49 protein-coding genes (2 of these 49 running past the window's edge) are annotated in these 57671 nt (G+C 64.1%); 23 read left to right on the plus strand and 26 right to left on the minus strand.

The annotated features are described in order from the left end of the window. The 4 genes from IAE34_RS15535 to IAE34_RS15550 form a co-directional block, all read right to left on the minus strand. A protein-coding gene (locus tag IAE34_RS15535) for a hypothetical protein (protein WP_200139847.1) crosses the window boundary here: on the minus strand, positions 1 to 244 show its 5' portion. The gene continues 737 nt to the left of window position 1, outside the view; only the first 244 of its 981 coding nucleotides appear in the window; its start codon is at positions 242 to 244; its stop codon lies off the left edge, out of view. A gap of 138 nt (positions 245 to 382) precedes the next feature. After that, positions 383 to 2332, minus strand: a complete 1950-nt coding sequence (locus IAE34_RS15540) for a hypothetical protein (protein ID WP_200139848.1) — start codon at positions 2330 to 2332, stop codon at positions 383 to 385. 281 nt (positions 2333 to 2613) lie between these two features. Next, positions 2614 to 4539, minus strand: a complete 1926-nt coding sequence (locus tag IAE34_RS15545) for a hypothetical protein (protein WP_200139849.1) — start codon at positions 4537 to 4539, stop codon at positions 2614 to 2616. Between the two features lie 178 nt (positions 4540 to 4717). Then, positions 4718 to 6241: a fumarate hydratase gene (locus IAE34_RS15550; protein WP_200139850.1), complete on the minus strand. Its 1524-nt coding sequence runs from the start codon at positions 6239 to 6241 to the stop codon at positions 4718 to 4720. Between the two features lie 253 nt (positions 6242 to 6494). Here IAE34_RS15550 and IAE34_RS15555 point away from each other — a divergent pair, with 253 nt between their 5' ends. Then, the gene (locus tag IAE34_RS15555) at positions 6495 to 7415 is read left to right on the plus strand and encodes an iron-sulfur-binding ferredoxin reductase (protein WP_200139851.1); all 921 of its coding nucleotides are present in this window, start codon (positions 6495 to 6497) and stop codon (positions 7413 to 7415) included. Positions 7416 to 7529: 114 nt separating this feature from the next. Here the strand turns inward: IAE34_RS15555 and pyk are convergent, their stop codons facing one another. Next, complete coding sequence (pyk, locus tag IAE34_RS15560; RefSeq protein WP_200139852.1) at positions 7530 to 8984, minus strand: pyruvate kinase; 1455 nt, start codon at positions 8982 to 8984, stop codon at positions 7530 to 7532. A 223-nt stretch (positions 8985 to 9207) separates the two neighbouring features. Here pyk and IAE34_RS15565 point away from each other — a divergent pair, with 223 nt between their 5' ends. The 3 genes from IAE34_RS15565 (at position 9208) to sbcB (ending at position 11547) form a co-directional block, all read left to right on the plus strand. After that, entirely contained in the window at positions 9208 to 9591 is a 384-nt protein-coding gene (locus IAE34_RS15565; RefSeq protein ID WP_200139853.1) for a tetratricopeptide repeat protein, read from the plus strand. 110 nt (positions 9592 to 9701) lie between these two features. Then, positions 9702 to 10061, plus strand: coding sequence for a PilZ domain-containing protein (locus IAE34_RS15570; RefSeq protein ID WP_200139854.1), 360 nt, complete (start codon positions 9702 to 9704; stop codon positions 10059 to 10061). A gap of 49 nt (positions 10062 to 10110) precedes the next feature. Further along, the gene (sbcB, locus tag IAE34_RS15575; protein ID WP_200139855.1) at positions 10111 to 11547 is read left to right on the plus strand and encodes an exodeoxyribonuclease I; all 1437 of its coding nucleotides are present in this window, start codon (positions 10111 to 10113) and stop codon (positions 11545 to 11547) included. A gap of 59 nt (positions 11548 to 11606) precedes the next feature. On the opposite strand, the gene mvaT is transcribed toward sbcB, so the two are convergent. Continuing rightward, positions 11607 to 11984, minus strand: a complete 378-nt coding sequence (gene mvaT / locus IAE34_RS15580) for a histone-like nucleoid-structuring protein MvaT (RefSeq protein ID WP_200139856.1) — start codon at positions 11982 to 11984, stop codon at positions 11607 to 11609. 292 nt (positions 11985 to 12276) lie between these two features. Here mvaT and purU point away from each other — a divergent pair, with 292 nt between their 5' ends. Beyond that, positions 12277 to 13128 carry a formyltetrahydrofolate deformylase gene (gene purU / locus IAE34_RS15585; protein ID WP_200139857.1) on the plus strand — a complete coding sequence of 284 codons (852 nt, stop codon included), beginning with the start codon at positions 12277 to 12279 and terminating at the stop codon, positions 13126 to 13128. 151 nt (positions 13129 to 13279) lie between these two features. On the opposite strand, the gene IAE34_RS15590 is transcribed toward purU, so the two are convergent. From IAE34_RS15590 to IAE34_RS15605, 4 genes are all read right to left on the minus strand, one after another. Next, a complete protein-coding gene (locus IAE34_RS15590; protein WP_200139858.1) occupies positions 13280 to 14272 on the minus strand; it encodes a lysylphosphatidylglycerol synthase transmembrane domain-containing protein in 993 nt (330 codons plus the stop codon). After that, on the minus strand, positions 14269 to 15033 hold the full coding sequence (locus IAE34_RS15595; RefSeq protein ID WP_200139859.1) for a DUF2334 domain-containing protein: 765 nt from the start codon (positions 15031 to 15033) through the stop codon (positions 14269 to 14271). Before IAE34_RS15595 ends, IAE34_RS15590 begins: the two co-directional genes overlap by 4 nt. Next, complete coding sequence (locus IAE34_RS15600; protein ID WP_200139928.1) at positions 15026 to 16117, minus strand: glycosyltransferase family 4 protein; 1092 nt, start codon at positions 16115 to 16117, stop codon at positions 15026 to 15028. The genes IAE34_RS15595 and IAE34_RS15600 overlap by 8 nt, the downstream gene beginning before the upstream one ends. A gap of 190 nt (positions 16118 to 16307) precedes the next feature. Then, positions 16308 to 18182: a methyl-accepting chemotaxis protein gene (locus tag IAE34_RS15605; RefSeq protein ID WP_200139860.1), complete on the minus strand. Its 1875-nt coding sequence runs from the start codon at positions 18180 to 18182 to the stop codon at positions 16308 to 16310. Between the two features lie 166 nt (positions 18183 to 18348). On the opposite strand from IAE34_RS15605, the gene IAE34_RS15610 reads away from it, so the two are divergent. Beyond that, positions 18349 to 19824 (plus strand): helicase HerA-like domain-containing protein, encoded by a 1476-nt coding sequence (locus tag IAE34_RS15610; RefSeq protein ID WP_200139861.1) that lies wholly within the window; start codon positions 18349 to 18351, stop codon positions 19822 to 19824. Positions 19825 to 19899: 75 nt separating this feature from the next. Here IAE34_RS15610 and IAE34_RS15615 read toward each other — a convergent pair whose 3' ends face one another. Then, on the minus strand, positions 19900 to 21372 hold the full coding sequence (locus IAE34_RS15615; protein WP_200139862.1) for an inorganic phosphate transporter: 1473 nt from the start codon (positions 21370 to 21372) through the stop codon (positions 19900 to 19902). Between the two features lie 300 nt (positions 21373 to 21672). Continuing rightward, entirely contained in the window at positions 21673 to 21879 is a 207-nt protein-coding gene (locus IAE34_RS15620; RefSeq protein WP_200139863.1) for a hypothetical protein, read from the minus strand. A 421-nt stretch (positions 21880 to 22300) separates the two neighbouring features. Between IAE34_RS15620 and pcaR the strand changes: the two genes are divergently transcribed. The 9 genes from pcaR to pcaC all read left to right on the plus strand — a co-directional run bounded on the left by pcaR (position 22301) and on the right by pcaC (position 31842). After that, a complete protein-coding gene (gene pcaR, locus IAE34_RS15625; protein WP_200139864.1) occupies positions 22301 to 23170 on the plus strand; it encodes a pca regulon transcriptional regulator PcaR in 870 nt (289 codons plus the stop codon). A 273-nt stretch (positions 23171 to 23443) separates the two neighbouring features. Beyond that, positions 23444 to 24796, plus strand: a complete 1353-nt coding sequence (locus IAE34_RS15630) for an MFS transporter (protein ID WP_200139865.1) — start codon at positions 23444 to 23446, stop codon at positions 24794 to 24796. 205 nt (positions 24797 to 25001) lie between these two features. After that, the gene (locus IAE34_RS15635) at positions 25002 to 25850 is read left to right on the plus strand and encodes a CoA transferase subunit A (protein WP_200139866.1); all 849 of its coding nucleotides are present in this window, start codon (positions 25002 to 25004) and stop codon (positions 25848 to 25850) included. Further along, positions 25847 to 26626 (plus strand): CoA-transferase subunit beta, encoded by a 780-nt coding sequence (locus IAE34_RS15640; RefSeq protein ID WP_200139867.1) that lies wholly within the window; start codon positions 25847 to 25849, stop codon positions 26624 to 26626. The genes IAE34_RS15635 and IAE34_RS15640 overlap by 4 nt, the downstream gene beginning before the upstream one ends. Next, a complete protein-coding gene (gene pcaF, locus IAE34_RS15645) occupies positions 26623 to 27828 on the plus strand; it encodes a 3-oxoadipyl-CoA thiolase (RefSeq protein WP_200139929.1) in 1206 nt (401 codons plus the stop codon). Before IAE34_RS15640 ends, pcaF begins: the two co-directional genes overlap by 4 nt. 147 nt (positions 27829 to 27975) lie before the next feature. Next, positions 27976 to 29265 carry an MFS family transporter gene (locus tag IAE34_RS15650; RefSeq protein WP_200139868.1) on the plus strand — a complete coding sequence of 430 codons (1290 nt, stop codon included), beginning with the start codon at positions 27976 to 27978 and terminating at the stop codon, positions 29263 to 29265. Positions 29266 to 29274: 9 nt separating this feature from the next. Further along, the gene (locus tag IAE34_RS15655; RefSeq protein WP_200139869.1) at positions 29275 to 30636 is read left to right on the plus strand and encodes a 3-carboxy-cis,cis-muconate cycloisomerase; all 1362 of its coding nucleotides are present in this window, start codon (positions 29275 to 29277) and stop codon (positions 30634 to 30636) included. A gap of 11 nt (positions 30637 to 30647) precedes the next feature. Then, positions 30648 to 31439 (plus strand): 3-oxoadipate enol-lactonase, encoded by a 792-nt coding sequence (gene pcaD / locus IAE34_RS15660; RefSeq protein ID WP_200139870.1) that lies wholly within the window; start codon positions 30648 to 30650, stop codon positions 31437 to 31439. Between the two features lie 10 nt (positions 31440 to 31449). After that, positions 31450 to 31842, plus strand: a complete 393-nt coding sequence (pcaC, locus tag IAE34_RS15665) for a 4-carboxymuconolactone decarboxylase (RefSeq protein WP_200139871.1) — start codon at positions 31450 to 31452, stop codon at positions 31840 to 31842. A gap of 49 nt (positions 31843 to 31891) precedes the next feature. Here pcaC and IAE34_RS15670 read toward each other — a convergent pair whose 3' ends face one another. The 5 genes from IAE34_RS15670 to IAE34_RS15690 form a co-directional block, all read right to left on the minus strand. After that, on the minus strand, positions 31892 to 32416 hold the full coding sequence (locus tag IAE34_RS15670) for an Mpo1 family 2-hydroxy fatty acid dioxygenase (RefSeq protein WP_200139872.1): 525 nt from the start codon (positions 32414 to 32416) through the stop codon (positions 31892 to 31894). 158 nt (positions 32417 to 32574) lie between these two features. Then, positions 32575 to 33828, minus strand: a complete 1254-nt coding sequence (locus IAE34_RS15675; protein ID WP_200139873.1) for an OprD family porin — start codon at positions 33826 to 33828, stop codon at positions 32575 to 32577. A gap of 256 nt (positions 33829 to 34084) precedes the next feature. Further along, entirely contained in the window at positions 34085 to 35539 is a 1455-nt protein-coding gene (locus IAE34_RS15680; RefSeq protein ID WP_200139874.1) for an AdeC/AdeK/OprM family multidrug efflux complex outer membrane factor, read from the minus strand. Beyond that, positions 35536 to 38682, minus strand: a complete 3147-nt coding sequence (gene ttgB, locus IAE34_RS15685) for a multidrug efflux RND transporter permease subunit TtgB (protein ID WP_200139875.1) — start codon at positions 38680 to 38682, stop codon at positions 35536 to 35538. Before ttgB ends, IAE34_RS15680 begins: the two co-directional genes overlap by 4 nt. A gap of 3 nt (positions 38683 to 38685) precedes the next feature. Further along, positions 38686 to 39876 carry an efflux RND transporter periplasmic adaptor subunit gene (locus IAE34_RS15690; RefSeq protein WP_233631174.1) on the minus strand — a complete coding sequence of 397 codons (1191 nt, stop codon included), beginning with the start codon at positions 39874 to 39876 and terminating at the stop codon, positions 38686 to 38688. 251 nt (positions 39877 to 40127) lie between these two features. Between IAE34_RS15690 and IAE34_RS15695 the strand changes: the two genes are divergently transcribed. Further along, positions 40128 to 40760: a TetR family transcriptional regulator gene (locus IAE34_RS15695; RefSeq protein ID WP_200139876.1), complete on the plus strand. Its 633-nt coding sequence runs from the start codon at positions 40128 to 40130 to the stop codon at positions 40758 to 40760. A gap of 72 nt (positions 40761 to 40832) precedes the next feature. Here the strand turns inward: IAE34_RS15695 and IAE34_RS15700 are convergent, their stop codons facing one another. Beyond that, entirely contained in the window at positions 40833 to 42284 is a 1452-nt protein-coding gene (locus IAE34_RS15700; protein ID WP_200139877.1) for an MDR family MFS transporter, read from the minus strand. 383 nt (positions 42285 to 42667) lie between these two features. Here IAE34_RS15700 and IAE34_RS15705 point away from each other — a divergent pair, with 383 nt between their 5' ends. Then, positions 42668 to 43537 (plus strand): isocitrate lyase/PEP mutase family protein, encoded by an 870-nt coding sequence (locus IAE34_RS15705; RefSeq protein WP_200139878.1) that lies wholly within the window; start codon positions 42668 to 42670, stop codon positions 43535 to 43537. A gap of 15 nt (positions 43538 to 43552) precedes the next feature. Here IAE34_RS15705 and IAE34_RS15710 read toward each other — a convergent pair whose 3' ends face one another. Continuing rightward, positions 43553 to 43726 carry a hypothetical protein gene (locus IAE34_RS15710; protein ID WP_200139879.1) on the minus strand — a complete coding sequence of 58 codons (174 nt, stop codon included), beginning with the start codon at positions 43724 to 43726 and terminating at the stop codon, positions 43553 to 43555. Positions 43727 to 43811: 85 nt separating this feature from the next. Beyond that, positions 43812 to 44720: a LysR family transcriptional regulator gene (locus tag IAE34_RS15715; protein ID WP_200139880.1), complete on the minus strand. Its 909-nt coding sequence runs from the start codon at positions 44718 to 44720 to the stop codon at positions 43812 to 43814. A gap of 104 nt (positions 44721 to 44824) precedes the next feature. Here IAE34_RS15715 and IAE34_RS15720 point away from each other — a divergent pair, with 104 nt between their 5' ends. Then, entirely contained in the window at positions 44825 to 45700 is an 876-nt protein-coding gene (locus IAE34_RS15720; RefSeq protein ID WP_200139881.1) for an MBL fold metallo-hydrolase, read from the plus strand. A gap of 29 nt (positions 45701 to 45729) precedes the next feature. Beyond that, positions 45730 to 46344 (plus strand): NAD(P)-dependent oxidoreductase, encoded by a 615-nt coding sequence (locus IAE34_RS15725; protein ID WP_200139882.1) that lies wholly within the window; start codon positions 45730 to 45732, stop codon positions 46342 to 46344. Between the two features lie 7 nt (positions 46345 to 46351). Here IAE34_RS15725 and IAE34_RS15730 read toward each other — a convergent pair whose 3' ends face one another. Continuing rightward, entirely contained in the window at positions 46352 to 47275 is a 924-nt protein-coding gene (locus IAE34_RS15730) for an AraC family transcriptional regulator (protein ID WP_200139883.1), read from the minus strand. Between the two features lie 202 nt (positions 47276 to 47477). On the opposite strand from IAE34_RS15730, the gene IAE34_RS15735 reads away from it, so the two are divergent. Together IAE34_RS15735 and IAE34_RS15740 are read left to right on the plus strand one after the other, a co-directional pair. Continuing rightward, on the plus strand, positions 47478 to 47771 hold the full coding sequence (locus tag IAE34_RS15735; RefSeq protein WP_200139884.1) for a putative quinol monooxygenase: 294 nt from the start codon (positions 47478 to 47480) through the stop codon (positions 47769 to 47771). A 108-nt stretch (positions 47772 to 47879) separates the two neighbouring features. Next, positions 47880 to 48071, plus strand: coding sequence for a hypothetical protein (locus IAE34_RS15740; protein ID WP_233631186.1), 192 nt, complete (start codon positions 47880 to 47882; stop codon positions 48069 to 48071). On the opposite strand, the gene IAE34_RS15745 is transcribed toward IAE34_RS15740, so the two are convergent. The 5 genes from IAE34_RS15745 to bglX form a co-directional block, all read right to left on the minus strand. Further along, positions 48072 to 48677, minus strand: a complete 606-nt coding sequence (locus IAE34_RS15745) for a flavin reductase family protein (RefSeq protein WP_200139930.1) — start codon at positions 48675 to 48677, stop codon at positions 48072 to 48074. Positions 48678 to 48803: 126 nt separating this feature from the next. Then, positions 48804 to 50123, minus strand: coding sequence for an MFS transporter (locus IAE34_RS15750; RefSeq protein WP_200139886.1), 1320 nt, complete (start codon positions 50121 to 50123; stop codon positions 48804 to 48806). Between the two features lie 221 nt (positions 50124 to 50344). Further along, positions 50345 to 51679, minus strand: coding sequence for a sigma-54-dependent transcriptional regulator (locus tag IAE34_RS15755; RefSeq protein ID WP_200139887.1), 1335 nt, complete (start codon positions 51677 to 51679; stop codon positions 50345 to 50347). Continuing rightward, positions 51673 to 53430, minus strand: a complete 1758-nt coding sequence (locus IAE34_RS15760; RefSeq protein ID WP_200139888.1) for a sensor histidine kinase — start codon at positions 53428 to 53430, stop codon at positions 51673 to 51675. The genes IAE34_RS15755 and IAE34_RS15760 overlap by 7 nt, the downstream gene beginning before the upstream one ends. Positions 53431 to 53514: 84 nt before the next feature. Further along, complete coding sequence (bglX, locus tag IAE34_RS15765) at positions 53515 to 55803, minus strand: beta-glucosidase BglX (protein WP_200139931.1); 2289 nt, start codon at positions 55801 to 55803, stop codon at positions 53515 to 53517. A 183-nt stretch (positions 55804 to 55986) separates the two neighbouring features. On the opposite strand from bglX, the gene IAE34_RS15770 reads away from it, so the two are divergent. Further along, a complete protein-coding gene (locus IAE34_RS15770; protein WP_200139889.1) occupies positions 55987 to 56604 on the plus strand; it encodes a TPM domain-containing protein in 618 nt (205 codons plus the stop codon). 78 nt (positions 56605 to 56682) lie between these two features. After that, a protein-coding gene (locus IAE34_RS15775; RefSeq protein ID WP_200139890.1) for a class I SAM-dependent methyltransferase crosses the window boundary here: on the plus strand, positions 56683 to 57671 show its 5' portion. Its footprint extends 220 nt past the window's final position; the window shows 989 of its 1209 coding nt (coding positions 1–989); the start codon lies at positions 56683 to 56685; its stop codon lies beyond the right edge, outside the window.

The following is a 57671-nucleotide window of genomic DNA, read 5'->3' on the forward strand; positions in this document are numbered from 1 at the left end:
GGAGCCCGGGAGGTGGCAAAATTTCATAGCTGCCATCGAAATTCTCAAGTACCAACCGCATGCTGTCCTTCTGTTCCTGGGTCAGCGGAGGTTGCTTGGGTTGGATTTCTACTCTTACCCGGATTGCCGTTTGCTGGCGACCGTTGCCATAGAGTTTATTGCTGGCCGAGACCAATTCTATCACCCAATTTTTAAGCCATAAGCCGGGATCGGGATCATACGACGAGTTGCGTGAGTCGATCATGATGTGCTCCTTACTGACTCGGTGAAATTAAGTTGGTGGATGACGTCTAAACTGTTGACCTTGGCCTTGATCGCCAACTAGTCATCGTCAACCCTCCCGGCACAACTCGGTAGCTTGAGGGAAATGAGTAGTGGACGATTAGATTACTAGAATCTCCATTTCGTTCTGAGTTGAAACCCATACGGAATGTGTGTTTCCATAATCGTCCGCATAGTCATATCTTGCGGCGACATTTCGGTTAGTCTCGCCGGAGGTCCAGTTGCGTGCCACCTTTATGCGAGCTTGGCAGAGATGGCTGGCGGGAAGACTCATATGATATACAACACCATTCTGTTCGATCCGCTCATAGGTGCGACCATCCATCGCAAATGTGTAGAACCAGTTGCTTTTTTGTTTCCCAATATAATCCCAAGCCACCGTCCCCCCCCAGCTGTAGTAAGCTATTTTACGACCGAATTCAGCTTTTATCTGTAGGTCATATCGATCAACATCCAGGATGTAGGTACCGCCGCTGCCATCATCCACATCGTGCCTTGAGTAATCATAGGAAGTCTGGTTGCTATAGTCGTAGTCTTTTGAAACCGACTCGATGATGGCCGAGCAGTTAGATCTTCCCGATTGAGTCGTTCCTTCCCCAGCTTCCAGATTTCGATCATGGGTGTGATAGGTCTTACCGCCAATTTGCAGTTTTGCTGCGATTCTTAGATTGGCTGTGGTTTTAGCTTTTATATAAAAATCGATCGCTCGGCCTTGTTGCTTCTCATGAGCAGAATCGAGCGCAGAAGGTTGCTGTTGATGATAAATGAAGCGTTTATCGAATTCAGTTTGAACGAGGCTGACCGTGTAGTCGTCACTCAGAGATTCACCGGTATAGTAGTCGACTAGGCGAATAGACCATAGCCACCAATTTGAAATAGGTATAACCTCGCCTGCATCGTCTACCCCCTCGATCAGTACGCGGACATACGTTTGCTGGATTCCATTGTTGTAGAGCCGACATCTGGTTTCATCACGCGATAGACCCCGGCCGAGAACCTTGAAGTAGGTAATGTGGGCGGGCTTGAACTCGGGAAACTCGGGAAACACGGGAAACAAATCAGATGTCACGCTCACTTGCAAATCGGTACGATTTTTTTCCGAGGTGAAATCAACTTCCAAACGGTGCAATGCCCCATGCCGGTCATAGGCTTCGATCATCAGGGGTTGATGCGGCGCATTCGACTTCAGCCCACGCGACACCTCAGGATCACCTTGAGCGATTAGGACGATTTGCCCAGCCGTCGAACTCAGGGGGCGTGTCACCACTCGAGCGCTCAGTTCAGTATCGGCCTGGAGGTGAGCACTTTGGACCACCTCAGCCGAGTCGGGCAGGACCACGCTGGCGATGGTCGCATAGTCCACCGTGGAATCTTGCTCATCCCAACGCATCATCTGGGTGAGACCTGCGGAAGGCATGCTCGCCCAGGAAAACGCCGTGTGTTTGGGACGAAGCGAATACTCCACCAGAAACCGATCATTCTGGATCGGGCACGACTCGAATAAACGGTCCCCGCAGCGTACGCTGCGTTGCCAGCGATAGTCCTCGGGGAAACTATAGGTAGGCGACTGCTCTGTATAGAGCTTGGGGTACAAGGGTTGGTCACACCAGTGAGCCTGTCCTGGCGCCTGAGTGATGCTCGCGCGGACCTTGATCGACTCTCCAACCGCTGCGGTGCTGTGCACATACAACCGGATGAAGCGGCTATTATCGGACCTGAAGGTGGTGTACACGGGCACCGCCATGTCCAGGAGCGATGGGTAGTAGTCATAACGCTCGTCATGGGCAGCCTGGTAGAACCATGACTCACCGCCGTCACTTGCGCCGCGGGGGAGATCGACCCAGTCATCTTCCGCCGCTTCACAGGCCAGGCTGATAGAGTCGAACTGCTCGTCGCTGATGGTTTGTCCCTCGCTGGGGACCACCAGAACTGTGAGTTCGATCTGCTGGCGGCCGTTGTTGTACAGGCGGTCGCTGCGTGAGGTCAGGAAGATCTGGAAACTGCTGAGCCAGCGTGGCGACTCAGAGGTAGGCTTTGGCGTATTTGGCATGATCGCGACTCCACGATTGAGTTCACATTCACCTTAGGACGGTCTTCATAAGCTGGAAACTGGTAAAACTGTCAGGTGACCCGATTCACGTCAGGACCTAGATCGAGCATTTCATGGGTAGAAAAAGAACGCCCGGCGATGCCCGGGGCGGTTCAGGGCGTTGTCTGGGCTGCGAAGCAACAGACTGACTTCACTTCCGCCGCCAGAATTTTGGTAATCTTCCTGGACGTGTCTCAAACCTCGCAGACAATCATTGCACCCGGAATTAAATGGCGAGACTGTTATATTAGCAACTCCCAAAGATACCATGTGGACGCAATCCATATGCTGTGCTCATTACCATTTTCGTCTCTCGGAAATATTTTTACCGAAACGGGTTTTTCTTTGCTTCCTTCAGGCCAACGCCGGTCAATATACATTTGCGTTTGACAAGCCGCATCATTGGGTAGATTCACAAACTGAGAGACGCCATGGGTTTCTGCATTACGCGTTCTCCGTTCGTCCAGTCCAAAGAAATGTATCCAGATTGTATAATATACGGCATTACCATTGCTCCACCAAATGTAGGTCCAGTCAGGCGCGTAGACTAGTTGGTGATGAGTTTCGGATTTCAAGCGTAATTCGTAGCGGTAAGTTATATCTACGGGCCAACTGGACGAATGGTCTGCCTTGTCGTAAGTATAGTGATCGTTACTGTCGTACCAGTAATTTTGGACTTTAGGATCTATAGTGGCTGAGCAATTGGATCTTCCCGATTGAGTCGCACCTTCTCCAGCTTCCAGGTTTCGATCATAGGTATGGTATGTTTTTTCACCAATTGTCAGTTTGGCTGCAACCCGCACGTTTTTGGTGGTTTTGGCTTTTATATAAAAATCTATCGCCTGGCTTTGTTTTTTTTTGGAGGGAGGATCAAGCGCTGAAGGTTGATCTTGGTAGTAGATGAAACGCTTGTCGACTTCAGATTGTGTGAGGCTTATAGTGAAGTCACTGCCGATAGATTCGCCGGTGTAATATTCTACCAGTCGGATCGACTGCAGCACCTGAGGAGGTACAGGCACGACCTCGCCCAGGTTGTTAACACCCTCGATCAATACGCGTACATACGTTTGCTGCATCCCATTGCTATACAGGAGGCACCGGGTGTCATCACGCGATAGACCCCGGCCCAGGACCTTGAAGTAGGAGATGTTGGTGATCGTGTCGATAGGGTAAGACGCGGGTGCGACATTCACTTGCAGATCGGTACGATTCTTTTCCGATGCGAAATCAACTTCCAAACGGTGCAACGCCCCCTGCCGGTCATAGGCCTTGATCATCAATGGTTGATGCGGCGCATCCGACTTCAGCCCACGCGACACCTCTGGATCACCTTGAGCGATCAGGACGATTTGCCCAGCCGTCGAACTCAGAGGGCGCGTCACCATTCGAGCGGTCAGTTCAGTATCGGCCTGGAGGTGAGCACTTTGGACCACGTCAGCCGAGTCGGGCAGGACTGCGCTGACGATCGTCGCATGATCCACTGTCGGTTCCTGCTCATCCCAACGCATGATCTGGTTGAGGCCTGCAGAGGACATGCTCGCCCAGGAAAACGCCGTGTGTTTGGGCCGAAGCGAATATTCGACCAGGAATCGATCACTCTGGATCGGGCACGACTCGAACAGGCGGTCCTCGCAGCGTACTCTGCGCTGCCAGCGATAGTCTTCAGGGAAACTGTACAGGGGCGAGCGCTCTGTATAGAGCTTGGGGTGCAAGGGTTCGGCACACCAGTGCACTTGTCCTGGCGCCTGAGAGATGCTCGCGCGGACCTTGATCGACTCCCCAACCGCTGCGGTGCTGTGCACATACAACCGGATGAAGCGGCTGTCATCGGACCTGGAAGTGGTGTACACGGGCACCGCCATGTCCAGGAGCGATGGGTAGTAGTCATAACGCTCGTCATGGTCAGCCTGGTAGAACCATGATTCATCGCCGTCACCTGCGTCGCGGGGGAGATCGATCCAGTCACCTTCCGCCGCTTCATAGGCCAGGCTGATGGAGTCGAACTGCTCGTCGCTGATGGTTTGTCCCTCGCCGGGGACCACCAGAACCGTGAGCTCGATCTGCTGGCGGCCGTTGTTGTAGAGGCGGTCGCTGCGTGAGGTCAGGAAGATCTGAAAGCTGCTGAGCCAGCATGGCGACTCAGAGGTAGGCTCTGGCTTGTTGGACACGATCGTGACTCCAGGGTTGAGTTCACGTTCACGTTAGGAGGGCTGTTACGAGTTGGAAACTGGTAAAACTGTCAGGTGGACCGTTACAGGATGTGGCTCTGCGCTGAGCATTTCTGACAGGCAGAAAAAGTAACGCCCGGCGATGGCCGGGCGTTATCTTGGCATCCCAGCAGTGAACCTACTTCACTTCCACCGCCAGACTCTCAGCAATCTTCCCCTGCCACAACGCCGGCCCGGTGATGTGCACCGACTCGCCATTGCTGTCCACGGCCACGGTGACCGGCATGTCCTTGACCTCGAACTCGTAGATCGCTTCCATGCCCAGTTCGGCGAACGCCAATACCTGGGACTTGCGGATAGCCTGGGCGACCAGGTAGGCAGCCCCGCCGACGGCCATCAGGTACACGGCCTTGTTGTCCTTGATCGCCTCGATGGCGGTGGGGCCGCGCTCGGACTTGCCGATCATGCCCAGCAGGCCGGTCTGCTCGAGGATCTGCCGGGTGAACTTGTCCATGCGCGTGGCAGTGGTCGGGCCGGCGGGGCCCACCACTTCGTCGCCCACCGGGTCGACCGGACCGACGTAGTAGATGAAGCGGCCCTTGAGGTCCACCGGCAGTTGCTCGCCACGGTTGAGCATTTCCACCATGCGCTTGTGCGCGGCATCGCGGCCGGTGAGCATCTTGCCGTTGAGCAGGATGGTTTCGCCCGGCTTCCAGCTGGCGACTTCCTCGGGGGTGATGGTGTCGAGGTTGACGCGGCGCGCGCTCGGGCCGGCTTCCCAGACGATTTCCGGGTAGGCGTCCAGCGACGGCGCTTCGAGCTCGGCAGGGCCGGAGCCGTCGAGCACGAAGTGGGCGTGGCGGGTGGCGGCGCAGTTGGGGATCATGCACACCGGCAGGGAAGCGGCGTGGGTTGGGTAGTCCATGATCTTGACGTCGAGCACGGTGGTCAGGCCGCCCAGGCCCTGGGCGCCGATGCCCAGCTGGTTGACCTTCTCGAACAGCTCCAGGCGGATCTCTTCGATGCGGTTCTGCGGGCCACGGGCCTTGAGTTCATGGATGTCGATGGACTCCATCAGCACTTCCTTGGCCATGACCGCGGCCTTCTCGGCGGTGCCGCCGATGCCGATGCCCAGCATGCCTGGCGGACACCAGCCGGCGCCCATGGTCGGCACGGTCTTGAGCACCCAGTCGACGATGGAGTCGGACGGGTTGAGCATGGCCATCTTCGACTTGTTCTCCGAGCCGCCGCCCTTGGCCGCGACGTCCACTTCCACCTTGTCGCCGGGGACGATGGAGTAGTGGATCACCGCCGGAGTGTTGTCCTTGGTGTTCTTGCGGGCACCGGCCGGGTCGGCCAGGATCGAGGCGCGCAGGACGTTTTCCGGCAGGTTGTAGGCGCGGCGCACGCCCTCGTTGATCATGTCGTCCAGGCTCAGGGTGGCGCCGTCCCAGCGCACGTCCATGCCCACGCGCACGAATACGGTGACGATGCCGGTGTCCTGGCAGATCGGCCGGTGGCCGGTGGCGCACATGCGCGAGTTGATCAGGATCTGGGCGATGGAGTCGCGCGCGGCGGGGGACTCTTCGCGCAGATAGGCCTCGTGCATGGCCTGGATGAAATCGACGGGGTGGTAGTACGAAATGAATTGCAGGGCATCGGCGACGCTCTGGATCAGGTCGTCTTGCTTGATCACGGTCATGCAGCACGCTCCTCTTAAAGACGGGAACATTCGTAAGGGCGTTCCGACGGTGCCGACCAGCGTGCCGGAGCGCTTGTGCAAGGCGCGTCGGCAGGTCGGGCCGGCGCGAAAAAGGCGCGGCAGTATAGCGCGCATCCCGGCGCGGCACACCTGGGCACCGTGGGGACCAAGGTCGGTACCGGGGTGGCAATGTTTTTGCTGCGTTCACCCACTTGGCCTACAGTGCCCCGGTGATCGATGGAGAATCAATGACATGCCCGAACTCTGCGTGGGCACGCGACGCTGGGCAGTGCCGACCGGCAGCAACCTGCTCGATGCCTTGAACGAAGCCGGGTTCGGTGTGCCCTACAGCTGCCGCGCCGGCAGTTGTCATGCCTGTCTGGTGCAGTGTCTGGACGGGCAACCGGTGGACGCCCTGCCTGAAGCGTTGGCGCTGGACACGCATGCCCAGGGCTGGCGCCTGGCGTGCCAGTGCCGGGTGGTGGAGGATCTGAGCCTGACGGTGTTCGACCCGAAGCGCGACGGGGTGCCGGCGCAAGTGTGCGCGGTGGACTGGTTCGCCGACGTCTTGCGCTTGCGGGTCAAGCCCGACCGCGCTGTGCGCTACCAGGCGGGGCAGCACGTGGTGTTGTGGCTAGGGGGTGTCGCCCGGCCTTATTCCCTGGCCAGTCTGCCGGGCGAGGAGGCGTATCTCGAGTTCCACATCGACTGCCAGCGGCCTGGCGCCTTCTGCGATCTTGCGCGTGGCTTGCGGGTGGGAGAGAGCATGGGTCTGGGCGAGGTGCGCGGCGGGGCCTTGCACTACGATCCGGAGTGGCAGGACAGGCCGCTGTGGCTACTGGCAGCGGGCACCGGCCTGGCACCGTTGTGGGGCATCGTGCGCGAGGCACTGCTTCAGGGGCATCGAGGGGACATGAGGGTCCTGCATGTGGCGCACGAACCCGCCGGGCATTATCTGGCCGAGCCTTTGCGAGCATTGCCGGGCGTAACGGTCGAATTGGTGCTCACCGAGCAGTTGGATGAGGCACTGGCGGCGTTGCGGCCGTCGTCACGCCAGACGGTGGCGCTGCTGTGCGGGGGCGCGCGGAGCGTGGAGACATTCGCCCGCCGACTGTTCATCGTCGGGGTACCACGGGGGCAGGTGTTCGCGGACGTGTTCGTCGAGCATGTCTGAGGGGCTGCAGCGACCTCTTCAGGGTAGCAGCCCGCTCCTCCAGTTCATCGCAGACCTGCAAGCCTGCGTTGTCGTGCAAGAGCGGGCGCGCCCCGCGAAGGGGCTATCTGGCCATCAGCCGACCAGCGGATCACCCACGTGGAGGATCTTCATGCCGTTGGTGCCACCGATGGTGTGGTAGCTGTCACCCTTGGTCAGGATGACCCAGTCGCCCTGTTCCACCAGGCCGCGCTTGAGCAGCTCGTCGACGGCCGCCTGGCTGACCTTGTCGGCCGGCAGCGAGGCCGGGTCGAACGCGATCGGGTAGACGCCACGGAACATCGACACCCGTGCTTGAGTGTCGCGGTGCGGCGACATGGCGAACACCGGCACGTGCGAGCGCAGGCGCGACATGATCAGCGGGGTGTAGCCGCTCTCGGTCAGGGCGATGATGGCCTTGACGCCCGGGAAGTGGTTGGCGGTGTACATCGCCGCGAGCGCGATGCTCTCGTCGCAACGCTCGAAGGTGGTGTGCAGGCGGTGGCTGGAGCGCTGGTTGGTCGGGTGCTTCTCGGCGCCCAGGCAGATACGCGCCATGGCCTGTACCGCTTCGATCGGGTAGGCCCCGGCGGCGCTCTCGGCCGACAGCATCACCGCATCGGTGTTGTCCAGCACGGCGTTGGCCACGTCGGACACTTCGGCGCGGGTCGGCATCGGGTTCTGGATCATCGACTCCATCATCTGGGTCGCGACGATCACCGCCTTGTTGTTGCGGCGGGCGTGCTGGATGATCTTCTTCTGGATACCGATCAGCTCGGCATCGCCGATCTCCACGCCCAGGTCGCCGCGGGCGACCATCACGGCGTCCGATGCGGCGATCAGGCCATCGAGGGTTTCGTCGTTGGCCACCGCTTCGGCGCGCTCGATCTTGGCCACCAGCCAGGCGCTGCCGCCGGATTCGTCGCGCAGTTTGCGGGCGTATTCCATGTCCTTGGCATCGCGTGGGAAGGACACGGCCAGGTAGTCCAGGTCCATTTCCGCCGCCAGCTTGATGTCGGCCTTGTCCTTCTCGGTCAGCGCCGGTGCGGTGAGGCCGCCACCCTTGCGGTTGATGCCCTTGTGGTCGGACAGCGGGCCGCCGACGATCACCACGCAATGCAGGGCATCGGCGGTGGCGGTTTCGACGCGCATGACCACGCGGCCGTCATCGAGCAGCAGTTCGTCGCCGACGCCGCAGTCCTTGACCAGGTCAGGGTAGTCGATGCCGACGATGTCCTGGTTGCCTTCGGTGAGCGGGTGGGCGGTGGAGAAGGTGAACCTGTCACCGATCTTCAGTTCGATGCGCTTGTTGCTGAACTTGGCGATGCGGATCTTCGGGCCTTGCAGGTCGCCGAGCAGCGCGACATGACGGCCGTTCCTGGCCGCGATGTCGCGGATCAGCCGGGCACGAGCCTTGTGCTCGTCCGGGGTGCCGTGGGAGAAGTTCAGACGTGCCACGTCCAGGCCGGCGAGGATCAGTTGTTCGATCACTTCCGGCGAGTTGCTGGCGGGGCCCAGGGTGGCGACGATTTTGGTACGGCGGATGGTCATGCACAGACTCCTATAGTGAAGCGCAGCGAAAGGCTACTCCTCAATTTGGCTGTAGTCACTCGCAGGGGCGGGCTACAAGCTGCAAGCGCCAGGCTACTCGTGGCAAGCTACAGAAATACCCGTGCGCGGCATCGAGGGGAGGCTTTGCGCGAATCGTCGCGTGACCCCGGCCCTGAAGATTGCGCGCCGCCTGCCGATACGCTGTGCAGTACAGGAGATTCCCATGCGAGCCTTGATCGTTCTAGTCATGGCGGCCAGTGTCGTCGGCTGCACCCGGTGGTCCATGGACCACCACCTGAACAACGCCTACCGCGCCTATGACCGCGGTGACTGCCAGCGAGTGATGCTGGAGCTGTCGCAGGTCGACCGCACGAGTCGGGCGCGACCGTTCATCCACCCGGAGGTGGCGATGTTGCGCGGCCAGTGCCTGGAGCGGCAGAAACTCTACGTCGATGCGGCGCAGACCTATCAGTTCCTGATCCAGCGCTACCCACAGAACGAGTACGCCTATCGCGCCCAGGCACGCCTGCAGACCCTGCAGCAGCTCGGTCATCTGCGCGGTGAAGCGGCGCAGACCCGAGCGGCGCCGAGCACGCCCTTGCGTTGATCGGACCGCTGACGATTCTCCGTGCCCCAGCCACAGGCTGAGCTAGGCTGTAGGATATCTTTCACGCGACGCCACGGTACCTGCTCATCTGGCACAGGGTACGGAGAATCATGTTCACAGAACGTCAGATCGATCGTCATCAACTGCCCTACGTGCTACGGGTGTTCAACCGGTTCACCGACCAGGAGATCGGCTTCCTGGGCAACGCGTCCGAGCACGGCATCATGGTGATCAGCGAGCTTCCGATCATGGTCGGCCCGGACTTCGAGCTGCAATTGCGTGTTCCGCTTTCAGGCGGGGGCAACCAGTTCATCAACCTCACGGCCAGTTGCCTGTGGAGCCGCGAAGACCAGACTCCGGGTTACTACGACGCCGGCTTCATGCTGTTGCAGGCGCCGCTGGAATACGACGAGTTCGTCCGCTCGCTGCGCGAATTCTTCAGCTTCAGGCCGCTCAACGAATCGGCCTGAAGGCGTTCGTCCGGTAGACTCGTGCGCGAACTCTGCACAGGACGACGCCGTGAGCTCCAGCATTTTCTGGCACGACTACGAAACCACCGGCATCAATCCGCGCTGTGACCGGCCGCTGCAGGTCGCGGGCATCCGTACCGATCTGCAACTCAACGAGATCGAGGCGCCGGTGAACCTCTATTGCCAGCCCAGCGACGATATCCTGCCGCATCCTGCCGCCTGCCTGGTGACGGGGATTACCCCGGATCAGTTGGCTGCCCAAGGCCTGAGCGAAGCCGACTTCATGACGCGGGTGCACGCGCAGCTGGCGCGCCCGGGCACCTGCGGCGCGGGCTACAACACCCTGCGCTTCGACGATGAAGTGACCCGCTACAGCCTCTATCGCAACTTTTTCGACCCCTATGCCCGTGAATGGCAGGGCGGCAACAGCCGCTGGGACCTCATCGACGTGGTGCGCACGGCCTATGCTCTGCGCCCGGAAGGAATCGTCTGGCCACAGCAGGACGGCCGCACCAGCCTGCGTCTGGAGCTGCTCAGCCAAGCCAACGGCATCGACCACGGTCACGCCCACGAGGCGCTGTCCGATGTGCGAGCGACCATCGGCCTGGCCAGGCTGATCCGCGACCGGCAGCCCAGACTCTACGACTGGTTGTTCCAGCTGCGCAGCAAGCACAGCGTCCTCGAGCAGATCCATCTGCTGCAACCCTTGATACATATCTCCGGCCGGTTTTCCAGCGAGCGAAGTTATCTGGGCGTGGTGCTGCCCTTGGCCTGGCATCCACGCAATCGCAATGCGCTGATCGTGTGCGACCTGCACATGGAAACCTCGCCATTGATAAGGGAAAGCGCCGACGCGTTACGTGCTCGTTTATACCGGCGTCGTGAGGAATTAGCTGACGGAGAACTACCCATACCCTTGAAGTTGGTGCATATCAACAAATGTCCGGTGCTTGCGCCGTTGCGTGTGTTACGACCCGCCGATCAACAACGCCTCGGCGTGGAGATGACGGTGCTGTTGTCGCGTGCCGAACGATTGATCCAGCAACAGTCGGTGTGGGAGGAAAAACTGGCTGTCGTTTATGGCGCCGAAGAATTCGCACCCAGCGAGGATCCCGAACAACAGCTGTACGAGGGATTCCTCGGTGATCGCGACCGTCGATTGTGCGAGCAAGTTCGACTCAGCGAGCCGTCACAGTTGGCGGGCGGGCAATGGATGTTCGATGACCCGCGCTTGCCAGAATTGCTGTTCCGCTATCGGGCACGCAACTTCGGCTCGACATTGAATGCCCAGGAGCAGCGCGCCTGGCATGACTTCTGTCGGCAGCGTCTGACCGATGCGCAGCGGGGGGCACCCAATACCCTGGATGCTTTCGAACAGGCTGCCAAGGCCCGTCTGGACGAGGCGGACGAGGGCGCACGGGCCGTGCTTGATGCCTGGCTGGCGCATGCCGGACAGTTGCGCAGGCGGTATGAAGTCCCGGCGTGAGCTGAAATGAAAAACGCCGGCGATCAGCCGGCGTTCTGGACACTGGGTGCGACCCACGATCAATCCAGCAGCGTGGACCAACCTTCGACCTCGTCACCGCCCCACTTGGCTTTCCACTCTTTCAGAGTCTTGTGGTTGCCACCTTTGGTTTCGATGATTTCGCCATTGTGCGGGTTCTTGTATTGCTTGACCTTGCGTGCACGCTTGGTACCGGTAGTTTTAACCGGGCCACGGGGTGCCTTGCTCAGTTTGGAGTCCGGGTCGAGCAGGGCGATGACATCGCGCAGCGACTTGGAATACTCACCCATCAGGGCGCGCAGTTTGCCTTCGAATTCCAGCTCTTTTTTCAGCTTATCATCTTGCGACAGATTGGCAAGGCGCGCTTGAAGTTCCTTGATGGCTTCTTCGGTGGCGCGGTATTCGTTGATCAGGGACATGGGTATTCCTTGGTGAATGTACAGAGAGACAGTCACGCAATAATAGACAGGCGATACTCGCAAGTAAACAAGTAATACTCGTCGATATTGATGAAATGTGTTGAAGCAACAATGAACTGGAAAGCAATTGAACATGCAACAGGGTAGGGCTGCACGCCCGACGGCGCAGGGTACTGGCAGGTCCAGGGGTATGAAACTCGCCGGCGCACGACGACACGGCCGACGGATACTGCCTTTTTTGTGACAGAAGGCTAGAATGTGCGCCTTTGCGAAGTTTTCGGAGTTTTCATTCATGCGCACCTATCGCCTGACGATCGCCTGCCCCGACCGCGTCGGCATCGTGGCAAAAGTCAGCAACTTCCTGGCCTTGTACAACGGCTGGATCACTGAGGCCAGCCACCACTCCGACGAACAGAGCGGTTGGTTCTTCATGCGCCATGAAATCCGTGCTCAATCGCTGCCCTTCGGTCTGGAAGCCTTTCGCGAAGCTTTCGCACCGATCGCCGAAGAGTTCTCGATGGCCTGGAGCATCACCGATTCGGCGCACAAGAAGCGCGTGGTGCTGATGGCCAGTCGTGAGTCGCACTGCCTGGCCGACCTGTTGCATCGCTGGCACACCGATGAGCTGGACTGTGATATTCCCTGCGTGATCTCCAATCACGACGACCTGCGCAGCATGGTCGAATGGCACGGCATCCCGTTCCATCATGTGCCAGTGGACCCGAAGGACAAGGCCCCGGCATTTGCCGAGGTGTCACGGCTGGTCGAAGAGCACGCCGCCGACGTGGTGGTGCTGGCGCGCTACATGCAGATCCTGCCGCCACAGCTGTGCCAGGCGTACGCCGAGCGGGTGATCAACATTCACCACAGCTTCCTGCCGTCGTTCGTCGGTGCCAAGCCCTATCACCAGGCCGCGCTGCGCGGGGTGAAGCTGATTGGCGCGACCTGCCACTACGTCACCGAAGAGCTGGACGCCGGTCCGATCATCGAGCAGGACGTGGTCCGTGTGAACCATGCCGACAGCATCGAGGACATGGTGCGGTTCGGGCGCGACGTCGAGAAGATGGTGCTGGCGCGCGGCCTGCGTTATCACCTCGAAGACCGCGTGCTGGTTCACGGCAACAAGACCGTGGTGTTCGACTGATCTGGCGCGCCGATGACTGATCCTCGTGACAAGGGGGCAGCCCCGCTACCGCCCACCTTGGGCGAGGGCTGCCTGGCGCGCTACGACCCTGATGCATTGGGTGACCAGCACGGCACCGAGTTCGAAGGCGCTGCCCAGCTGTGGCGCGAGCTCAATGGGCCTGACGACGCCAGCGCTGCAGCAGGGGACGCGCCAGCAGATACACGAACACAGGGCCACCGGCCAGCAGGTAGAAGTAATAGGTGATGGCCCGCCAGATCAGGATCGCCGCCGCTGCCGTCGAGCTGCCCACCAGCGGCGACAGCAAGGTCGCCGAGGTCAACTCGGCAGCGCCGGCGCCGCCTGGCATCAGGCTGAACTGACCGGCGCTCAGCGATAGCATCTGCACCAGGAAACTGGGTATCCACGCCAGCTCCACGCCAAGCCCCTGCAGCACCAGGTACAGCACGCTATAGCGCAGCCCCCAGTGCACGCAGGTCAGTGCGAAGACCAGCACGAGCAGGCCCTTGGGCAGGCGCAAGGTCGCCATCAGCGCGCCGATGAAACGCAGCAGCTTGCGCGCCCAGCGTCTCTGGCGCTGGCTCGACATCCCCAGGCGCCGAAGAAGACGGCCATTGCAGCGCATGACCCTGCGCCGGTAGCGCAGCATCAGCACGCAGGCCGACAGTGACAGGCACAGCAGCGCCGTGCTGCCCAGCAACAGGCTTTCCTGACTGCGCCCGAGGCTGTGAAAGAGCGCATAGCCGGCGATGGCCAGCATGGCGCAGAAGAAGAACAGCAAGTCGTTCAACTGGTCCATGGCGAACACCGCGCCGCTGCGTGAGGCTGCGATTCGCTCGCGCGCCAGCAGGGCCATGAGCGTCACCGGCCCGCCACTGCCACCCGGGGTGGTGCAGATGGCGAATTCGGTGGCCATCACCACCCCCAGGGCGCGTAGTCGTCCCAGCTGCGAGCCGTGCTGGCCGAGCAGCAGGCGCAGGCGTGCGGCGTTGATGATCCAGCACAACGCGATCATGCCCAGCAGCGTGGCCAGCAGCAGCGGGTCGAAGGCCTGCAAGCGCGGCCACAGTTCGCCACCGCCCAGCAAACCGGGTACCAGCACGGCCAGCAGCAGCGCCAGACCCAGCCAGAGCAGGCGACTCATGCCGACAACCTGCGCTCCAGCCAGGCGGATTTGGTCAACGGCTCACGGCCCTGTTCCAGGAGCTGGCGCAGGGTGCGCAGCCAATAGTCGCGCGAGCTGGCATGACGCATGTCCACCGGGTGCAGGCCCAGACGCAGGGTTTCGGCGCTTTGCCAGCGCCTGGCCTGCCAGTCGCAGAGCGCCCGCGACAGCCCACGCCGCCAGGCGCTGCGCGCGCTCCACACTAACCCTGGGGCCTGAATGGCCGTGAAGTCGGGCAGGATGTGCAGGTGCTGCGGGGTGCTGGTATAGCGCAGCGGTAAACCGCGCAGGGCCTCGCGGGTGCCCTCGCTCATCAGCCAGGCCGGGGCGACGAAGCCTGCCACCGGCCAGCCTTGCCGGGCGAACAGGGCCAGACCGGCCTCCAGCCGCTCCCGGGCGTCGCTGCGGTCCAAGGCGTAGAACTCGCCCTCGTGGGTGTAGATCCGTCTCATGAAAAACTCACGCGGCCCGTGCGGGGCAGGTCCGTCATCGGCGTGATAGAAGCCGTGCAGGGCCAGTTCATCTCCCAGCGCCAGACGCCGATCGAGCAGCCGGCAAAAAGTCGGTGAGCCGCTCAAGGGATTGCGATGGTGAAAGTCTGGCACCACCAGCCAGGTCATGGGCACCGACCCCAAGGCGTCGACCGCCTCGACGAACGGTTGGTAGTCCGCCCATGTTTCGGGGGCGACATCGTGCAGCACCAGCATCAGGCTGCGTGGGCGGGAGTTGGCCTCAACCATGGGCGCGTACCGCTGGCGAGTGTCCAAGCACGGCCTGATAATGCTCCAGCAGCCCCTCAACGACGCGGTCCCAGGCGTAGTGTCGCTCCACCTGCTGACGGGCCCTTTGTCCAAGGGCGGTCACGTCGTCTTCGAATGCTTCGCGCACTGACTGGGCCATGGCCTTGGCGTCGTTGGGTCGGCACAAGCGTCCCCAGCGCTCGTCGACCAGCTCGCTAAAGGCGCCAGCACGCACGGCCACCACCGGCGTGGCGCTGGCCATGGCTTCGAGAATCACCAGGCCGAAGGTTTCCTGGTCGCCGGCATGCACCAGCAAGTCGGCGCTGGCCAGCAGCCTGGCCACCTCTGCGGCCGGGCAGAATTGACGGCTGATGCTGACGTTGTCCGGCACATGGGTCGGCATGCCCGATCCCACCAGCAGCAGGTGATAATCGCTGCCCAGATGGCGCATGCAGTCCAGCAGCACCGGCAGGTTCTTCTCGCGCGAGCCGCGCCCGGCGAATACCAGCAGCCGGGTCGTGTCGGCCAGGCCGAGCTGCGCCCTTAGCTGGTCGTCGTGCTTGTCGGGGTGAAACAGTTCCAGGTCGACGCCCAGGGGCTGGACGTGAACGTCGCGCACCCCCAGGCGGCTGAGCTTGTCGCCCATTATTTGGCTGGGCGCCAGCACCCGGTCGAAGTTGCCATACAGTTTGCTCACGTAGGCTTCCACATTCGGTGTGAACCAGTTACCCATGCGATTGCCCACCAACAGCGGCAGATCGGAGTGGTAGAAGCCGATCACCGGAATGTCCAGCTGGCGGCGCGCTTCCAGGGCAGCCCAGGCGGTCAGGTAGGGATCGCCGACCTCGATCAGGTCGGGCTGCAGGCCGCGCAGCGTGTTGCACCAGGGCGCCAGGCGGACGGGGAAGCGGTAACCCTTGCCAAAAGGCAAGGGCAGGGCAGGGACCTGGTAGATACCGTCGGCATGGCCGGCGCTGGCACCTGGGATCAGCAGGCTGTGGCGCACGCCGGGCAGGGCATCGAGGCGAGGGTGTTTGGCATCAAGATAGGTTCTCACACCACCGCTGGCAGGGGCGTAGAACATGGTGATGTCAGCGATATGCACGGTCAGCTAACCTCCAGGGTCGTCTTCGGTCTGTCATCCGGCAGTCACGAATAGGTGATGACGCGCTGACGATTGACCGTACTGGAGGGGCCTTCGTTCGATCGGGATCGAGCGCCCGGCCGCCTCGACCGCCGGCAAGCGAGTCGCCGGACAGCCGAGCGGGCGGGGCTCAGATGCGGAAGCTGCCCACCAGTTGCTTGAGGCGCGTGGTCTGCCGCTCCAGGTCGGCGCAGGCGCGCAGCGTGGCCTGCAGGTTCTCCACGCCTTCCTGGTTGAGCATGTTGATTTCGTTGATGTCCATGTTGATCGATTCGACCACCGAGGTCTGCTCTTCGGTCGCGGTGGCCACCGACTGGTTCATGCCGTCGATCTCGCCGATGCGCTGGGTCACGCTACCCAGTCGTTCGCCCGCCTGGTTGGCGATCTGCACGCTGTCCTGGCTGTGGCGCTGGCTCTGGCCCATGGTCTCCACCGACGTGCGCGCGCCCACTTGCAGCTCCTCGATCATCGACTGCACCTGCTGCGCCGACTCCTGGGTGCGATGGGCCAGGTTGCGCACTTCGTCGGCCACCACGGCGAAGCCACGGCCGGCCTCGCCGGCGCGCGCCGCTTCGATGGCCGCGTTGAGCGCCAACAGGTTGGTCTGCTGTGAGATGCTTGTGATCACCTCGAGAATCTGCCCGATGTCGACGGTCTTGCCGTTGAGCGTCTCGATGTTGGTGCTTGAGCTGACGATCAGGTCCGAAAGGCGGTTCATGGCCTGGATGCTACGCTCGACCACCTGCTGGCCTTCTTCGGCCAGCACCCGCGCCGAGCTGGCATGCTGGGACGCCTGGGCCGCATTGCCGGCGATTTCCTGGGCGGCGGCGCCCAGTTCGTTGATGGCGGCAGCCACGCTGTTGGTGCGGTTGGCCTGCTCGTCGGAGTTCTGCATGGACGAGTTGGAAGCGCTGATCACCCGCAGGGCCACTTCACTGACCTGTTCGGTGGCCGAGGACACCTCGCGGATCGAGCCGTGCACCCGCTCGACGAAGCGATTGAAGGCACTGCCCAGCACGCCGAACTCGTCGTTGCTGTGCAGGGTCAGGCGCTTGGTCAGGTCGCCTTCACCCTCGGCGATGTCTTCCATGGCGCGGGTCATGGTGAGCAGCGGCTGCATCAGCACACGGATCAGCAGGCCGAGCAGGGCGATGATGATGACGACCGCCACCACGGTCGCGATCACCGCCGAAGTACGGAACGTGCTGAGCATGCTGAAGGCCTTGTCCTTGTCCACCGACAGACCGATGTACCAGTTGGCCGAAGGCAGCCCCTCGATGGGGGTGAAGGTGACCAGGCGCTTGTGCCCATCGACGTCCACTTCGGTGAGGTCACGGGTCAGGGGCGGGGTGTGCTTGGGGAAGGCTTCGCTCAGTGGCTTCATGACCAGCGCGTTGTCCGGATGCACCAGGATCTTGCCCTGATCGTTGACCAGGAAGGCGTAGCCCATGCCGCCGAAATTCAACGAGTTGATGATCTGCACCAGGCCATCGAGCGCCAGGTCGCCGCCGACCACGCCCAGGCTCGAGGCGACTTTGTCGATGACGCCGATCACCATTTTGCCAGTGACGGCATCGATGTAAGGTTCGGTGAGAATCGGTCCGCCTGCATTCATGCCGTTCTTGTACCAGTCCCGCACCCGAGGGTCATAGCCGTCGGGCATCTTGCTGTCGGGGCGCACGCTGAAACCGCCGTCGACCTTGCCCAGGTAGACCGTGAGGAAGCTGGTGGTCAAGGCCTGCTGGCTCATCAGCGTTTCGGCAGCGGCCGGCTGCAGGGCGATGTTCTGCGCGAGGTTCTCGACCAGACGGATACGCCCGTCGAAAAGACTGCGGATGTTGGTAGAGGTGGACTGGCCCATCTCCACCAGGTAGTTCTCCAGATCCTCGCGAATGGCATTACGCTGGAGATAGTCGTTGTACAACGTGAAGAGGGCGAAGGCCAGTATCACGATGAGGGAGGCCGCCAAGAGAATCTTGTGGCTGAAACGAAGACTTTTATTCATCACGTAATCCGGTCCGCTATGTTTATTGGGTCGCTCGTACAGTGCCCGGCAGCAGGAAAAAGGGTGCAACAACCTGGCCTCGAAGGATTGTTTCCCTTGGTTGGGCAATCAACGCCTCTGGCTATCGGCCGGTGTGGGGTAAAGCTTGAGAATAGGAATTAAGAAGATGTCGGATTCTTCCCAAATAGTTGTAGGTGCTGGAGATGACGGCCAGCCCGTCGCTCAGGCCATGCGCCTGGCCAATCGCCATGGGTTGGTGGCCGGCGCCACTGGTACCGGCAAGACGGTGACCTTGCAGCGCCTGGCCGAAGTGTTCAGCGACGCCGGTATCCCTGTGTTCGCAGCGGACATCAAGGGCGATCTGTGCGGGCTGGGCGCGGCGGGCGCGCCCCAGGGCAAGGTCGCAGAACGTATCGCCGACATGCCCTGGCTCGACCATCGTCCCCAGGCTTACCCAGTCACCTTGTGGGATATCGCCGGTCGAAGCGGTCACCCACTGCGCACTACCTTGAGCGAAATGGGTCCGCTACTGCTGGGCAATCTGCTGGAGCTGACCGACAGCCAGCAGGCGGTGCTGTACGCTGCCTTCAAGGTTGCCGACCGCGAAGGCTTGCTGCTGCTCGATCTCAAGGATCTCAAGGCGTTGCTGGCCCATCTCAAGGACAATCCCCAGCTGCTGGGCGAGGACCGGGCGCTGCTGACCACCAGTTCTACCCAGGCAGTGCTGCGACGGCTGGCGATCCTCGAGCAGCAAGGTGCCGAGGCGTTGTTCGGCGAGCCGGCCGTGCAGCTGCAGGACCTGATGCAGGTCGACGCCCAAGGCCGTGGGCGGATCAACCTGCTTGATGCCAGCCGTCTGGTACATGAGGCACCCAAGGTCTACGCCACCTTCCTGCTGTGGTTGCTGGCGGAGTTGTTCGAGCAGTTGCCCGAACGCGGCGATGCCGACAAGCCGCTGTTGGCCCTGTTCTTCGACGAAGCGCACCTGTTGTTCAATGGCACGCCCAAGGCTTTGCAGGACCGCCTGGAGCAGGTGGTGCGGTTGATCCGCTCCAAGGGCGTCGGGGTGTATTTCGTCACCCAGTCCCCCAGCGACCTGCCCGACCCGGTGCTGGCCCAGCTTGGGCTGCGCATTCAGCACGGGCTGCGCGCCTTCACCGCGCGTGAGCAGAAGGCGCTGCGCGCCGTGGCCGACGGCTTTCGCCCGAACCCGGCATTCGACACCCTGGCGGTGCTCACCGAGCTGGGGATCGGCGAAGCGCTGGTCGGCACCTTGCAGGACAAGGGCACGCCCGAGCCGGTGCAGCGCGTGCGAGTAGCGCCACCGCAATCGCGCATCGGCCCGCTGAGCGAAGCCGAGCGTCGGGCGCTGATCGCCGGATCGCCGCTGGCCGGCCGCTACGATCAGCCCATCGACCGCGAGTCGGCGTATGAATTGCTCACCCAGCGCAAGGGCGAACCGGTCGAGCCGGCGCCGCAGCCCAAGGCCGAGCAGGAGGGCTTCGCCGAAAAGGCCGGTGAGTTCCTGCAGGGCGCAGCGGGCCAGGCCATCAAATCGGCGATGCGCCAGGCGGCCAATCAATTGGGAAGGCAGTTGGTGCGGGGGCTGATGGGATCGTTGCTGGGCGGCAGGAAGCGCTGAAACGCGCGCTGGGAGGACGAGAAGAGGGGCGGCACGCGCGGGCCACGGCAACGGCCCGCGCGCAAGCATCGAGGGTCAGCCGATGACCTTGGACGCCAGCCAGAACAGCCCGGCCGCCAGGCCCATCGAGGCGGGCAGGGTCAGCACCCAGGCCAGCAGGATGGTCTTGACCGTACCGCCTTGCAGGCCGCTCTTGTTGGCGACCATGGTGCCGGCGACACCCGAAGACAGCACGTGGGTGGTCGAGACCGGCAGGCTGAAGACGTTGGCCATGCCGATGGCGCAGGCGGCGGTGATCTGCGCCGACATGCCCTGGGCATAGGTCATGCCCTGCTTGCCGATCTTCTCGCCGACGGTGAGAACCACCCGGCGCCAGCCGACCATGGTCCCCAGGCCCAGGGCCAGGGCGACCGCGACGATGACCCAGAACGGGGCATATTCGGTGGTGGCGGTGAGGTCCTTGCGCAGTTTGTCCAGGTCGGACTTCTCGCGAGTATCCAGGCCCGGCAGCTTGCCTACCTTCTTCGCGGTGTCATCCAGGCACAGCAGGTAGCGACGTACTTCGACCCGACGTTCGGCGCTCAGGTCACGGTAGTCGGTGACACCCTGCAGCGAGCTTTGCAGCGCGGCGATGGTCGGTTCGGTCTGCTGCGGGTTGCAGCTGAACTGCTCCGGCAGATCGTTCGACTTGGCCTTGCCCAACGCCAGGAATTCGCCCAGCGTACTGGCGTTGCGCTGGTAGAACTGGCTCATGTGCAAGGTGGCGTCGCGGGTGCGTTCGATCTGGTAAGTGGTGCTGTTCAAATCCAGCACGAACTTGGCCGGGACGATGCCGATCAGTACCAGCATGATCAGCCCGATGCCCTTCTGGCCATCGTTGGAGCCGTGCACGAAGCTGACCCCCATGGCCGAGATCACCAGCACCAGGCGATTCCAGAACGGTGGGTGCTTCTTGTCGTCGAGCTTGCGTCGCTGATCGGGCGTCTTGTGCATTTTCGACAGCGGCCGCCACCATTTCAGCCCGATCAGCACCAGGGCGGCGATCACGAAGCCGGCGATGGGCGAGACCACCAGCGACAGGGCGATGTCGATCGCCTTCTGCCAGTTCACGCCATCGCCCAGGGCGATATCGTTGAGCAGCGCATTGGCCAGTCCCACGCCGAGGATCGAGCCGATCAGGGTGTGCGAACTGGAGGCGGGAATACCGAAGTACCAGGTGCCCAGGTTCCAGGTGATGGCGGCTGCCAGCAGGGAGAACACCATCGCCAGGCCGTGGCCGGTGTTGACGTTGATCAGCAGCTCGACCGGCAGCAGGTGGACGATGGCATAGGCCACCCCGACACCGCCGAGCAGCACCCCGAGGAAGTTGAATACACCCGAAAAGAACACGGCCAGATGAGGCGGCATGGCTTTGGTGTAGATGACGGTGGCCACCGCGTTGGCGGTGTCATGAAAGCCATTGATGAACTCGAATGCGAGCACGAAGGTAAGGGCGAGCACCAGGCTCACGGCTACCCAGGCATCCAGTCCGCTGAATAAATCGATCATGAAGGTTTTCTGGCGGTCGTAGGGGGGGCGGATTATGCCAGAAAACCATGGCAATCGATGCCCCCCTTGCAGGCAGATGGCAGGATTTCCCCCGCGACCGGCTCCAAGGCTTGACCGAGATCAACCTGTAGATCAGCGAGCAACTGCTTCGAAAAGTCGCGAATAGGCGAAGAAAGCACAATGCGGACGCAGGTAGCGATGTCTCAAACGAGCGTATGAAATTTGTATGATGATGTATTCAAGGCCGCGCGTGGCCATCAGCCGGTCGCCATCCGGCTGGGGTGCCACCCGATTTTGCGGTCAGGTGGCAGCCCCATCCGGGCGCAGCTCTTTTTCCATCTTTTCCAGTTCTTCGGAGAAGGCCTGATCCAGCAGGCTGGCACGTTTGCGCCACGGTTTGCGCTCGGGTTCCGGTTGGGCAGCATAAGTGGTGACTTCACCACCATAAACATCCTTGTAACGTTCTGCCTGGCGCTCGAGTTCGGCGCGCAGTTCATCTTTCGTCACAGTATTGACCTGAATGAGTTGAAGTAGCCTGGCGGGTGCCTGGCTGCGAGTTCCGTATTCAACACCGGACAGCACCGGTGCCGATGATTATAACGATCGCATTCGCCGCTTGAACAGGCGGTGACATGCGACGTCGGGAAACAATGTGTCTGCGCGTATCGATAGAGAAAGTACGGGCGGCACGTGGAAGTTGGAGAGTCAGGGCAGGCAAAAGTTCGCGCGCACGAAGTGCAAATGAAAACGGCCTCGCCGTGGGGCAAGGCCGCTGCCTCGAGTCTTCAGCGGTGGGTACCTGACCAGTCTCTCCAAAGAAGCCACAAGGGCATTGGAAAGGTATAAGCAAACGTGTCAGCGGTCAATTGCGATTATCGGCCGTTTGTTCGATAATCGCACAAAGCGCCGTTTTAATTGAGGTCTGTCGATGAACGAAGAAAAGCCGCCTGCACCCTCCAGCGATTCGTCGCGTCTCGTGAGCCCGGCCATGGCGCCGCCGATCGTGGCTTCGCCAGCCAAACGCATCCAGGCATTCACCGGCGATCCCGACTTCATGACATCGCTGGCACGGGGGCTCGCCGTCATTCAGGCGTTCCAGGAGCGCAAGCGGCACCTGACCATCGCCCAGATCAGCCACCGCACCGAAATCCCCCGAGCCGCTGTGCGCCGCTGCCTGCACACCCTGATGAAGCTTGGCTACGCCACGTCGGACGGACGCACCTATTCACTGCTGCCCAAGGTGCTCACCCTCGGCCATGCCTACCTGTCGTCGACTCCGCTGGCAGTCTCGGCCCAGCCCTATCTGGATCGCATCAGTGAGCAGCTTCATGAAGCGGCCAACATGGCTACGCTGGAAGGCGACGACATTCTCTACATCGCCCGGTCGGCGACGGTGGAACGCCTGATCTCGGTCGATCTCTCGGTGGGCGGTCGCCTGCCGGCCTATTGCACCTCCATGGGACGCATCCTGTTGGCGGCGCTGGACGACACCAGCCTGCGCGAGTACTTCGAGCGTGCCGATCTCAAGGCCCGCACCAGCCGCACTCTGAACGATCCCGAATCGTTGTTCGCTTGCATTCAACAGGTCCGCGCCCAAGGCTGGTGCGTGGTCGACCAAGAGCTGGAGCAGGGCTTGCGTTCGATCGCCGTGCCCATCTACGACGCTTCGGGCCAGGTACTGGCAGCCTTGAACGTCAGCACCCATGTCGGCAGGGTGACGCGCAGCGAGCTGGAACAGCGCTTTCTGCCGATTCTGCTCGCTGCAAGTCGCGACCTGTGCCACCAGTTGTTCGGCTGAACCGGCGACCCTCGCCAGTTCTCGTTCGGTAATCGCACGAACTCGTTGCAACCCGATTGCACCCTCGCCGGGCGCTGATTACTGTTTCTCGCACCGGTCGGCGCCGCCGACCGCACAATAACAACACGAGAGTTCGCCATGATCACCACCTTGTCGCTGCCCGGCGCAGTCACCCGCCAACCCAGCTGATCGCCTCGCCCGTACCCGGATGTTCCAGCCCTGTGCCTGTTCTGGCGCAGAGGTGTACCTGCGCCCATCTTCTGGATAACGACTATGAATACACCCCAAACCGCCGTCGGCCAATGCCTCGACGTCCAGGCTTTCATCAACGCCCAACCCCTTTCGCGCTATCAGTGGCGCGTGGTCATCCTGTGCTTTCTGATCGTGTTCCTCGATGGCCTGGACACCGCCGCGATGGGTTTCATCGCGCCGGCGCTGTCCCAGGAATGGGGCATCGACCGCGCGAGCCTGGGCCCGGTGATGAGCGCTGCGCTGATCGGCATGGTGTTCGGTGCCCTGGGCTCCGGTCCGCTCGCCGATCGCTTCGGCCGCAAGGGCGTGCTGGTGGGGGCAGTACTGGTGTTCGGCGGCTTCAGCCTGGCGTCGGCCTATGCTGGCAACGTCGATCAGTTGCTGGTGCTGCGTTTTCTCACCGGCCTGGGGCTAGGCGCAGGCATGCCCAATGCCACTACGCTGCTGTCCGAATACACCCCCGAGCGCCTGAAGTCGTTGCTGGTCACCAGTATGTTCTGTGGCTTCAACCTGGGCATGGCGGCGGGCGGTTTCGTGTCTGCCAAGCTGATTCCTGCCTACGGTTGGCACAGCCTGCTGGTACTGGGCGGGGTGTTGCCGTTGCTGCTGGCGGTGGTGCTGCTGCTGTGGCTGCCGGAGTCGGCGCGCTTTCTGGTGGTGCGCAACCGTGGCAGCGATGCGGTGCGACGCACCCTCGCACCCATCGCCCCGACGGTGGTGGCGCAGGCTGGCAGCTTCAGCGTGCCTGAGCAGAAAGTGGTGGCTTCGCGCAACGTCTTCGCGGTGATCTTCTCCGGCCGCTATGGACCCGGCACGGCGCTGCTGTGGCTGACCTACTTCATGGGCCTGGTGATCGTCTACCTGCTGACCAGCTGGCTGCCGACCCTGCTGCGCGACAGTGGCGCGAGCATGGAGCAGGCCGCGTTCATCGGTGCGCTGTTCCAGTTCGGCGGCGTGCTCAGTGCAGTCGCCGTAGGGTGGGCGATGGATCGATTCAATCCGCACAAGGTGATCGGGCTGTTCTACCTGATGGCCGGTGTGTTCGCCTACGCAGTGGGGCAGAGCCTGGGCAACATCACCATCACCGTACTGGCGATCCTGGTACTGATCGCCGGCATGTGCGTGAACGGCGCGCAGTCCGCCATGCCGTCGCTGGCCGCGCGTTTCTACCCCACCCAGGGGCGTGCCACCGGGGTGTCGTGGATGCTCGGTATCGGTCGTTTCGGCGCGATTCTCGGGGCCTGGAGCGGCGCGACCCTGCTGGGTCTGGGCTGGACCTTCGAGCAGGTGCTCACCGCGCTGCTGGTGCCGGCTGCACTGGCCACCGTCGGCGTCATCATCAAGGGGTTGGTAAGCCACGCCGACGCCACCTGAACATCTTTCTGCGTATGCCCACGCCGGTCGTGGGCCTACGCAGAGGGTCGACACGGGGTGGAATCCGTTATGACTCACTCAAACCGTTCGATCACCGCACCAAAGGTCGATTATCGGATTGTCGCACCCCGGCGGCGTCCTTAATCTGACCCCCATCGCAGCCGCGCTGCATCCGTAATCGACTCAGCCTGACCAGGAGTCTGCAATGGCAGCAATTCTCTCGCTTCACGATGCCGTGAAGCAGTTCGTCCACGATGGCGACTGTGTCGCCCTCGAAGGTTTCACCCACCTGATTCCCACCGCCGCTGGCCATGAGATCATTCGTCAGGGCAAGCGCGACCTGACCCTGGTGCGCATGACCCCGGACCTGATCTACGACCAGTTGATCGGTGCTGGCTGCGCCCGCAAGCTGATTTTCTCCTGGGGCGGCAATCCGGGCGTGGGCTCGCTGCATCGCCTGCGCGACGCGGTGGAGAAGCAGTGGCCCCACGCTCTGGAAATCGAGGAGCACAGCCACGCCGACCTGGCCAACGCCTACGTCGCCGGCGCTTCGGGCCTGCCGTTCGCGGTACTGCGTGCCTATGCCGGTTCCGACCTGCCCAAGGTCAACCCGCTGATTCAGTCGGTCACCTGCCCATTCACCGGTGAAGTGCTGGCTGCCGTGCCCTCGGTGCGCCCGGACGTCACCGTGATCCATGCGCAGAAGGCCGACCGCAAGGGCAACGTGCTGCTGTGGGGCATTCTCGGGGTGCAGAAGGAAGCGGCGCTGGCGGCCAAGCGCTGCATCGTCACCGTGGAGGAAATCGTCGACGACCTGCAGGCTCCGATGAACGCCTGTGTGCTGCCGACCTGGGCGCTCAGTGCCGTGTGCCTGGTCCCAGGCGGTGCCCACCCGTCCTACGCCCACGGCTACTACGAACGCGACAACCGCTTCTACCAGGCCTGGGACCCGATCGCCCGCAGCCGCGAATCCTTCACCGCCTGGATCGACACCCACATCCGTGCCACCGCCGATTTCACCGAGTTCAAGCGCACACTGGAGGCCGTACAATGAGCTACTCCACCTCCGAAATGATGACCGTGGCCGCGGCCCGCCGCCTGCGCAACGGCGCGGTCTGCTTCGTCGGTATCGGTCTGCCGTCCAAGGCCGCCAACCTGGCGCGGCTGACGTCCTCGCCCGATGTGGTGCTGATCTACGAGTCCGGCCCGATTGGCGCCAAGCCCAGCGTGCTGCCGCTGTCGATCGGCGATGGCGAGCTGGCCGAGACCGCCGACACTGTCGTGCCGACCGGCGAGATCTTCCGCTACTGGCTGCAGGGCGGGCGCATCGACGTGGGCTTCCTGGGCGCGGCCCAGGTCGACCGCTTCGGCAACATCAACACCACCGTGGTCGGTGATTATCACGCCCCCAGAACCCGACTGCCGGGTGCTGGCGGCGCACCGGAAATCGCCGGCTCCGCCAAGCAGGTGCTGATCATCCTCAAGCAGTCGCCCCGAGCATTCGTCGAGACCCTCGACTTCGTCACCTCGGTCGGCCATGGCGAGGGCGGCGATTCGCGCAAGCGTCTGGGGCTGCCGGGTGAGGGACCGGTGGGCATCATCACCGACCTGTGCATCATGGAGCCGGAGGCGGGTAGCCACGAGTTCGTCGTCACCTCGATCCACCCTGGCGTGACCCGCGAGCAGATCATCGCCGCCACGGGCTGGGCCATCCGCTTCGCCGACAGCGTGCCCACCACCGAGGCCCCGAGCGATGCCGAGCTGACCGCGTTGCGCGAGCTCGAAGCGCGTACGGCCGCCGCCCATGGCCAGAGCGCAGGAGAAGCCTGATGCGCGACGTATTCATCTGTGACGCCATCCGCACCCCGATCGGCCGCTTCGCTGGCGCCCTGGCCAGCGTGCGCGCCGACGACCTGGCGGCGCTGCCGCTCAAGGCGCTGGTCGAGCGCAACCCGCAGGTGCAGTGGGCGCAATTGGACGAAGTGTTTCTCGGTTGCGCCAACCAGGCCGGCGAGGACAACCGCAACGTCGCGCGCATGGCGCTACTGCTGGCCGGGCTGCCCCAGGAGGTGCCGGGGGTGACCCTCAATCGCCTGTGCGCCTCGGGCATGGAGGCGGTGGGCACGGCCTTTCGCGCCATCGCCTGCGGCGAGATGGAGCTGGCCATCGCCGGCGGCGTCGAGTCCATGTCGCGGGCGCCGTTCGTCATGGGCAAGGCCGAAAGCGGCTTTTCGCGCAGCATGAAGCTGGAAGACACGACCATCGGCTGGCGCTTCGTCAACCCGTTGATGAAGGCCCGGTACGGTGTCGATGCCATGCCCGAGACCGCCGACAATGTGGCCCGCGACCATGGGGTGTCGCGCGCCGACCAGGATGCCTTTGCCCTGCGCAGCCAGCAGAAGGCGGCCGCAGCCCAGGCCGCCGGCTATTTCGCCGAAGAGATCGTGCCGGTACGCATCGCCCACAAGAAGGGCGAGATTCTGGTGGAGCACGACGAGCATCTGCGACCGGACACCACCCTCGAGGCGCTTGCCCGACTCAAGCCGGTGAACGGTGCCGACAACACCGTTACCGCGGGCAATGCCTCCGGCGTCAACGACGGTGCGGTAGCGATGATCCTGGCCTCGGCCGAGGCGGTGCAGCAGCATGGCCTGACCCCACGCGCCCGGGTACTGGGCATGGCCAGTGCCGGAGTCGCGCCGCGGGTGATGGGGGTCGGTCCGGTGCCGGCGGTACGCAAGCTGTGCGCTCGGCTGGGGCTGGCGGTGACCGACTTCGACGTCATCGAGCTCAACGAAGCCTTCGCCAGCCAGGGCCTGGCGGTGCTGCGCGAGCTGGGCGTGGCGGACGATGCTGCGCACGTCAACCCCAACGGTGGGGCGATAGCGCTGGGGCACCCGCTGGGCATGAGCGGTGCTCGCCTGGTGCTCACGGCCCTTCACCATCTGGAGAAAACCGGCGGCCGACGCGGCCTGACCACCCTGTGCGTTGGCGTGGGCCAGGGCCTGGCGTTGGCCATCGAGCGGGTCTGACCGCGCGGCCCGGACGAGTCAGGGCGCGCTGAGCAAGCGCGCAGGCCTGGCAAATTCGGGCGCCGCCCGCCATGCGACCTATCGCTGAACGAGACTGTTACCGGGTATGTCTAGACTTCACGGTATCTCTCCAGGAGCAAGAAACCCATGACCTCTGTTCACTACACAGGCGAAGAGCGCAAAAGCCGCATCTTCGCCATCGTCGGTGCCTCCTCGGGCAACCTGGTCGAATGGTTCGACTTCTACGTCTACGCCTTCTGCGCGATCTACTTCGCGCCGGCCTTCTTCCCCTCCGACGACCCCACCGTGCAATTGCTCAACACCGCCGGGGTGTTCGCCGCCGGCTTTCTGATGCGCCCGATCGGCGGCTGGATCTTCGGTCGTCTGGCCGACCGGCATGGCCGCAAGCACTCGCTGATGATCTCGGTGCTGATGATGTGCGCCGGTTCGCTGCTGATCGCCTGCCTGCCCACCTACGCCAGCATCGGCGCCTGGGCACCGGCGCTGCTGCTGCTGGCGCGGCTGGTCCAGGGCCTGTCGGTGGGCGGCGAGTACGGCACCACCGCTACCTACATGAGCGAGGTGGCCCTGCGCGGCCAGCGCGGCTTCTTCGCCTCGTTCCAGTACGTCACGCTGATCGGCGGCCAGTTACTGGCGGTGCTGGTGGTGGTGATCCTCCAGCAACTGCTCAGCGATGAGGAGTTGCGTGCCTGGGGCTGGCGCATTCCGTTCGTGGTCGGCGCCATCGCCGCGCTGGTGTCGCTGATGCTGCGCCGTTCGCTCAAGGAAACCAGCAGCGCCGAGACCCGCCAGGACAAGGACGCCGGCAGCATCGCCGGGTTGTTCCGCAACCATGGCGCCGCGTTCATCACCGTGCTGGGCTACACCGCGGGTGGCTCGTTGATCTTCTACACGTTCACGACCTACATGCAGAAGTACCTGGTCAACACGGCCGGCATGAACGCCAAGAGCGCCAGCTTCGTGATGACCGGCGCGCTGTTCCTGTTCATGATCCTGCAGCCGGTGTTCGGCATGTTGTCCGACCGTATCGGACGGCGCAATTCGATGCTGTTGTTCGGGGCGCTCGGCACGTTGTTCACCGTGCCCCTGCTGATGGCCCTGAAGACCGTCAGCAGTCCGTTCATGGCCTTCGTGCTGGTGTCGCTGGCCCTGTGCATCGTCAGTTTCTACACCTCCATCAGCGGCCTGGTGAAGGCCGAGATGTTCCTGCCCCAGGTGCGTGCGCTGGGCGTGGGCCTGGCCTACGCCGTGGCCAACGCGGTGTTCGGCGGGTCTGCCGAATACGTGGCGCTGGGCCTGAAGAGCCTGGGCATGGAAAACACCTTCTACTGGTACGTGACGGGCATGATGGCCATCGCCTTCCTGTTCAGCCTGCGCCTGCCCAAGCAGGCGGCGTACCTGCACCACGATCACTGAGGCGCCTCGATGAGCCACCCAGACAACCACCTGTTCGACGCCTATTTCACCGCGCCGGCCATGCGCGCGATCTTCTCCGACCAAGGCCGCTTGCAAGGCATGCTCGACTTCGAGGCGGCCCTGGCCCGTGCCGAGGCCAGTGTGGGGCTGGTGCCGCACACGGCGGTGCCGGCCATCGAGGCCGCCTGCAAGGCCGAGCGCTATGACGTCCAGGCCCTGGCCCAGGCCATCGCGGTGGCGGGCAACTCGGCGATCCCGTTGGTCAAGGCCCTGGGCCGGGTGGTGGCGACGGGCGTGCCCGAGGCCGAGCGCTATGTGCACTTGGGCGCGACCAGCCAGGATGTCATGGACACCGGTCTGGTCCTGCAACTGCGCGACGCCCTGGCGCTGGTCGAGGAGGATCTGGCCGGCCTGGCCGAGGCCTTGTCGCGCCAGGCCCTGCAGCACGCCGACACGCCGCTGGTGGGCCGCACCTGGCTGCAGCACGCCACGCCGGTCACCCTGGGCATGAAGCTGGCTGGCGTGCTGGGGGCGCTCACTCGTCATCGGCAGCGTCTGCGCGAGGTGCGCCCGCGCTTGACCTGCCTGCAGTTCGGCGGCGCCTCCGGCAGCCTGGCCGCATTGGGCAGCAAGGCACTGCCGGTCGCCGAAGCGCTCGCCGCGCAGTTGCACCTGAGCCTGCCCGAGCAACCCTGGCACACCCACCGCGACCGTCTGGTGGAGTTCGCCTCGGTGCTGGGGCTGGTGGCCGGTAGCCTGGGCAAGTTCGGTCGCGACGTCAGCCTGCTGATGCAGACCGAGGCCGGCGAAGTGTTCGAGCCCTCGGCGCCTGGAAAGGGCGGTTCCTCGACCATGCCGCACAAGCGCAATCCGGTTGGCGCGGCGGTGCTGATCGCTGCCGCCACCCGCGTACCGGGGCTGCTGTCGACTTTGTTCGCCGCCATGCCTCAGGAGCACGAGCGCAGCCTGGGGTTATGGCATGCCGAGTGGGAAACCCTGCCGGAGATCTGCTGCCTGGTCTCGGGCGCCTTGCGCCAGGCGCGCATCATCGTCGACGGCCTGGAAGTGGATGCCGAGCGCATGCGCCGCAACCTCGACCTGACCCAGGGCCTGGTGCTGGCCGAGGCGGTCAGTATCGTGCTGGCTCAGCGCCTGGGGCGTGACAAGGCCCATCACCTGCTGGAAACCTGCTGCCGCCGCGCGGTGGCCGAAGGGCGCCACCTGCGCGCCGTGCTTGGCGAGGATGCCGAGGTCGCCGGCCAGCTGAGCGCCGAAGAGCTGGACCGCCTGCTCGACCCTGCCCATTACCTGGGCCAGGCCCGCGTCTGGGTGGCGCGGGCGGTGGCCGAACATCAACGTTTCACTGATTGAAGGAGACCGCTGTGGCGCATGTGCAATTGGCCGATGGCGTACTGAACTATCGACTCGACGGCCCCGAAGATGCCCCGGTGCTGGTGCTGTCCAACTCATTGGGCACTGACCTGGGCATGTGGGACACGCAAATTCCTGCATGGTCCCGACACTTTCGCGTGCTGCGTCATGACACCCGCGGTCATGGCGGATCGCTGGTCAGCGAGGGGCCTTACAGCATCGAGCAATTGGGGCGCGACGTGCTGGCGCTGCTCGACCACCTGGACATTTCCCGTACGCATTTCTGCGGCTTGTCGATGGGCGGGTTGATCGGCCAGTGGCTGGGTATCCATGCCGGCCATCGCCTGGAGCGGTTGGTGGTGTGCAACACGGCGGCCAAGATCGGCTCCCCGGATACCTGGAACCCACGCATCGAGACCGTGCTGCGCGAAGGCGCGGCCGCCATGCGCGGCCTGCGCGATGCGTCCATCGAACGCTGGTTCACACCCGCCTGGGCGCGGGCCAACCCCGAGCAGGTCGCGCGCATCACCGAGATGCTCGCCAGCACCTCGCCGCAGGGCTATGCGGCCAACTGCGCGGCGGTGCGCGATGCCGACTTCCGTGACCAGTTGGACGCCATCGCAGTGCCCTTGCTGGTGATTTCCGGTGAAGCGGACGCCGTGACGCCACCCGCAGGCGGTCAGTTCATCCAGCAACGGGTGCAGGGCGCTCAATACGCTGGCTTCCCGGCTGCCCATCTGTCCAACGTCGAAGTCGGCGAGCCGTTCACCCGCCGCGTGCTCGACTTCCTGCTGGCCCGCTGAGGAGCATCCCATGGACGAAAAACAACGTTACCAAGCCGGCATGCAGGTGCGCCGCGCCGTGCTCGGCGATGCCCACGTGGACCGAAGCCTGGAGAAGCTCAACGACTTCAACGGTGAGTTCCAGGAGATGATCACTCGCCACGCCTGGGGCGATATCTGGACCCGTCCGGGGCTTGACCGCCACACCCGCAGCCTGATCACAATCGCCATGCTCATCGGCATGAACCGCAACGACGAACTCAAGCTGCATCTGCGCGCCGCGGCCAACAATGGCGTGACCCGCGAGCAGATCAAGGAAGTGATCATGCAGAGCGCGATCTACTGCGGCATTCCTGCCGCCAACGCCACCTTCCACCTGGCCGAGTCGGTGTGGGACGAGCTCGGCGTCGAGTCGCGCGGCTAGGGCAGGGAAGGGGTTTCCATTCGGCAGGTCCCAGTGGAAACCCCCGCGTCTAGACCACCGCGGGCTTGCGGCGCATGGCTACAGGTCCGGCCCTGTCTTGCACCGCGCGCTTCAGCGCGGGACACAGACCGAGCATGAAGGCCAGCTCGGCCACCACGAACAGCGGCCCGATGATCAGCCCGCTCAGGTCATCGACGAATGCCGGTTTGCGTCCTTCGTAGGCGTGCCCGACGAACTGGATGATCCAGCCCACCACGAACGCACCCAATCCCACACTCAGCCATAGCCCAGTGGGCTGTTGCGCGAGCCATTGCCCGGCCCACAGGCACAGGCCCAGCAACGCGCCCATCACCAGCGCGAAGCGCAGGTCCAGGCGCCAGTAGAACACCACCGAAGCGGTGGCCAGCGCCAGCGCTGGCGAAAGCCACACACCTGCGACACTCCAGCCCGGCCGTGACAGCAGGATGCTCACGGCCAGCACGATCAGCGGTATGCCGACGAAATGCGTGACGATGTTGCGCGGGTCACGGTGATAGCCCGCGTACTGACTCAGATGATCGACGAGGTTTTTCATTATTGTCCCTCCCTCTGGGCGTAGCCGCTTGCCTGACGATCAGGCAAAGGGTCGCTGGCGATGAGGATAGCCTGACTCCGATGGGTCTGGAATCTGTCAGCCGGAGTACAGGCGCATTTCACCCAGCGTTCGGCGCCATCGCGGCGCTCAAGCCGCGTTCACAGCAGATTCAGCGGATAGTTGACGATCAGCCGATTTTCGTCGAAGGCGTTGGTATTGAAGTCGCGGCGCATGGTCGAGTTGCGCCAGCGCACCGACAGGTCCTTGAAGGCGCCCGACTGTATCACATAGGCCAGCTCGGTTTCCCGCGCCCACTCCTTGCCGTCGCGAGTGCTGGCGGTGTGAACATTGTCGCCCTTGATGTACCGGTTCATCAGCGTCAGGCCAGGCACGCCCAGAACCGCGAAGTTGTAATCGTGGCGCACCTGCCAGGAGCGCTCCTTGGCGTTGTCGAAGCTGGAGTTGTAGCTGTCGTTGGCCAGGGTGCCACCACTAGCGCCATTGACCCGCATCCATTCGTCGTCGCCGCTGACCTGCTGCAGGCCCAGGTAGAAGGTATTGCCGCCATGGCGTGCGGAAAACAGCGCCGAGGCGGTGCGGTTGTCCAGCCGACCGGCTCGCGCGGCGCCGTCGTCCTTGCCGATGAAATAGCCCAGGTTGGCGCCGAGGGTCCAGTCGCCCAGGGGCTGGCTGTGCAACAGGTTCAGGTACTGCTGCTGGTAGATGTCTTTTAGCTGCGCGTGCCACAGGCCGACCTGGGTGCGCTTGTCGTTGAAGGCGTACTCGCCGCCCGCGAAGTTGAAGCGATCGGAGGTGAAGGCGGGGCGGCTGAACAGGGCCAGGTCGTCCATGCTGGCATCGTTGCGCGGGCTGTTGGCGCGGAACTGACCGCCATAGAGCGTCAGCCCGGCGATTTCCCGGGAAGTGATCTGGGCCCCGCGCAGGGTCTGCGGCAGCGAGCGGCCATCGTCGGCGCGCAGGATCGGCAGTACTGGCATCCATTCGCCGACCTTCAGTTCGGTTTGCGAAATCCGCGCCTTGAAGGCCACGCCCAGGCGCCCGAAGTCATCGGCCGGCCGGCCGTCGTCATGCACTGGCAGCAATTGCGTGCCGGCCGTGCCTTTACCGCCGTCGAGCTTGAGCGAGTAGAGGCCGAGCACGTCGACCCCAAAGCCCACGGTGCCTTGGGTAAAGCCAGAGCGGGCATCGAGGATGACGCTCTGCGTCCATTCCTCGGCCTTGCCCTGGGGCCGCGCGGGGTCGACGAAGTTGCGGTTGAAATAGAAGTTGCGCAGATTCAGGGTGGCCTTGGCATCGTCCGTGAAACCGCCATCGGCAGCCAGGGCCGGAAAGGTGCAGGACAGGGCCAGGAGGCCCGGCAGCCAGGTGCGTGCGGGTTGCAGAATGCTCATCGATGTTCGATCTCTTGTTTTTATGGGCGAGCCGAAGCGCTGCAGTGATCGCTGCAGATCGGCGCTAGGTGATGAACCTGTGCAACGTTGCGGGGCAAATGGTGCGTCAGACGCGCCGGGTCAGGCAATTCGCCGGGCGCGGAACGGGGCGGTAATCGAACGTATTATGGCGATAGCACCCGTGGAGGCTTCGCCTGCGATCAGCGCCAATGAAAAGCCCACCGCGAGGGTGGGCTTGGTGTCACAAGCCGAAGGCTCAGCCCCTGGGGGCCTGCACCGACGCTTGCTGGTTGGCCTGCCCGGTACGCTCGTACCAGCCGCCGCCGAGGGCCTTGTACAGGTTGACCTCGCTGGTCAGCTGCGACAGGCGATCGCCGATCAGCGACTGCTGGGCGCTGAACAGGTTGCGCTGGGCGTCGAGGAAGGTCAGGTTGCTGTCGATGCCGATCCGGTAGCGACGTTCTGCCAGGCGGTAGTAGTCCTGGTTGGCGGCCACCAGGTCGCGCTGGGCCTGCAACTGCTCTTCGAAGGTCTTGCGCGCGGTCAGGCCGTCGGCCACTTCCTGGAAGGCGGTCTGGATGCTCTTCTCGTACTTGGCCACGTTGATATCCTTCTGGATCTTGGCGTAGTCGAGACTGGCGCGCAGGCTGCCGGCATTGAAGATCGGCAGGTTGATCTGCGGCTGGAACAGCCAGGTGCCCGAGCCACCCTTGAACAGGCTGCCCATGTCGGAGCTCAGGGCCCCGGCATTGGCGGTCAGGCTGATGCTCGGGAAGAACGCTGCGCGGGCGGCGCCGATGTTGGCATTGGCGGCCTTGAGCTGATGTTCGGCTTCAAGAATGTCCGGACGACGTTGCAGCAGGTCGGACGGCAGCCCCGCCGGTACCTGGGCCAGCTGGTCGGCATCGAGCTCGAGCGGCGTCGGCAGGTTGCTCGGTACGCCCGTGCCCAGCAGCACGGTGAGGCTGTTGAGGTCTTGCGCCACCAGGCGTTGGTACTGCGACAGCTTGACCCGAGCGCCTTCGACCGAGGTACGGGCCTGGCTCAGGTCGAGCGCCGAGGAAACGCCGACCTCGTTGCTGCGTCGGGTCAGGTTGAAGCTTTCCTCGTAGTTCTTCAGGGTGTCTTCGGTCAGCGCCAGCAAGGCCTTGTCGGCCTGCCAGGTGTAGTAGGCGTTGGCGACGCTGGCTACCAGGCTGATCTGCGTGGAGCGGCGCGCCTCTTCGCTGGACAGGTAGGTTTCCAGCGCCTGCTCGCTGAGGCTGCGCACTCGGCCGAACAGGTCCAGCTCATAGGCGCTGACCCCGAGGGTGGCCGAATACTGGCTGGTGATGCTCGAGTTGCCGGTCTGCGACGCGTTCTCCGAGACCCGCTGGCGGCTGCCGCTACCAGTGGCGCTCACGGCCGGGAACAGGTCGGCACGCTGGATGCGATACTGCGCGCGGTAGGCGTCGATGTTCAGCGCGGCCACGCGCAGGTCGCGGTTGTTGACCAGCGCGGTCTGGATCAACTGTTGCAGCGCAGGGTCGTTGAAGAATTGCCGCCAGCCTTGCTCGGCCGCCGCCACGTTGGCCGACTCGGCAGGCGAGTAGGCCGGGCCTTGCGGCCATTGGGCGGGCACCGGAGCGTCCGGGGTCTTGTAGTCGGGGATCAGCGAACAGCCGCCGAGAATGAACGCGGTGACGGTCAGGGACAGTAAAGACTTGGTCATTGCCCAGCCTCGTTACGTGGGGTTTCGGAAGGGGTCTCGGGTTCCTTGCTGCCGAACAGCGACGACACGGCGACGAAGAACAGCGGTACCCAGAAGATAGCCAGAATAGTCGCACTGATCATGCCGCCGATCACGCCCGTACCGATGGCGTGCTGGCTGCCCGAGCCGGCACCGCTGGCGATGGTCAACGGCACCACGCCCAGGATGAACGCCAGCGAGGTCATGATGATCGGGCGCAGACGCATGCGGCAGGCCTCGATCGCGGCGTCGTACAGGCTCTTGCCCTGTTCGTGCAGCTCCTTGGCGAACTCGACGATCAGAATGGCGTTCTTCGCCGCCAGGCCGATGGTGGTCAACAGGCCGACCAGGAAGTACACGTCGTTGGACAGTCCGCGCAGGCTTGCCGCGATCAGCGCACCGATGATGCCCAGCGGCACTACCAGCACCACGGCGATCGGGATCGACCAGCTTTCGTACAACGCTGCCAGGCAGAGGAACACGAACAGCAGCGACAGGGCGAACAGCGCCGGCATCTGCGAGCCGGACAGCTTCTCTTCGTACGACATGCCGGTCCAGGCGAAACCGATCCCCGACGGCAGTTCGCCGGCGATGCGCTCGACCTCGGCCATGGCCTCGCCGGTGCTGTAGCCCGGTGCCGGGGCGCCGAGGATTTCCATCGCTTCCACACCGTTGTAGCGCGAGAGCTTGGGCGAGCCATAGGTCCATTCGCCGGTGGCGAAGGAAGAGAACGGCACCATCTCGCCAGCACCGTTGCGTACGTACCACTTCTGCAGGTCTTCAGGGCTCATCCGGGCATTGGCTTCACCCTGGATGTACACCTTCTTGACCCGACCGCGGTCGATGAAGTCGTTGACGTAGCTGCCGCCCAGCGCGATCGACAGGGTGTTGTTGATGTCCGAGATGGTCACGCCCAGGGCGCTGGCACGCTCGTCGTCGACGGTGAGCTGGTACTGCGGCTCGTCGTTCAGGCCGTTGGGACGCACGCCCGCCAGTACCTTGCTCTGCGCCGCCTTGGCGAGGAACTCGTTGCGCGCTTCCATCAGCTTCTCGTGGCCCACACCGGCGCGATCCTGGAGGAACACGTCGAAGCCGGTGGCGTTGCCCAGTTCGAGCACTGCCGGAGGCGCGAAGGCGAACACCATCGCGTCGCGGAAACTGAAGAAGTGTTGCTGGGCACGCTGGGCCAGGCCGAACACGCTGTTTTCCGCGCTGCGCTCACCCCAGGGCTTGAGCATGATGAAGGCCATGCCCGAGCTCTGGCCGCGACCGGCGAAGTTGAAGCCGGTGACGGTGAACACCGACGACACGGTGTCGGCTTCGTCCTTGAGCAGGTACTCGCGCATCTGGTCGACCACCGACTGGGTGCGCTCGGCACTGGAGCCGGCCGGTGTCTGTACCTGGGCGAACAGCACGCCCTGGTCCTCTTCGGGCAGGAACGCGGTGGGGATGCGGGTGAACAGCCAGATCATGCCGACCACGATCAGCGCATAGGCCAGCAGGAACGGGATCTTGTTGCGCAGGATAGCGCCCACGCTGCGTTCGTAGCCCTCGACGCTGCGGTCGAAATTGCGGTTGAACCAGCGGAAGAATCCGCCCTTGCCGGCGTGATGCTCGCCTTTTTTCAGCGGCTTGAGCATGGTCGCGCACAGCGCCGGGGTGAACACCAGCGCCACCAGTACCGACAGGCCCATGGCCGAGACGATGGTGATGGAGAACTGGCGATAGATCACGCCGGTGGAGCCGCCGAAGAAGGCCATCGGCAACAGCACCGCCGACAGCACCAGGGCGATGCCCACCAGGGCGCCCTGGATCTGCCCCATGGACCGTTTGGTCGCCTCCTTGGGCGGCAGCCCTTCCTCGGACATCACCCGCTCGACGTTCTCCACCACGACGATGGCGTCGTCCACCAGCAAGCCGATGGCCAGGACCATGGCGAACATGGTCAGGGTGTTGATGTTGAAGCCGGCCGCCGCGAGGATGCCGAAGGTGCCGAGCAGCACCACCGGTACGGTCATGGTGGTGATGATGGTGGCGCGGAAGTTCTGCAGGAACAGGTACATCACCAGGAACACCAGCACCACGGCTTCGATCAGCGTATGGATCACGCCGCTGATCGATTCGGTGACCACGGGGGTGGTGTCGTACGGGAACACCGCCTTCACGCCCGGCGGGAAGAACGGCTCCAGGTCCTTGACGGTCTGGCGGACCGCCTTGGCGGTCTCCAGCGCGTTGGCGCCGGTGGCCAGCTTGAGCGCCATGCCCGAGGCCGGTTTGCCGTTGAACTGTGCGCTGACCGAGTAGTTCTCGCCGCCCAGGCCGACCTTGGCGACGTCCTTGATGCGCACCTGGGAGCCGTCGCGGTTGACCTTGAGCAGAATGTTCTCGAACTGCTCGGCGGTCTGCAGCCGGGTCTTGCCGATGATGGTGGCGTTGAGCTGGGTGCCGGGCATGGCCGGCAGGCCGCCGAGCTGGCCGGACGAGACCTGCACGTTCTGCGCGGTGATGGCGGTGCGCACATCGACCGGGGTCAGCTGGAACTTGTTGAGCTTGGCCGGATCGAGCCAGATGCGCATGGCGTACTGCGCACCGAAGACCTGGAAGTCACCGACACCGGCCGTACGCGAGATCGGGTCCTGCATGTTGGACACGATGTAGTTGGCCAGGTCGTCCTTGGTCTGGCTGCCGTCTTCGGACACCAGACCGATCACCAGCAGGAAGTTCTTCACCGCCTTGGTCACGCGGATACCCTGTTGCTGCACTTCCTGCGGAAGCAGGGGCGTGGCCAGGTTGAGCTTGTTCTGCACCTGCACCTGCGCGGTGTCGGGGTTGGTGCCCTGCTCGAAGGTGGCGGTGATGGTCATGCTGCCGTCGGAGTTGCTCTCCGAGGACACATAACGCAGGTTGTCGATACCATTGAGCTGCTGCTCGATGACCTGCACCACGGTGTCCTGCACGGTCTGCGCCGAGGCGCCCGGGTAGGTCACGGCGATGGCGATGGCCGGTGGTGCGATGCTGGGGTACTGGCTGATGGGCAGACGCAGGATGGACAGCGCCCCCACCAGCATGATCACCAGTGCGATCACCCAGGCGAAGATCGGGCGATCGATAAAGAACTTCGACATTGCTTACTCCCCTTTGCCGTCGGCGCTGGCCTGGCTGGCCTGGCCGGCTTGACCGGACTGACCCGCTTGACCGGTCTGGCCGGCGTCGGCCCCGGACTTGACGTTCTTCGCCTCGGCGACCTTGACCTCGACACCCGGACGGACGAACTGCAACCCTTCGGTGATCAGACGATCGCCGGCTTTCAGGCCATCCTCGATCAGCCAGTCGTTGCCCAAGGTGCGGTCGGCCTTCAGGTTGCGCAGTTCGACCTTGTTTTCCTGGTTGACCACCAGCGCCGTGGGCTGGCCCTTGAGGTCACGGGTCACGCCCTGCTGGGGAGCCAGAATGGCGTTCTGGGCGACGCCAGCCTGCAGCCGTGCGTGGACGAACATGCCCGGCAGCAAGGTGTGGTCGGGGTTGGGGAAGACCGCGCGCAGGGTCACCGAGCCGGTGGTCTCGTCCACGGCCACTTCGGAGAACTCCAGACGACCTTCCTGCTTGAGCAGGCTGCCGTCTTCGAGCACCAGCTTGACCATGGCGGCATTGTCGCCGGCCCGTTGCAGGCGGCCGCTTTCCAGGTCGCGGCGCAGTTTGAGCAGTTCGGCGGTGGACTGGGTGACGTCGACGTAGATCGGGTCGAGCTGCTGGATGGTGGCCATCGCGTTGCTCTGGCCATTGCTCACCAAGGCACCTTCGGTGACGGCCGAGCGACCGATGCGACCGCTGATGGGCGCCAGCACCTTGGTGTAGCGCAGGTCGATCTGGGCGCTCTTGAGGGTCGCCTCGGCCTGCAGGCGCTTGGCATTGGCATCGTCGTACTCCTGCCGGGACACCGCCTGCTCGTCGATCAGCTGCTTGTAGCGATCAGCCAGCGAGCGGGTGGCTTGCAGGTTGGCCTGGGCATTGCCCAGGGTCGCCTCGTACACCGACGGGTCGATCTGGTAGAGCTGCTGCCCTTCCTTGACGTCGCTGCCTTCCTTGAACAGGCGCTTGAGAATGATGCCATTGACCTGAGGCCTGACCTCGGCCACGCGGAAGGCGCTGGTGCGCCCCGGCAGTTCCGAGGTCAAGGTGAAGGCTTGGGGCTGCAAGGTGACGACGCCGACCTGAGGCGCCTGCGCGGCAGGTGCGGCCTCTTCTTTCTTGCAGCCACTGAGCAGGGTGGCCAGGGCGACGGCGGATACCAGGGCGGTAACGGCTGGCTTGAAGTGCATGAGGATCCTCGGGTCGCTGGAGCAGGGGGAGCTCAAGGGTAATGGAAGAGTTGTGTCAGAAAAAACGCTATTCGGTGGATTAGTAGCTCACTAACGAATATACTTACATTCATGGTTGTTTGTAAATACCGGATAGTGGTAACAAGCTACTACCGTGAAACGAGATTAATGCCCCCGGGACCTGCTCTGCAGAAGCGTGCCCGGACCGACCCGCGCGCCCTGCGTGCGGCTTCTGATGAGGTAGAGCTGCCATGGTCCGTCGTACCAAAGAAGAAGCCCAGGAAACCCGCGCCCTGATCATCGAGGCAGCGGAGCGGGCCTTCTACAAGCGCGGGGTCGCCCGAACCACGCTGGCCGATATCGCCGAGATCGCGGGCGTCACCCGTGGTGCCATCTACTGGCACTTCAGCAACAAGGCCGAGCTGGTCGAGGCCCTGCTCGACAGGCTGCACGAAACCCACGACCATCTGGCGCGTGCCGGTGAGAGCGAGGACGAACCCGACCCACTGGGCTGCATGCGCAAGCTGTTGGTGCAGGTGTTCAACGAACTGGTGCTCGACCCGCGGACTCGGCGTATCAATGAAATCCTGCATCACAAGTGCGAGTTCACCGACGAGATGTGTGAGATTCGCGAGCAGCGCCAGGGTGCCGTGGTCGAATGCCACGAGGGCATTGCCCGCACCCTGGCCAATGCCAGCCGGCGCGGGCAGTTGCCCGGCGATCTGGACACCGAGCGCGCGGCAGTCGCCATTTATGCCTACATCGATGGCGTCATCGGGCGCTGGCTGCTGCTCCCCAACAGCTTCGACCTGCTCAGCGAAGCGCAGAAGTGGGTCGATACCGGGCTGGATATGCTGCGCTTGAGCCCCGCCCTGCGCAATTAGCATTTTGTGAAGCTTTGTGAGGAAGTCTTTCCAGCACCGATTAACTGATCATTAAGGCGCAACCGGCGCCGATCAATGCCCGCGCAGTTGCCGGTCCGGCAGCGCCAGCGCCGCGACCAGTCCCAACACGGCGACCCCGGCACTGGCGAGCAGCAGGTCGGTGAAGGCCTGCATCAGGTGCGCCTGACCCGCCGGGTCGCCGTGTCCGCCTTGCAGGCTGCCGAGCAAGGGGTTGCCGACGCCCGCCAGGCCTCCGTCGTGCAGTAGGGCCAGGAGCAGGCTGGACATGCAGGCCACGCCCATCGCGCCGCCCAGCGAGCGAAACAGGTTGGTGGTACTGGTGGCCACGCCAATGTCCTCGATGCCCACTGCGCTCTGCGTGCCCACCAGCGAGGTCGGGAACTGCAAGCCGCCGGCGATGCCGGTCAGCAGCATGAACAGTGCGCTCCAGCCGATCGACTGTGGCTCGGTCAAGGCCATGCCGATGATCGCCAGGGGCATGAGCAAGGCGCCGGCGAGGATCTGCGGTTTGTAGCGGCCGGTCAGGGTGGTCAATCGTCCACCGCTGAACGCCCCGATGGGCAGCCCCATGGCCAGCGGCAGCAGGTGCAGGGCCGCGCTGTCCGCCCCGGCCCCGGTGATGCTCTGCAGGCGCAGTGGCATGAGCATGGTCAGTGAGATCGACTGGAAGCTGGCGAAGAAGATCACGCACCAGCACAGTACCGCGACGCGGTTGCCGAACAGTTCCAACGGCAGCAGCGGCTCGGCGCAGCGTCGTTCGTGGGCCACGAACGCGGCCAGGCCCAGCGAGGCGCAGGCGAACAGGACGACGACCGGTGTCGCGGTCCAGGCTTGACCTTGCCCCACCAGCGTGATGCCCAGCAGCAGGCTGCCCAGGCCGAGGGTGAGCAGCACCGCGCCGAGCACGTCCACCCGGGCCTGCCGTCGTTTGACCGATAGGCCCGACAGCGCGCGGCGAATCACCCACCAGGCGCACAACCCCAGCGGCAGGTTGATCCAGAACACCCAGCGCCAGGACAGGTAGGCGGTGAGCCAGCCGCCCAGCACGGGCCCGGCGACACTGGCCAAGGCATACATGCTGCTGAAATAGCCCTGGTAGCGGCCGCGTTCGCGGGGCGGCACGAAGTCGCCGATGATCGCCTGGCTGACCGAGACCATGCCACCGGCGCCGATGCCTTGCACCACACGCGCCAGCACCAGCTGTTCCATGTTCTGCGCCAGCGCACAGCCGATCGAGGCCAGGGTGAACAGGGCGGTGCCGGTCAGTATCATCCGGCGCCGGCCGTAGAGGTCGCCGAGCTTGCCGTAGATGGGCACCGCTACGGTCATCGCCACCATGTACCCGGAGATGACCCAGGCAAGCAGCCCGACGTCATTGAACTGCGCCGAGATGGCTGGCAGCGAGACCGCGACGATGGTCTGGTCGAGGGCTCCGAGCAGGATCGCCAGCATCAGCGCGGTGAGCACGCTGCGCAGGACGGCAGGAGGCAGGGCGGCGGTCACGGGTCACACCTTGTGTTCAGGTCGGGAAAGGGACGCCGGCACGGGTCGTGGAGACCGCTTCGTCATGGCCGGCAGACACCACAGTGTAACCTGAGTTAGGTAGCTTCCTATGTACCAACTGCATCGCCTATGCACGATCGGCATAATGGCTTTCATCCGCAGGGGTATAGCTGCGTGATATTGTGGCCGATCATAGCAGCCGAAATACACTGGTTTGCACCCATTTGGTGCATGTTGATCCAGTTTTCCGCATCGCTGTAATCCCATGCCATCAATTCCACTCTCTGCATGCAACCGGTCATTCTTCCGATGCAGGCAGGGCGTTTCGAGTCAGGGGTCGGTAGTCAGCCAGTTCCAGTTTTCCTCTTACATGCGGAGTGACCATGCCCAAGGCGTCCCACCAAGATCTGCGTTTTGCCTTCCGTGACCTGCTCGCTTCAGGTTCGTGCTTCCACACTGCGTCGGTGTTCGACCCGATGTCGGCGCGCATCGCCGCCGACCTTGGCTTCGAGGTAGGCATCCTGGGCGGTTCGGTAGCCTCTCTGCAAGTATTGGCCGCGCCCGATTTCGCCCTGATCACCTTGAGCGAATTCGTGGAGCAGGCCACCCGCATCGGTCGGGTCGCGCAACTGCCGGTGCTGGCAGACGCCGATCACGGCTACGGCAACGCTTTGAACGTGATGCGCACGGTCACCGAGCTGGAACGTGCCGGTGTCGCCGCGCTGACCATCGAGGACACCCTGCTTCCTGCCCAGTTCGGGCGCAAGTCCACCGACCTGATCTCGGTGGAAGAGGGCGTGGGCAAGATCCGCGCGGCGATCGAGGCGCGGGTCGATGCCTCGCTGTCGATCATCGCCCGCACCAACGCTGGGGTGCTCAGCACCGAAGAGATCATCGTGCGCACCCAGAGCTATCAGAAAGCCGGTGCCGACGGCATCTGCATGGTGGGCGTGAAGGATTTCGAGCAACTGGAGCAGATCAGCGAGCATCTCACCGTGCCGCTGATGCTGGTGAGCTATGGCAACCCGAACCTGCGGGACGACCAACGCCTGGCAAGCCTCGGGGTACGGATCGTGGTCGACGGCCATGCGGCCTATTTCGCGGCGATCAAGGCCACCTACGACTGCCTGCGCCTGCAGCGTGGCCAGCAGAACAAGTCCGAGAGCCTGAGCGCCACGGAACTCTCGCACACCTACACCCAGCCCGAGGATTACATCCGCTGGGCCAAGGAATACATGAGCGTCGACGAATGAGCGGCCCGCGCCGTTCTATCTGAGGGCGCTCAGCGTGGCGGTGTGCGGAACGCAGTGCGCGTGCTCGCACACGGCTGCGCTGGCGGGCTGGCTGCGCAGAAGTTCGGCCCGCCAGCAGGCCGAGGCATACAGCCCGGCCACGGCCAGCATGGCCAGGACGAGAACACAGCGTCTGGATCGAATGCCCATCGTGTCGACCTCCTGCAACGTTCACAGGTGCTATCTGCAAGCATAGGCCAGGCGCTGGCGAATGACGGACGAATATTGCCGGCATTCAAGCCCGGTCGCCGTCCCACTGCGACGCGTCACCGAAGCGTTCGGCCAGAAAGTCCAGCATGCTGCGCAAGGTCGCCGGCATGTGCTTGCGCGAGGTGTACACGGCGTTGAGGTTCAGCACCCGCGGCTGCGCCTGGGGCAGTACACTGACCAGCGCGCCGCTGCGCAGTGCGGCGGCCGCCTGGTAGGTCGGCAGCATGGCGATGCCGGCACCGGCCTCGGCAGCCTTCTGCAGGGTCAGGGCCTCGTTGGCGCTAATGGTCCCGCGCACTGGCACCGCCACCGGTTCGCCTGCTACTTCGAAGTGCCACAGGCTATGGCCGAAATAGGCATGAGTGAGGCAGTTGTGGGCGCTGAGCTCTTCCACGCGCTGGGGCACGCCATGCCGGCGCAGGTATTCGGGGCTGGCGCAGACCACCGAATGGCAGACCGTCAGACGCCGGGCGATGAGGTTGGGATCCAGGTCGTTGCTGGTACGGATCGCCAGGTCGATGCGCTCGTCGACCAGGTTGACCGTGCGGTCGAGCATCTGCATTTCCACCCTGACCCCAGGGTAGCGCTGCACGTACTCGGCCACGGCGTCGGCCAACTGCGCATAGCCGAACGAGGTGCTCACGCTGATGCGCAACTCGCCACGCGGCGCTTCGTCGGGCTGACGACCGGCACCCTGCAGTTCGCCCGCCAGCTCCAGCATCTGCCGACAGCGTGGCAGGGTCTCCTGGCCGGCAGCGGTCAGGCTCAGCTTGCGTGTGGTGCGCTGCATGAGGCGTGCGCCTATCCACTCCTCCAGTTCTGCCAGGTAGCGTGAGATCACCGGCCTGGACAGTCCCAGGTGATCCGCTGCGCCAGACTGGCTACCCAGGTCGACGACGGTGACGAAGACGCGCATGGCGGTGAGACGGTCCATGATTTGCCCGATTCCAGAAACAAACTATGTAGCAGCATCGCATTTTTTGTATCGATTCGGGCAACTAAGCTGGGCTCCATCGTTTCCGCCACAGGACCAGGCCCATGAGCGTGTTCTCTCCCTTGCGTGCGTTGTTGCTCAGCTGCATTGCCATCACTGCCCAGGCGCAGGCCGCCGAGCCTCTGCGCCTGGATGTCTACAACCCGGGCCACGACGACCTGTTTCCAGTCAGCTCGGTGATCGTCAGCGGCGCCCGCGATGCGCTGCTGGTCGACGCCCAGTTCGGCAAGGCTCAGGCCGAACAGGTGGTCGAGCGGATCAAGGCCAGCGGCAAGCACCTGACCACCATCTATATCAGCCATGGCGATCCGGACTACTACTTCGGCCTGGACACCCTGACCCGCGCCTTCCCCGAGGCCAAGGTGCTCGCTTCGGCAGCCACCGTCGCGCACATTCGCCAGACCCAGGACGCCAAACTGGCCTATTGGGGGCCGCAGATGGGCGCCGACAAGCCTGAGAAACTCATCGTGCCGCAGGTGCTCGCTGGTGACCGGCTGACCCTCGAAGGGCAGACGCTGCAGATCGTCGGCCTGGACGGTCCGCAGCCCGAGCGCAGCTTCGTCTGGATTCCTTCGATCAAGGCCGTGGTCGGCGGTGTCGTGGTGTCCGAGGGCATCCATGTGTGGATGGCCGACACCCAGTCGGCCAAGTCCCATGCCGACTGGCTGGCGACCTTGGCCGGTATCGAGCGACTGGCGCCGCGTACGGTGATCCCCGGTCACTACCTGGGCCAGAGCAGCCGCTCGCTCGAGGCGGTGCGCTTCACGGCTGGCTATATCCGTGCGTTCGACGCCGCGACCGCCAAGGCGAAGGATTCGTCGGCGCTGGTCGCTGCCATGAAGCAGCGCTATCCGGCGCTGGAAGACGAAAGCTCGCTGGAGCTGGGCGCCAAGGTGGCCAAAGGCGAAGTGAAATGGTAACCCCCTACAATCCTGATGGAGTCCGTCCCATGAGCAAGATTGCAATCATCGGTGCCACCGGCCGTGCCGGTAGCCAGTTGTTGGAAGAAGCCCTGCGCCGCGGGCATGAAGTAGTTGCCATCGCCCGCGACCCTTCGGCGTTGCAAGGTCGGGCCGGCGTTACGGTCAAGGCCGTTGATGCCAACGATGCAACGGCGTTGCAGGCCGCCGTGAGCGGCGTCGATGCGGTGCTGAGCGCAGCGCATTTCGCCACGCTTCCGGCCCGGGCGGTCATCGATCCGGTCAAGCGCGCCGGGGTCGAGCGCCTGCTGGTGGTCGGCGGGGCAGGCAGTCTGCTGCTCCCGTCAGGGCAACGGGTGATCGACAGTCCGGACTTTCCCGAAGCCTACAAGGCCGAGGCCAGTGCCGGCGCCGAGTTCCTCGACACCCTGCGTCAGGAGCAGCAACTGGACTGGACCTTTCTGTCGCCTTCGGCCGAGTTCGTCGAAGGTGAACGCAGCGGGCGCTACACCGTGGGCAAGGATCACTTGCTGATCGGTGCCGACGGGCGCAGCTGGATCAGCTTCGCCGATTATGCCATCGCCCTGATCGACGAACTGGAGCGACCGGCGCATTCACGCCAGCGCTTCACCGTCGGTTACTGAAGTTCTTTCAGCCCGCACCTGCGCGCAACCGCGCCATGTCGCGAATGGGTGGTGCGCCGTACAGCCGGCTGTATTCGCGGCTGAACTGCGACGGGCTTTCATAGCCGACGCGGTACCCGGCCACCGCTGCTTCCAGGCCGTCGTTGATCATCAGCCGCCGCGCCTCCTGCAGGCGCAGCTGTTTCTGATACTGCAGCGGGCTCATGGAGGTCACCGCCTTGAAGCGATGGTGCAGGGTCGAGGTGCTCAGGTTCACCTCCCGGGCCAGCTCCTCGATGCGCAGCGGCAGATGGAAGTGCTGGTTGAGCCAGGCGATGGCTTGGCTGACCCGGTGCGTCTGGCTGTTGGCCAAGGCGATTTCGTACAGCCGATGGCCCTGCGGGCCGCGCAGCAGGCGATAGAGAATCTCCCGGCGAAACAGCGGCGCCAGCATCGCGATGTCCCGCGGCGTGTCGAGCAGGCGCACCAGTCGCAGCAGGGCGTCGAGCAGCGATTGGTCGGTTCTTTCCACGTACAGGCCCAGGCCCGACTGCACGTTGGGTACCAGCATCGGGCCGCTTTCGGCAATCAACTGGCTGATCTCGGCGGCGTCCAGGTCCAGGCGCAGGCCGAGCACCGGCTGCTCGGGGCTGGCGTCGAGTCGCACCCGGCTGATGGGCATGGCCACCGACACCACCATGTAGTGCAAAGGGTCGTAGGCGTACTGCTGGTCGCCCAGGAACAGGCTCTTGCTACCCTGGGCCATCACGCACAGGGCCGGTAGAGCGAGGCCGGGCTTGGAACGAATGTTGTCGGTGTAGCGCGACAGGTACAACTGCTCGATGGCCGACGGCGGGCCATGCGGGTCGCCGGCGTGCCGCAGGATCAGCTCGGCGAGCTCCTGGCGCTGGCGCTCCAGGGTGGGGTCGAGAGCGGCGAGGGCGGTAGTCATGGTGTTTTCCTCCGAAGACCGGGCCAGCATAGGTTTGGGCAACGCCAAGCGCTAGCCGAATACTGTCGGTCGATTGCCTGATCCTGTCGGCTCGCAGAATCAGGCAATCGAGCGACAGTATTGGCCTAACGCGACGCGCGGCCCACATCCTAATCTTGGCAGCCTGGCTTATCCGTCCCGCCTGCGTTCAAGGAGATCGCTCATGACCCTGCGACAACCGGTCACCCATTTGGCTTTCATCCGTGCCAGCAGCGGCCGTTCGGCCGAACTCGGCATGCGCCTGCGCGATCTGCTAGAACCCTCCCTGCAAACCCCCGGCTGCCTGGCCTTCAGCGTGCAGCGCTCACAGGTCGACGTGGACCTGTGGCTGCTCAGTGGCAGCTGGCAGGACCAGCAGGCCATGAGCGGCTATTTCGCCTCGCCCACGCTGACCCTGTTCGGTGAGTTGGTGCAGGACCGCGTTGTGGCGAGCATGGACCTGCAGACCTTCGACTGAAACCGCCCCGCGCCTGTAGACTCCCCGCCTGGTCCGCAGACCCCCACAGACGACAGGAGCACACCCGTGGCACGCAGAGAATTCCCAGGCTTCGAAGCCGTTTCCGCCATGATTCCGGCCGAAGGCGGTGGCTATCACGCTGCTATCGCGGTCAAGGCACTGGGTGGCGGCAGTGCGCCGCGCTTTCATCGAGTGCTCGATGGCCAGGTGTTCAGCTCGGCAGTGGCCACCGACGCGGCGGCGAGCGCGGAGCTCGAGCGCTTGCATGGCGTCGATGAGGCCGGCGAACTGCGCTGGTGATCAGACCTGCGGACGGCGCATCTGGAACAGCTCACCCAATTCGAAGTAGTCCGCCGGGCCACCGCCGCGCAGGATGGGCTCGGCAGCGGCGGTGTCGTAGATGCCGTCCTTGAGCAAGTGCTCGGCGATGTGCACGGCAACCACTTCGCCCAGGATCAGCCAACTGGGCACCAGCGCCTGGTCGGCACGCTTGAGCTGGATGATCTGGCTCACCTTGCATTCGAAGTTCACCGGGCTCTGGCCCACGCGCGGCACCGCCACCACCTTCGAGGCGCTGGGGGTAAGGCCGCTCAGGTGGAATTCATCGACCTCGGGGCCCACCGCCGCACAGCTCTGGTTCATGGCCTCGGCCAACGGCCGGGTGGCCAGGTTCCAGACGAACTCACCGGTCTGCTCGATGTTGTTCAGGCTGTCCTTGCGCCCGACACTGCAGAAGCCAATGATCGGCGGGATGTAGTTGAAGGCGTTGAAGAAGCTGTAGGGCGCCAGGTTCAGGCGGCCTTCACCATCCTGGGACGAGATCCAGCCGATCGGGCGCGGGCCGACGATGGCGTTGAAAGGGTCATGGGGCAGGCCGTGGCCTTGAGCGGGTTCGTAGTAGTACATCTGCACAGGGCGCTGGCCCTTCCTCCGGATGGACGAAAGGCCTAGTGTGCCAAGCCTTGCGCAGGCTGGGAATCGCCCTGCGCAGGTCGGGGCCGTACCCAGGCCCCGGAGCGCACCGTCGGACGGTCAGTCGGTGGTGATGCGCGAATGCTGCTTGGTGTCTTTCATGGTCGTGTAGACCAGCAGCGAGCAGGCGATGCAGCCGGTGACGTACCAGTAGAACCCGGTCTCCATGCCGGCGCTCTTGAACCACAACGCCACGTACTCGGCAGTACCGCCGAAGATCGATACCGTCAGGGCGTACGGCAGGCCGACGCCCAGCGCACGAATTTCGGTGGGGAACAGCTCGGCCTTGACCACTGCGTTGATCGAGGTGTAGCCGCTGACGATGATCAGCGCTGCCATGATCAGGAAGAATGCGCCCCACCAGCTCTGGATGGTGTGCAGGGTGCTGAGGATCGGCACGGTGAACAGCGTGCCCAGCACGCCGAAGGCGATCAGGATCGGACGTCGGCCGATCTTGTCGGACAGGCCGCCGATCACCGGTTGCAGGCACATGAACAGGAACAGCGTGGCGGCCGAGATGGTGGTCGAGTCGCTGATGCTCATGCCCACCGTGTTGACCAGGTACTTCTGCATGTAGGTGGTGTAGGTGTAGAAGGCCAGCGTGCCGCCCATGGTCAGGCCGACCACGGTCAGCAGCTCCTTGGGATGACGCATCAGGGTGCGCATCAGGCTTTCTTTGGACTTCTCCTTCTTGGTGAAGGAGGCGGTCTCTTCCATGCCACGGCGCAGGTACAGGGCCACCACCGCGCACAGCGCACCGATCACGAAGGGCACGCGCCAGCCCCAGGCATACAGTTGCTCGGTGGTGAGCACGTTCTGCAGGACGATCAGCACCGCCAGCGCGATCAACTGGCCGGAGATCAGCGTGACGTACTGGAAGCTGGAGAAGAAGCCGCGACGGTCCTTGGTGGCCATTTCGCTCAGGTAGGTGGCCGAGGTGCCGTATTCGCCACCGACCGACAGGCCTTGGAGCAAACGCGCGATCACCAGCAGCACGGGTGCGGCCACGCCGATGGTTTCATAGCCGGGGGTGAGGGCGATCACCAGCGAGCCTGCGCACATCAGCAGGACCGAGGCCATCAGCGCCGCCTTGCGGCCCTTGCGGTCCGCGTACAGGCCCATGAGCCAGCCACCGATGGGGCGCATCAGGAAGCCCACGGCGAAGATCGCAGCGGTGTTGAGCAGTTGTGCGGTGGTGTCGCCGGCCGGGAAGAAGGCCTTGGCGAAGTACAGCGAGAAGGCCGCGTAGACGTACCAGTCGTACCATTCGACCATGTTGCCGATCGAGCCGCTGAAGATCGATTTCAACCGGCTGGCGGTCGTCTTGGGAGCAGCGGGCGCAGTGGCCGCACCGCCGGGCAGGGTGGTGGCGTTATCCATCAGGGACACCTTTGTCGTTGTTGTTGTGAGGCACGCGAGACCGCGGCTTGGACTGGTGTGTGCAGAAGCTGTGCCAAATGGATGCACGATGCCCCATTCGGGGGCGCCGGGCGCCCAGTTCAAGGTCCTGCGCCCCGCTCGCATCTGCCAATTCATCACCCTACAAACTATCGGTGAGCGGAATTCCGCTCATCAGCGGACGTCGATCGGCAGGAATCCGCCTATGGAGCCTCGATGAAGTCTTCTCGCAGCAGGCCGTGGCGCTGCATCTTTTCGTTCAAGGTGCGCCGTGGCAGTTGCAGTGCTTCCATCACCGCCTTGATTTCGCCCTGGTGCAGGCGCAGCGCAGCCCGCAGGCACTGGGCTTCGAAAGCTTCCATCTGCTCGCCGAGCGATTGCCCGGCAGGCGCCACTGCGTGCTGGGCCGAATCCAGGCCCAGGGCATGGCGTTCGGCGGCGTTGGCCAGCTCGCGCACGTTGCCTGGCCAGTCATGGGCCAGGAGCTGCGCCAGCAGCGCACCTGAGACCGGCGCGGCGTCGCGGCCCAATCGCTGGGCGGTGCCGCGCACGAAATGCTCGAACAGCAACGGAATGTCTTCTCGCCGCTCGCGCAGGGGCGCCAGGCGCAGCTCGGCGACGTTCAGGCGATACGCCAGGTCTTCGCGAAAGCGTCCCGCGCGGGCTTCTTCGAGCAGATCGGGCTTGGTCGCGGCGATGATGCGCAGGTCCACGCTGATGCTCTGGTTGGCCCCCAGGCGCTCCAGTTTCTGCTCCTGGATCACCCGCAGCAGCTTGGCCTGCTGCGCCAGCGGCATGCTTTCGATTTCGTCGAGAAACACCGTTCCGCCATTGGCGTACTCCAGCTTGCCGACGCGCTTGCCCTGGGCGCCGGTGAACGCGCCGCTCTCATGGCCGAACAGCTCGGCCTCGAACAGCGCCTCGGGGATCGCGGCGCAGTTCAGGGCCACGAAGGGCTTGTCGGCGCGCGGGCCGAAGTCGTGCAGGCAGCGCGCTACCCGTTCCTTGCCGCTGCCGGTCTCGCCGCGAATCAGCACGTTGACCGGTACCGCGGCCAACTCCAGCACCTGTCGGCGCAACTGTTGCAGCCCCGGCGACATGCCCAGCAGCGTCGCCTGCAAGCGCTCCTTGAGATCGGCCTGCTGATGCAGGGCGCGGTTGTCGAGCACCAACTGGCGCTTGTCCAGCGCCCGGCGCAGGCTGCCCAGCAGGTGCTGGGGGGTGAAGGGCTTTTCCAGGAAATCGTAGGCACCCGTGCGCATGGCCTCGACGGCCATCGGCACGTCGCCATGACCGGTCAGCAAGATCACGGGCAGCTCGGCATCCTGGGTGTGCAGACGCTCCAGCAGTTGCAGGCCGTCCATGCCTGGCATGCGTACGTCGCTGATCACCACACCGGGGAAATGGGCGGGCAATTGCGCCAGGCAGTCCTCGGCACGGGCGAACAGTTGCACGCTGAAGCCGGACAGGCTCAGCCACTGCTCGACGGCCGTGCGGATGCTGGCTTCGTCGTCGACGACCATCACTGAATTCAACATGCAGGCTCCAGATCGCGGGGCAGGGTGAGGGTGAAGCAGGCGCCGCCGGGCAGGTTCTCGACCTGCAATCGCCCGCCCGCTTCATGGACGATGCCATAGGAAATGGCCAGGCCCAAGCCCAGCCCTTCACCTACCGGCTTGGTGGTGAAGAACGGATCGAACACCTTCGCCAGATCGGCCGGCGCAATGCCGCCCCCGCAGTCCAGCACGCTCAGGCGCCAGTGCCCTTCTGCGGCCTCGATGCGGATTTCCAGGCGCCGCTGGGGCTTGTCGACCATGGCGTCCAGCCCGTTGCGCAGCAGGTTGATCAGCACCTGCTCCAGGCGGATCGCGTCGCCGCGTACCCAGGCCGGACGCGCCAGGTGCAACGCCACCTCGACCTGCTCGCTGCGCAGGCGCGCGTCCATCAGTTCCAGCGCCTGGTCGACCACGGCGGCCAGGTCCAGGCGTTCGCGCAGGCCCACCGGGCTGTTGCGGGCGAAGGTCTTCAGGTGCCCGGTGAGCGCCGCCATGCGTACCAGCATCTGTTCCAGCGGCACCAGCGCCTCGCGCGCCTGTTCCAGGCGGCCATGGTCGAGCAGCAGGCGCAGGGTTTCCAGCTGCATGCGCTGGGTGGTCAGCGGCTGGTTGATCTCATGGGCCAATGCCGCGGACATCTGCCCCAGCGCCGCCAGCTTGGCCGACTGCACCAGCCCTTCCTGGGCCGTGCGCAACTCCCGTGTGCGGGCCTCCACCAGCTGCGTGAGTTCCTCGCGGCTGCGCTGGCGCAGGCGGGCGATGCGCAGGCGCTGGCTGACGAACAGCGCGGCGAACGCCAGGCTCAACCACACTGCGGCGCCAAGCAGCGCCGCATTGCGCGCATCTTCGCTGACCTGGGGCTTGCGCAGCAGGTGCAGGGTCCAGCCTTCGGTGCCCAGCGGCAGGCTTTCCCACAGGTAGTCGGCGTTGCCGTCGGGCCCTTGCACCTGGCGCAAGGTGCTGCGTTCGTCGAAACGGCTGAGCAGACGGTGTTGCAGGGGCACCAGCGGTTGGCGGTCGTACTGACGCGTTTCGGCGAGCTCGGCGCGGTCCTCATCGCCCAGGGGCTGCAGTTCGCGGTAGCGCCAGCCATTCTGGTTGGCGATGAAGATGATCCCGCGCGCATCGCTGACCAGCAGAATGTCGCTGCCCTGGCGCCATTCGCGCTCCAGCTCGGGGAATTCGAGCTTGACCACCATGGCGCCGAGAAAACGCCCCTGTTCATCGTGCACCGCGCTGGACAGGAAGTAGCCGGGCACGCCGCTGGTCACGCCCACGGCATAGAAGCTGCCGCTGCCCTGCACCTGGGTCTGCTTGAAGTAGGGCCGAAAGCCGTAGTTGGAGCCCACATAGCTGGTCGGCAGGCGCCAGTTGCTGGCCGCCACCGCCAGGCCGGTGCGGTCGAGCAGTTCGAGGGTGGAAGAATTGGCGGCACCGTTGATGCGTTCGAGCTTGTGGTTGAGCACTTCTTGCAGCGGCGCGCTCACCGTGCCGCGCAGCGCGTCGATCAGCTGCGGATCCAGCGCCAGTACCGCAGGCAAGGCGCGGTAGCGTTCGATCAGGGTGTGCAGGCCATTGGCGTAGAGGGCCAATTGCTCGCTGGCGCGCCGCGCGTCGGCCTGCATGGCCTGGCGCGTGGCGTGGTGCATGGCCCAGCTTGCGCAGAACAGGGTGCCGGCCACGATCGCAAGCGTGATCAGGGCCAGACGCAGGATGCGCAAGGGTGAGGGCATGGGACGGTCCGCTGTGGCTGGGCGAAGGCCGGATCGTGGAGCAACCCGCGCAGGCGGCGAGTCTCCACGAGCGGGCGCGGCGATCTACAGCAGCTCGAAGCTCTGCTGCTGCACGTTCTGGGAGTCCAGGCCGATCTGCACGTTGAACTGTCCGGGCTCGGCCACGTGCTGCAACTGGCCGTTGTAGAACTTCAGGTCGTCTTCGTCCAGGCGGAAACTCAAGGTGCGTGCCTCACCCGGCTTGAGCGCCACCTTCTGGAAGTTCTTCAGCTCCTTCACCGGACGGCTCATGGATGCGCTGACATCCTGCACGTACAACTGCACCACCGTTTCGCCCTCGACCTTGCCGGTGTTCTTCACCGTCACCTCGGCCTGGAGCGGCTCGCCACGCTTCAGGGCGGTCTTGGACAGGGTGAAGTCCGACAGCTCGAAGTCGCTGTAGCTCAGGCCATAGCCGAAGGGGTACAGCGGGCCGTTGGGCTCCTCGAAGTACTGCGAGGTGTAGTTGCCAGGTTTGCCAGGTGTGAAGGGCCGACCGATGCTCAGGTGGTTGTAGTACATGGGGATCTGCCCGACCGAGCGGGGGAAGGTGATCGCCAGCTTGCCGGACGGGTTGTAGTCGCCGAACAGCACATCGGCGATGGCATTGCCGCCCTCGGTACCGCTGAACCAGGTTTCCAGGATCGCATCGGCCTGCTCGCGCTCCCAGCCGATCGACAGCGGTCGGCCGTTCATCAGCACCAGCACCAGCGGCTTGCCGGTGGCCTTGAGCGCCTTGATCAATTCGCGCTGCACCGCCGGAATTTCCAGGGTGGTGCGGCTGGACGATTCGTGGGACATGCCGCGCGACTCACCGACCACCGCCACCACCACATCGGACTGGCGAGCGGCCTTGACCGCCTCATCGATCAGCACGGCGGGCGGACGCGGATCGTCGACGATTTCCGGTGCGGCGAAGTTGAGGAAGTTCAGGTAATCGAAAATCGCTTTATCGCCGGTGATGTTCGAGCCGCGTGCGTAGAGCAGTCTGGCCTTGCCATCGGTGGCGCGGCGCAGGCCTTCGCGCACGGTCACCGAATGCTCGGGCCGGCCGTCGGCCGCCCAGCTGCCGAGCATGTCGATGGGGGCATCGGCCAGCGGGCCGACCAGCGCGATGGTGCCGGCCTTCTTCAGCGGCAGGGTCTGCTGGCGGTTCTCCAGCAGCACCAGGCTGCGTCGCGCCACGTCGCGGGCAGCGTCGCGGTGCAGGCGGTCTTCGCCGTAGTAGTCCTTGAGGTCGGTCTCGGGCTTGCCGATGCGTACGTACGGGTCCTTGAACAGGCCCATGTCGTATTTGGCGCCGAGCACTTCGCGCACGGCCTGGTCGAGTTCGGCCTGGGTGACTTCACCGGATTTCAACAGTCCGGGCAGCTCCTGGCCGTACAGGGTGTCGTTCATGCTCATGTCGATGCCGGCCTTGATCGCCAGCTTGGCCGCCTCGCGGCCGTCACGCGCCACGCCGTGGCGGATCAGTTCCTGGATCGCGCCATGGTCGCTGATGGCCACGCCCTTGAAGCCCCACTGCTTGCGCAGCAGGTCGTTCATCAGCCAGGTGTCGGCGGTGGCCGGCACGCCGTTGATCGAGTTCAGCGCCACCATCACCCCGCCGGCACCGGCGTCGAGGCTGGCGCGATAGGGGGGCAGGTAGTCGTTGTACATCTTCGGCAGGCTCATATCGACCGTGTTGTAGTCGCGTCCGCCTTCCACGGCGCCGTACAGGGCGAAGTGCTTGACGATGGCCATGATGCTGTCCGGTTCGGCCGCGCTCTTGCCTTGCAGGGCGCGCACCAGGGTCTGGCCGATCTTCGAGGTGAGGTAGGTGTCCTCGCCGAAGCCTTCGCTGGTACGGCCCCAGCGCGGGTCGCGGGCGATGTCGACCATGGGGGCGAAGGTCATGTCCAGCGAGTCGGCGGCCGCTTCGATGGCCGAGGTGCGGCCCACCTGGGTGATGGCGTCCATGTCCCAGGTGGCCGCCAGGCCCAGGCTGATCGGGAAGATGGTGCGTTCACCGTGGAGGGTGTCGTAGGCGAAGAACATCGGGATCTTCAGGCGGCTGCGCATGGCGGCGTCCTGCATCGGACGGTTTTCCGGGGCGGTACGCGAGTTGAAGGTGCCGCCGATGCGTCCGGCGGCGATTTCCTCGCGGATCTTTTCGCGCGGCATGTCCGGGCCGATGCTGATCAGGCGCAGCTGACCGATCTTCTCATCGACGCTCATCTGCCCCAGCAGATGATCGATGAAGGCCGCCTTGTCCTGCAGGGGCGGCGTGGACGTGGCCAGGGCCACCTGACTGACCAGGCCCATGGCCAGGCCCAGCAACGACAGTTTCATGATCAATTCCCCAGTCCCAATGTGCGCGCGCCGCGGCTGCGTGGCGGCGGCTGTTGTTGTGGCATGCGGGCAGCGAGCGCCCGTCGATTGCGGCGGATTATGCCCTATAAGCGCTGCGCGATGAGATACACTCCTGCGTCCCGTTGTCGGGATCACCACAATAAGAACGAACGAGACTCTTCAGGTATGACGCCTATCGACGAGCATCAGCGCCGCCAGGTGGCCGAGGCCATCGCCCGGGCCGAGCGGCGCACCGATGCCGAATTGGTGACGGTGCTGGCCCGCCGCGCCGACGACTACGCCTATCTGCCCCTGCTGTGGGCCGCACTCTTGGCCATCGTGCTGCCCAGTGCCGTGCATCTGCTGTCGGGCTGGCCCAGCCTGCGCGGCGTGCTGGTCACGCAGGTGCTGCTGTTCGTCGTCTGCTGCCTCGTGCTGCGCCACACGCCGGTGGCGGCGCGACTGGTGCCGAGCCTGCTGCGCCGGCGCTGCGCGGCCGCCCTGGCCCGACAGCAGTTCCACCAGCAGCACTTGCAACGCACCGCGGGCGCCACTGGCGTGCTGATCTTCGTCTGCGAAGCCGAGCGCTACGTGACCATCCTCACCGATTCGGGCACTGCGCAGCATCTGGACGAGCCGACCCGTGCGGCGCTGGTGGCACGGCTTGCCGAACGGGTGGGCGAGGGCCGGACCGTGCTGGGCCTGGTCGAATGCATCGATGCCTGCGGCGAGTTGCTGGGGCGTACGCTGCCATCGGTCGGCCGCCGCAACCAGCTGACCAACCAGTTGGTCGTGCTGGACTGAGCCCTGATCGGCGCTGCCGCCATCAGGCCGGGCAAAGCCTGTAGAATGGCGCCCATCGCGTATTTCGAGGCCTGCTCCATGTCATCCCCAACGCCCGCGCCGGACGCCCGTGGCCAATTCCTCGGCCTGCTGGCCGACGCTCTCCACGGCCAGACCCTGACCAAGCTGGTGCTGGCTCGTCACGTGGGCGCCGATACCACGCTCGAACGCATCATCGCCAAGCCCGTGCTGCTCAAGCAGCAGCCGTGCCTGTCGCTGGTGTATCGGCACCAGACCCGTGACATCACCCGCAACCTGCCGCTGGACGACGCCCTGGCACTGGTCGCCGAACTGCTGCCGGGCAGCTTTCGCAATGCGCACCTGTTCAGTGCCGAGGGCGAGGTGCAGTTGGGCTTCAGCAAGAAAGGCAAGCCGCAGTTGCAGCGCCATGCTGCCCAGGCGCCGCGTGCCGAGGCCAGCGCGGGGCACGACCGTGAGAAGAAGCGCTATCTGGAGCTGTCGCGGCCGTTCCTGCGCGACCTGGGCGTGACCGATGCGCAAGGCGCGCTGATTCCCTCGATGTCGCGCAAGTGGAAGCAGATCAACAAGTTCATCGAGGTCTTCGAGCATGCCCTGGGCAGTGCGCCATTGACTCCGGGACAGCCACTGCGGGTCGCCGACTTCGGCTCGGGCAAGGGCTACCTGACCTTCGCCATGCACGACTATCTGCGCAACACCCTGGGCCGCGAGGCGCAGGTGACCGGCGTGGAGTTGCGTGCGGACATGGTCCAGTTGTGCAACGCCGCCGCCGCGCGCCTGGAGCATCCCGGGCTGGTGTTCGAGTGCGGCGATGTACGCAGCGTGGTGCCGGCGGCCATCGAAGTGATGATCGCCCTGCATGCCTGTGACGTGGCCACCGATTACGCCCTGCACACCGGCATCCGCTGTGGCGCGTCGATCATCATGTGCTCGCCGTGCTGCCACAAGCAGATCCGCCCGCAACTGCACAGCCCGTCGCTGTTGCAGCCCATGCTGCAGTACGGGCTGCATCTGGGCCAGCAGGCCGAGATGCTCACCGACAGCTTGCG

This window comes from Pseudomonas sp. S30, from assembly GCF_016518545.1.
GTDB lineage: Bacteria > Pseudomonadota > Gammaproteobacteria > Pseudomonadales > Pseudomonadaceae > Aquipseudomonas.

Excerpts from the sequence above, each read along its gene's own strand:
- IAE34_RS15710 (WP_200139879.1), bottom strand. The coding sequence starts at position 43,726 with ATGGGCATTCGATCCAGACGCTGTGTTCTCGTCCTGGCCATGCTGGCC.
- pcaC (WP_200139871.1), top strand. The coding sequence starts at position 31,450 with ATGGACGAAAAACAACGTTACCAAGCCGGCATGCAGGTGCGCCGCGCC.
- IAE34_RS15705 (WP_200139878.1), top strand. The coding sequence starts at position 42,668 with ATGCCCAAGGCGTCCCACCAAGATCTGCGTTTTGCCTTCCGTGACCTG.
- IAE34_RS15760 (WP_200139888.1), bottom strand. The coding sequence starts at position 53,430 with ATGCCCTCACCCTTGCGCATCCTGCGTCTGGCCCTGATCACGCTTGCG.
- IAE34_RS15730 (WP_200139883.1), bottom strand. The coding sequence starts at position 47,275 with ATGACTACCGCCCTCGCCGCTCTCGACCCCACCCTGGAGCGCCAGCGC.
- pyk (WP_200139852.1), bottom strand. The coding sequence starts at position 8,984 with ATGACCATCCGCCGTACCAAAATCGTCGCCACCCTGGGCCCCGCCAGC.
- IAE34_RS15740 (WP_233631186.1), top strand. The coding sequence starts at position 47,880 with ATGATTCCGGCCGAAGGCGGTGGCTATCACGCTGCTATCGCGGTCAAG.
- IAE34_RS15735 (WP_200139884.1), top strand. The coding sequence starts at position 47,478 with ATGACCCTGCGACAACCGGTCACCCATTTGGCTTTCATCCGTGCCAGC.
- pcaR (WP_200139864.1), top strand. The coding sequence starts at position 22,301 with ATGAACGAAGAAAAGCCGCCTGCACCCTCCAGCGATTCGTCGCGTCTC.
- IAE34_RS15550 (WP_200139850.1), bottom strand. The coding sequence starts at position 6,241 with ATGACCGTGATCAAGCAAGACGACCTGATCCAGAGCGTCGCCGATGCC.
- IAE34_RS15695 (WP_200139876.1), top strand. The coding sequence starts at position 40,128 with ATGGTCCGTCGTACCAAAGAAGAAGCCCAGGAAACCCGCGCCCTGATC.
- IAE34_RS15655 (WP_200139869.1), top strand. The coding sequence starts at position 29,275 with ATGAGCCACCCAGACAACCACCTGTTCGACGCCTATTTCACCGCGCCG.
- IAE34_RS15540 (WP_200139848.1), bottom strand. The coding sequence starts at position 2,332 with ATGCCAAATACGCCAAAGCCTACCTCTGAGTCGCCACGCTGGCTCAGC.
- IAE34_RS15610 (WP_200139861.1), top strand. The coding sequence starts at position 18,349 with ATGTCGGATTCTTCCCAAATAGTTGTAGGTGCTGGAGATGACGGCCAG.
- IAE34_RS15595 (WP_200139859.1), bottom strand. The coding sequence starts at position 15,033 with ATGGTTGAGGCCAACTCCCGCCCACGCAGCCTGATGCTGGTGCTGCAC.
- mvaT (WP_200139856.1), bottom strand. The coding sequence starts at position 11,984 with ATGTCCCTGATCAACGAATACCGCGCCACCGAAGAAGCCATCAAGGAA.
- IAE34_RS15725 (WP_200139882.1), top strand. The coding sequence starts at position 45,730 with ATGAGCAAGATTGCAATCATCGGTGCCACCGGCCGTGCCGGTAGCCAG.
- IAE34_RS15590 (WP_200139858.1), bottom strand. The coding sequence starts at position 14,272 with ATGAGTCGCCTGCTCTGGCTGGGTCTGGCGCTGCTGCTGGCCGTGCTG.
- IAE34_RS15720 (WP_200139881.1), top strand. The coding sequence starts at position 44,825 with ATGAGCGTGTTCTCTCCCTTGCGTGCGTTGTTGCTCAGCTGCATTGCC.
- IAE34_RS15555 (WP_200139851.1), top strand. The coding sequence starts at position 6,495 with ATGCCCGAACTCTGCGTGGGCACGCGACGCTGGGCAGTGCCGACCGGC.
- ttgB (WP_200139875.1), bottom strand. The coding sequence starts at position 38,682 with ATGTCGAAGTTCTTTATCGATCGCCCGATCTTCGCCTGGGTGATCGCA.
- IAE34_RS15640 (WP_200139867.1), top strand. The coding sequence starts at position 25,847 with ATGAGCTACTCCACCTCCGAAATGATGACCGTGGCCGCGGCCCGCCGC.
- IAE34_RS15615 (WP_200139862.1), bottom strand. The coding sequence starts at position 21,372 with ATGATCGATTTATTCAGCGGACTGGATGCCTGGGTAGCCGTGAGCCTG.
- IAE34_RS15565 (WP_200139853.1), top strand. The coding sequence starts at position 9,208 with ATGCGAGCCTTGATCGTTCTAGTCATGGCGGCCAGTGTCGTCGGCTGC.
- IAE34_RS15770 (WP_200139889.1), top strand. The coding sequence starts at position 55,987 with ATGACGCCTATCGACGAGCATCAGCGCCGCCAGGTGGCCGAGGCCATC.
- IAE34_RS15670 (WP_200139872.1), bottom strand. The coding sequence starts at position 32,416 with ATGAAAAACCTCGTCGATCATCTGAGTCAGTACGCGGGCTATCACCGT.
- IAE34_RS15745 (WP_200139930.1), bottom strand. The coding sequence starts at position 48,677 with ATGTACTACTACGAACCCGCTCAAGGCCACGGCCTGCCCCATGACCCT.
- IAE34_RS15750 (WP_200139886.1), bottom strand. The coding sequence starts at position 50,123 with ATGGATAACGCCACCACCCTGCCCGGCGGTGCGGCCACTGCGCCCGCT.
- IAE34_RS15675 (WP_200139873.1), bottom strand. The coding sequence starts at position 33,828 with ATGAGCATTCTGCAACCCGCACGCACCTGGCTGCCGGGCCTCCTGGCC.
- IAE34_RS15605 (WP_200139860.1), bottom strand. The coding sequence starts at position 18,182 with ATGAATAAAAGTCTTCGTTTCAGCCACAAGATTCTCTTGGCGGCCTCC.
- IAE34_RS15570 (WP_200139854.1), top strand. The coding sequence starts at position 9,702 with ATGTTCACAGAACGTCAGATCGATCGTCATCAACTGCCCTACGTGCTA.
- IAE34_RS15600 (WP_200139928.1), bottom strand. The coding sequence starts at position 16,117 with ATGTTCTACGCCCCTGCCAGCGGTGGTGTGAGAACCTATCTTGATGCC.
- IAE34_RS15755 (WP_200139887.1), bottom strand. The coding sequence starts at position 51,679 with ATGTTGAATTCAGTGATGGTCGTCGACGACGAAGCCAGCATCCGCACG.
- IAE34_RS15680 (WP_200139874.1), bottom strand. The coding sequence starts at position 35,539 with ATGACCAAGTCTTTACTGTCCCTGACCGTCACCGCGTTCATTCTCGGC.
- IAE34_RS15715 (WP_200139880.1), bottom strand. The coding sequence starts at position 44,720 with ATGGACCGTCTCACCGCCATGCGCGTCTTCGTCACCGTCGTCGACCTG.
- purU (WP_200139857.1), top strand. The coding sequence starts at position 12,277 with ATGCGCACCTATCGCCTGACGATCGCCTGCCCCGACCGCGTCGGCATC.
- IAE34_RS15635 (WP_200139866.1), top strand. The coding sequence starts at position 25,002 with ATGGCAGCAATTCTCTCGCTTCACGATGCCGTGAAGCAGTTCGTCCAC.
- IAE34_RS15690 (WP_233631174.1), bottom strand. The coding sequence starts at position 39,876 with ATGCACTTCAAGCCAGCCGTTACCGCCCTGGTATCCGCCGTCGCCCTG.
- IAE34_RS15650 (WP_200139868.1), top strand. The coding sequence starts at position 27,976 with ATGACCTCTGTTCACTACACAGGCGAAGAGCGCAAAAGCCGCATCTTC.
- IAE34_RS15630 (WP_200139865.1), top strand. The coding sequence starts at position 23,444 with ATGAATACACCCCAAACCGCCGTCGGCCAATGCCTCGACGTCCAGGCT.